General features: G+C 33.2%; 40 protein-coding genes and 1 pseudogene (1 of these 41 running past the window's edge). 30 read left to right on the top strand and 11 right to left on the bottom strand.

From position 1 onward, the window contains the following. Nucleotides 1-310 precede the first annotated feature (310 nt). The 6 genes from ACJJVN_RS01040 to ACJJVN_RS01015 all read left to right on the top strand — a co-directional run bounded on the left by ACJJVN_RS01040 (nt 311) and on the right by ACJJVN_RS01015 (nt 6,132). Nucleotides 311-937 carry a hypothetical protein gene (locus ACJJVN_RS01040; RefSeq protein WP_405376825.1) on the top strand — a complete coding sequence of 209 codons (627 nt, stop codon included), beginning with the start codon at nt 311-313 and terminating at the stop codon, nt 935-937. Nucleotides 938-1,177: 240 nt separating this feature from the next. Next, nucleotides 1,178-1,723, top strand: coding sequence for a hypothetical protein (locus ACJJVN_RS01035; protein WP_405376823.1), 546 nt, complete (start codon nt 1,178-1,180; stop codon nt 1,721-1,723). Nucleotide 1,724: 1 nt separating this feature from the next. Further along, on the top strand, nt 1,725-3,323 hold the full coding sequence (locus tag ACJJVN_RS01030) for a YecA family protein (protein WP_405376821.1): 1,599 nt from the start codon (nt 1,725-1,727) through the stop codon (nt 3,321-3,323). A 166-nt stretch (nt 3,324-3,489) separates the two neighbouring features. Beyond that, nucleotides 3,490-4,275: a hypothetical protein gene (locus ACJJVN_RS01025; protein ID WP_405376820.1), complete on the top strand. Its 786-nt coding sequence runs from the start codon at nt 3,490-3,492 to the stop codon at nt 4,273-4,275. A gap of 221 nt (nt 4,276-4,496) precedes the next feature. Beyond that, on the top strand, nt 4,497-5,267 hold the full coding sequence (locus tag ACJJVN_RS01020; RefSeq protein WP_405376818.1) for a hypothetical protein: 771 nt from the start codon (nt 4,497-4,499) through the stop codon (nt 5,265-5,267). A 22-nt stretch (nt 5,268-5,289) separates the two neighbouring features. Next, complete coding sequence (locus ACJJVN_RS01015; protein WP_405376816.1) at nt 5,290-6,132, top strand: hypothetical protein; 843 nt, start codon at nt 5,290-5,292, stop codon at nt 6,130-6,132. 47 nt (nt 6,133-6,179) lie between these two features. Here the strand turns inward: ACJJVN_RS01015 and ACJJVN_RS01010 are convergent. Then, a pseudogene (locus tag ACJJVN_RS01010) lies at nt 6,180-6,485 on the bottom strand (transposase); the annotation flags it as partial. Between the two features lie 116 nt (nt 6,486-6,601). Between ACJJVN_RS01010 and ACJJVN_RS01005 the strand changes: the two are divergent. From ACJJVN_RS01005 to ACJJVN_RS00945, 13 genes are all read left to right on the top strand, one after another. Beyond that, nucleotides 6,602-7,195 (top strand): hypothetical protein, encoded by a 594-nt coding sequence (locus ACJJVN_RS01005; RefSeq protein WP_405376814.1) that lies wholly within the window; start codon nt 6,602-6,604, stop codon nt 7,193-7,195. Nucleotides 7,196-7,398: 203 nt separating this feature from the next. Continuing rightward, nucleotides 7,399-8,142 (top strand): toll/interleukin-1 receptor domain-containing protein, encoded by a 744-nt coding sequence (locus tag ACJJVN_RS01000; protein ID WP_405376812.1) that lies wholly within the window; start codon nt 7,399-7,401, stop codon nt 8,140-8,142. 182 nt (nt 8,143-8,324) lie between these two features. Next, nucleotides 8,325-8,888: a TetR/AcrR family transcriptional regulator gene (locus tag ACJJVN_RS00995; protein WP_405376810.1), complete on the top strand. Its 564-nt coding sequence runs from the start codon at nt 8,325-8,327 to the stop codon at nt 8,886-8,888. 61 nt (nt 8,889-8,949) lie between these two features. Next, nucleotides 8,950-9,696 carry an SDR family NAD(P)-dependent oxidoreductase gene (locus ACJJVN_RS00990; protein ID WP_104515994.1) on the top strand — a complete coding sequence of 249 codons (747 nt, stop codon included), beginning with the start codon at nt 8,950-8,952 and terminating at the stop codon, nt 9,694-9,696. Between the two features lie 89 nt (nt 9,697-9,785). Continuing rightward, entirely contained in the window at nt 9,786-10,766 is a 981-nt protein-coding gene (locus ACJJVN_RS00985; RefSeq protein ID WP_405376808.1) for an alpha/beta fold hydrolase, read from the top strand. 9 nt (nt 10,767-10,775) lie between these two features. Next, a complete protein-coding gene (locus ACJJVN_RS00980; protein WP_405376806.1) occupies nt 10,776-11,744 on the top strand; it encodes an alpha/beta fold hydrolase in 969 nt (322 codons plus the stop codon). A gap of 148 nt (nt 11,745-11,892) precedes the next feature. Continuing rightward, nucleotides 11,893-12,312: a DNA-binding protein gene (locus ACJJVN_RS00975; RefSeq protein WP_405368322.1), complete on the top strand. Its 420-nt coding sequence runs from the start codon at nt 11,893-11,895 to the stop codon at nt 12,310-12,312. Nucleotides 12,313-12,645: 333 nt separating this feature from the next. Further along, on the top strand, nt 12,646-13,560 hold the full coding sequence (locus ACJJVN_RS00970) for a glutaminase (protein WP_405376804.1): 915 nt from the start codon (nt 12,646-12,648) through the stop codon (nt 13,558-13,560). Between the two features lie 268 nt (nt 13,561-13,828). Further along, on the top strand, nt 13,829-14,203 hold the full coding sequence (locus ACJJVN_RS00965) for a hypothetical protein (RefSeq protein ID WP_405376803.1): 375 nt from the start codon (nt 13,829-13,831) through the stop codon (nt 14,201-14,203). Nucleotides 14,204-14,292: 89 nt separating this feature from the next. Next, nucleotides 14,293-14,766 (top strand): hypothetical protein, encoded by a 474-nt coding sequence (locus ACJJVN_RS00960; protein ID WP_405368317.1) that lies wholly within the window; start codon nt 14,293-14,295, stop codon nt 14,764-14,766. Nucleotides 14,767-14,905: 139 nt separating this feature from the next. After that, nucleotides 14,906-16,369, top strand: coding sequence for an FAD-dependent oxidoreductase (locus tag ACJJVN_RS00955; protein WP_405376801.1), 1,464 nt, complete (start codon nt 14,906-14,908; stop codon nt 16,367-16,369). A 76-nt stretch (nt 16,370-16,445) separates the two neighbouring features. Then, nucleotides 16,446-17,099 carry a hypothetical protein gene (locus ACJJVN_RS00950; protein ID WP_405376799.1) on the top strand — a complete coding sequence of 218 codons (654 nt, stop codon included), beginning with the start codon at nt 16,446-16,448 and terminating at the stop codon, nt 17,097-17,099. Between the two features lie 225 nt (nt 17,100-17,324). Next, nucleotides 17,325-18,554 (top strand): hypothetical protein, encoded by a 1,230-nt coding sequence (locus ACJJVN_RS00945; RefSeq protein WP_405376797.1) that lies wholly within the window; start codon nt 17,325-17,327, stop codon nt 18,552-18,554. A gap of 48 nt (nt 18,555-18,602) precedes the next feature. Here the strand turns inward: ACJJVN_RS00945 and ACJJVN_RS00940 are convergent, their stop codons facing one another. From ACJJVN_RS00940 to ACJJVN_RS00925, 4 genes are read right to left on the bottom strand one after another with little or no spacing between them, the layout of a single operon-like run. After that, nucleotides 18,603-20,054: a polysaccharide biosynthesis C-terminal domain-containing protein gene (locus ACJJVN_RS00940; RefSeq protein ID WP_405376796.1), complete on the bottom strand. Its 1,452-nt coding sequence runs from the start codon at nt 20,052-20,054 to the stop codon at nt 18,603-18,605. After that, complete coding sequence (locus ACJJVN_RS00935; protein WP_405376794.1) at nt 20,045-21,340, bottom strand: glycosyl transferase family 1; 1,296 nt, start codon at nt 21,338-21,340, stop codon at nt 20,045-20,047. The genes ACJJVN_RS00940 and ACJJVN_RS00935 overlap by 10 nt, the downstream gene beginning before the upstream one ends. Before the next feature lie 4 nt (nt 21,341-21,344). Beyond that, entirely contained in the window at nt 21,345-23,813 is a 2,469-nt protein-coding gene (locus tag ACJJVN_RS00930; RefSeq protein ID WP_405376792.1) for a YfhO family protein, read from the bottom strand. Between the two features lie 29 nt (nt 23,814-23,842). After that, nucleotides 23,843-24,112, bottom strand: coding sequence for a DUF4834 family protein (locus tag ACJJVN_RS00925; RefSeq protein ID WP_170034614.1), 270 nt, complete (start codon nt 24,110-24,112; stop codon nt 23,843-23,845). An 83-nt stretch (nt 24,113-24,195) separates the two neighbouring features. Here ACJJVN_RS00925 and ACJJVN_RS00920 point away from each other — a divergent pair, with 83 nt between their 5' ends. The 5 genes from ACJJVN_RS00920 to ACJJVN_RS00900 all read left to right on the top strand — a co-directional run bounded on the left by ACJJVN_RS00920 (nt 24,196) and on the right by ACJJVN_RS00900 (nt 27,594). Next, nucleotides 24,196-25,176, top strand: a complete 981-nt coding sequence (locus ACJJVN_RS00920) for a transporter (RefSeq protein ID WP_170034612.1) — start codon at nt 24,196-24,198, stop codon at nt 25,174-25,176. Nucleotides 25,177-25,179: 3 nt separating this feature from the next. Continuing rightward, nucleotides 25,180-26,298, top strand: a complete 1,119-nt coding sequence (locus tag ACJJVN_RS00915) for a GNAT family N-acetyltransferase (protein ID WP_104515983.1) — start codon at nt 25,180-25,182, stop codon at nt 26,296-26,298. 119 nt (nt 26,299-26,417) lie between these two features. Continuing rightward, the gene (locus ACJJVN_RS00910; protein ID WP_405368304.1) at nt 26,418-26,801 is read left to right on the top strand and encodes an alkyl hydroperoxide reductase; all 384 of its coding nucleotides are present in this window, start codon (nt 26,418-26,420) and stop codon (nt 26,799-26,801) included. Further along, a complete protein-coding gene (locus ACJJVN_RS00905; RefSeq protein WP_405376790.1) occupies nt 26,786-27,166 on the top strand; it encodes a hypothetical protein in 381 nt (126 codons plus the stop codon). Before ACJJVN_RS00910 ends, ACJJVN_RS00905 begins: the two co-directional genes overlap by 16 nt. Then, entirely contained in the window at nt 27,163-27,594 is a 432-nt protein-coding gene (locus ACJJVN_RS00900; protein WP_405376789.1) for a hypothetical protein, read from the top strand. Before ACJJVN_RS00905 ends, ACJJVN_RS00900 begins: the two co-directional genes overlap by 4 nt. A gap of 75 nt (nt 27,595-27,669) precedes the next feature. On the opposite strand, the gene ACJJVN_RS00895 is transcribed toward ACJJVN_RS00900, so the two are convergent. The 4 genes from ACJJVN_RS00895 to ACJJVN_RS00880 all read right to left on the bottom strand — a co-directional run bounded on the left by ACJJVN_RS00895 (nt 27,670) and on the right by ACJJVN_RS00880 (nt 34,559). Then, the gene (locus ACJJVN_RS00895) at nt 27,670-28,593 is read right to left on the bottom strand and encodes a leucine-rich repeat domain-containing protein (protein ID WP_405376787.1); all 924 of its coding nucleotides are present in this window, start codon (nt 28,591-28,593) and stop codon (nt 27,670-27,672) included. A 75-nt stretch (nt 28,594-28,668) separates the two neighbouring features. Continuing rightward, on the bottom strand, nt 28,669-31,605 hold the full coding sequence (locus tag ACJJVN_RS00890) for an alkaline phosphatase PhoX (protein ID WP_405376785.1): 2,937 nt from the start codon (nt 31,603-31,605) through the stop codon (nt 28,669-28,671). 242 nt (nt 31,606-31,847) lie between these two features. Then, nucleotides 31,848-33,659, bottom strand: coding sequence for a cytochrome-c peroxidase (locus tag ACJJVN_RS00885; RefSeq protein WP_405376783.1), 1,812 nt, complete (start codon nt 33,657-33,659; stop codon nt 31,848-31,850). A 216-nt stretch (nt 33,660-33,875) separates the two neighbouring features. Beyond that, nucleotides 33,876-34,559, bottom strand: a complete 684-nt coding sequence (locus tag ACJJVN_RS00880; protein WP_405376782.1) for a DUF2490 domain-containing protein — start codon at nt 34,557-34,559, stop codon at nt 33,876-33,878. A 329-nt stretch (nt 34,560-34,888) separates the two neighbouring features. Between ACJJVN_RS00880 and ACJJVN_RS00875 the strand changes: the two genes are divergently transcribed. Continuing rightward, complete coding sequence (locus tag ACJJVN_RS00875) at nt 34,889-35,752, top strand: RNA polymerase sigma factor RpoD/SigA (RefSeq protein ID WP_101014111.1); 864 nt, start codon at nt 34,889-34,891, stop codon at nt 35,750-35,752. Between the two features lie 137 nt (nt 35,753-35,889). Then, nucleotides 35,890-36,105, top strand: coding sequence for a hypothetical protein (locus tag ACJJVN_RS00870; protein ID WP_405376780.1), 216 nt, complete (start codon nt 35,890-35,892; stop codon nt 36,103-36,105). A gap of 19 nt (nt 36,106-36,124) precedes the next feature. On the opposite strand, the gene ACJJVN_RS00865 is transcribed toward ACJJVN_RS00870, so the two are convergent. Both ACJJVN_RS00865 and ung read right to left on the bottom strand, forming a co-directional pair. After that, nucleotides 36,125-37,192 (bottom strand): methyltransferase, encoded by a 1,068-nt coding sequence (locus ACJJVN_RS00865; protein WP_405376778.1) that lies wholly within the window; start codon nt 37,190-37,192, stop codon nt 36,125-36,127. 199 nt (nt 37,193-37,391) lie between these two features. Beyond that, nucleotides 37,392-38,057: a uracil-DNA glycosylase gene (gene ung / locus ACJJVN_RS00860; RefSeq protein ID WP_405376776.1), complete on the bottom strand. Its 666-nt coding sequence runs from the start codon at nt 38,055-38,057 to the stop codon at nt 37,392-37,394. A 173-nt stretch (nt 38,058-38,230) separates the two neighbouring features. Here ung and udk point away from each other — a divergent pair, with 173 nt between their 5' ends. The 4 genes from udk to scpA form a co-directional block, all read left to right on the top strand. After that, complete coding sequence (udk, locus tag ACJJVN_RS00855) at nt 38,231-38,839, top strand: uridine kinase (protein ID WP_405376830.1); 609 nt, start codon at nt 38,231-38,233, stop codon at nt 38,837-38,839. Nucleotides 38,840-38,857: 18 nt separating this feature from the next. After that, nucleotides 38,858-39,193, top strand: coding sequence for a septum formation initiator family protein (locus tag ACJJVN_RS00850; protein ID WP_104515974.1), 336 nt, complete (start codon nt 38,858-38,860; stop codon nt 39,191-39,193). Continuing rightward, the gene (locus ACJJVN_RS00845) at nt 39,186-40,565 is read left to right on the top strand and encodes a methylmalonyl-CoA mutase subunit beta (protein WP_405376775.1); all 1,380 of its coding nucleotides are present in this window, start codon (nt 39,186-39,188) and stop codon (nt 40,563-40,565) included. The genes ACJJVN_RS00850 and ACJJVN_RS00845 overlap by 8 nt, the downstream gene beginning before the upstream one ends. 91 nt (nt 40,566-40,656) lie before the next feature. Then, a protein-coding gene (gene scpA, locus ACJJVN_RS00840; protein WP_405376773.1) for a methylmalonyl-CoA mutase crosses the window boundary here: on the top strand, nt 40,657-41,319 show its 5' portion. Its footprint extends 1,464 nt past the window's final position; only the first 663 of its 2,127 coding nucleotides appear in the window; it begins with the start codon at nt 40,657-40,659; its stop codon lies off the right edge, out of view.

Here is a 41,319-nt window from a genome sequence, read left to right as displayed (position 1 = left end):
TTTCAATGTTGACGAGATCTGTAGTCTCTACGTATATAATAACCTTATTCCTCTCTTTTGTTCTTTCTATTTATAAACCTTTAATTTAGTGATTTCAAACTTAAGACGTATATAGCTCATAGCTAATCAGTTGATTAACCTAAGTTAAGGCATATTTGGAAAGTCGCCAAATTTTTAAATTTGACGATTTCCAATAAAAAAGATAAATAGTAAAATTTAAAAATTTGGCTTGTGCTCAACCGAAAAATAATCGCTAATTTACACGCTACGAGCCATATACAAAACCGTTACCACCAATTAGACCACTCAAATGAAAATGAACTGCAAAAAATGCGGAAATGATATAAACGAACTCGATTTGACTGAAGAGCAAAAGTTCGAGATTTGGGGAATGGTTAAACAAGATTTGAAATTATTTGCAACTAAAAAAATAATTGATGATTTTGGATTAAATCATAAAGAGGCAAAAATTATTATCTCACATATAAATTCGGAATTCGGAAAATGTAATTGCTGTGAAAATGATGAATTAAACTCTGAAAATATAGAATGTCAAAAATGCGGAGCGTTTAATTATAATTTTACTGAACCAATTTTTAATAGCGAATTTTGTTCCAGCTTAGAATATAGTTTAGATTTTGATAATTTAGGAATTGATAATGTAGTTGGATATTGGTGTGATGGTGTTGATTGTTATCCTAATGATTTGAAAAGTTTATCTAAAGAAAATATAAAAAAACATAAGAAAGTAGTTACTCGCGCTTGGATTGGAAAAGGTGGACAAGGAATTTATGAAATGACAATAAAGTTCGGAAAACAGTCAATACAGAATTATTTAAGCGGATTGAATTTGATTGATTGTATTCCTGATGGAGAACCTGAAAAGTGGATTAAAATAGAACCAGAGAATAACAAAATACAAGTATCACTGAAATAATAACTGGTGGTAACAGTGTATAAAAAACATAGGGCATTTGTGGCTTAACCGAAAGTCTGTGCATATTAATGAAGTCCGCTAAATATAAAATTTGGCGTTTATAGTAGAAAAGATAAAAGCAAAATATTTATATTTAGCTAAGTTATAAATTGAAACGATAGTGCTTATTAACTGCCCTACGTTTCTTATACGTAGACGTTGCCACACATTTGAAAACATCCAGCTAAAGAATAATATTTTATGAATGAAATTGAATTGTTAAAGGAATTAATAGACAAAAAAAGAATAGCTCACGATTTACAATTAAGAATAGAAATTTGGACTATAGAAAATGACAGAATTCGTTTTGTACAAGAACTTGATAATGTAAGTGCAGAAATTGAAGTATTAGAAAACCAAATTGTTGAAATAGAAAACAAAGCCTATAGTCGTGAAGCAAGGTCTAGTATGATTGACCAATTTGAAAGATATATTACTGAAATCAATAGAGCAAACCCAGCTTTAAGCCTTTCTCGAAATCAAGGATTAATAGTTGAAAATGAATTGTTTTCTGGAATTGTGAGAGATATAAATTATTTGCTTGTCGATAGAGTTTTTGGAATTCACATTCCAGCATATTTACAATACACAAATGACCCAAATGATTCCGTTAGCATTCCGGAATTAACTCAATTTTTAAGAAATGAAATTAATATTTTGAGACAAATTGAAAATCCAAATTATCTAATTCTTTGGCAGTATAAGGATGAGTTCATCGAAAGAATTAGAGAACAATTTATTGAATAAAATGCGAGATGAAAAAGAAATTTTAGCTGAACTAAATCAATTTTCCTCTCATTCTGATTTTCTGACTGTTTTACTCTATTTGGTTGGAGAAAATCTAAACTGTTCAACTGACCAATTAGCAACTAGAAATTTTAGAGCTTTACTTAACGAAAATGAAATAACTTTCTTATTTGGGATTTGGTTAAAGAACAGACATAAAAAAATACCAAGTACAGAAAGTTTTAAGATAAAGGCAGAGAAAGTCCACAAACTAATGGACGAATATCATTTGACCTTTTTAAAGCATTTCCCAAAAATTGGAGAATTTGAAAATTTTCATTTAGAATTTAGAACAAATCCAGCCTCTGTAAGAGAAACTGTTTTTTATGCACCTTCGGGAGCTTATGATTATCAATTTGTTTCTTTTTTAGAAACAAAATATTCGAAAGATAAAGATTGGTTATTAACTAATAAAAATTTTAGTTTAGAAGATGCAAAAAACCTTTACATCAGTTTAAAGTCTATCCTAAATTTTAAATTAAACGTTAAAGATTTTGGAGATAACTACATCGAACTTTATAGTTTTAATTTCAACAATTATATTTTTAAAAAGAATCCAAATTTTATTAAAATTTTAGATTCTTTATCATTTGGAGAAAATGAGGTGCTGAATGAAAACTATAATAGTATTGGCGACTTAAATCAATTCAAAATTCGACCAGTAATTAAAACTGATAACAGTTATATCATTCCATTACCTTATACAGTTTCAGAAGCTATTTATGATAGCCCTTTCTATTGGATGATTGATGACAAAAAATATCGGAATAAAGCACAAAAAAATAGAGGAGACATAGCTGAACATATTGTAGCTAAATTACTTTCAAGAAAAATTGATTCAAAATTTATTCATTCAGAAGTCGAAGTGAAAGAAGTAAAAGCGACAACAGTAACTGATATTGATATTTGCATTGTAAAAGATAATAAAATGCTCATTTTTCAAGTCAAATCTAAAAGGTTGAGTCAATTATCTAAAAACGGAGATATTGCCACGTTCGAAAAAGACTTTAAACTTGCAGTTCAAGACGCACACGAACAAGCTATATTACCTTATGAATTAATTTTAAGCAATAAATGTTATTTTCAATATAAAGATAGTGGCGAAAAACTTGAACTTCCAGAAGTAAACGAAATTTATTCGGCTTGTGTAGTTCTTGATAGTTATCCTGCAATTACAGCTCATACTAGATTATTTTTTCACAAAGAAAAAGTTACGCCAATTACTATGAGTATTTTTGACCTAGAAATAATTATGGAATACTCGAAAGGTTTTGACACTCTTTTTGATTATTTCAAAAAACGAACTCAAAATTCAAAATACTTTATTGCTGATAGTGAACTTGGTTTTTTTGGTGGATATTTAAGAACCAACCTTCAAAAGAGACCAGATTCGGATATTGTTGCATTTGATGCAGATTTTGCTCAAAGATTTGATTTAGATTATTATAAGCCATTAATGGAAAAGTATGAAAGAAAATTTCCTGAAACCATTAAGAACATTGGCAGGAATGATTACTGCTTTTGTGGTAGTGGAATTAAATTAAAAAAATGTTGCGGATAAAAAAACGTGTGGCAACACCGTGTATAATTCATTGCTAGTTATAGCCTACTTACGAAAGTCCTCGCGGACTTTCTATCTGTGATTTATTTGCTAACTTTAGTGCTTAAAGACGCAACGAAATCATACACAAACACGTTGTTCGTCATATTAGGAAACCTCGAAACATATGGAGATTTTAAAATTAACAGTAACTTCTTGCATTCATTTAATAAGAAGTGATTTAAACGATTTGAAACCTGAATCCTTAGGCTCTGGAGTAATTGTTAAGTATAAAGAACGCTTTTTTATGTGTACCGTTTCACATTTTTCGGATTGTGAAGGGCAAAACGTAGGCATCGTAACTGGTAGAATAAAAGACAATCAAACAGAAATGTATTATTTGGGAGAATTCTCCTATTTAACCGAAATTGACTTTAAAGGAATTCCAGATGCTCAAAATTTGGAATATAATTTAGAAAATCCTGACAAAATCGGAACAAAATTAGATGTTGCGTTTAGAGAAATCCCACTTTTGGATAATATTTTACAACAAAAAAGGGTTTTTGAATTAAACCATTTGGGCACTATGACAGTTGAAGAAGGCGGAAAAACAATGCTTATTGTCGACGACGATTATCAAATTGAAAAAGATGAACATTGTAGCTTTTATGGAAGAATAAGACCAAGTATGGTTAATGGTATGTTAGATTTTCAAGAACAATTATATTGGGGTTTGACAATTAAAAACATTGGAGAACATTTTATCGAAATGGATTTAGGAGAACCAATCAAAGACCACAATAGATTTAGAGGTTGTAGTGGAGGACCAATAATTGATACAAGAGGAAGACTTATTGGACTAATAACACACGGTGGAGAAACAACCGAAAGTAGTATTTTTGGGTTTAGATTTGATAAAATAAAACAATGGATTGACTTAATGTATTTCCAAGAACCGTTATCATCAATGTGAAAAATATGACGCACAACCACGTATAAAAACAATAGGGCAATTGGTGCTTAAACCAATGTTTCAAGCACTTTTTCGAAGTCGCCAAATTTTTAAATTCGGCTTATTGACAGAGATATAATAATAAAAAAAAATAAAAATTCGGCTTGTGTTTAATCGAATAGTAGTCGCGTTTTTTCCGCCCTACTGTTCTTATACAATTCCGTTGTGTGTAATTTAAAAAAATGACCGAATCTGAATTAAAAGAGCTAAAAAACATTGAAGAATTTAATTCTATCGGTTATCAATATACAATTATGTATATGGCAAAGATTCATTCGCAAGCTGAGTTTTTGTTTGCAAAAGTACTAGCACTTCGCGGAAAGGTTTATTCCAATTATGAAGCATCGGAAATAATTGAGGCTTTTACTATAAAAACAATTTGTGATTGGGAATGGTATGCTGAGAAAATCATTATTGAGTGCTTAAAAGTTGACACTTCACAACTCTCTTTACAACTAGAACTAGACTTGCCAAAAACCATAAGTAATGATGAATGTATAGCTTACCTCAATGGTTTAGGCTATTTTGACTTAAAGAACGCAAGTAATTTAAAATCAATTGCTAAAAAGATTCTAACAGAAAAATTAAACCCATTTCTGAACATATCAACTGAAGCTAAAAATCATATTGACGATTTTTATTCATTTAGAAATTATGTGGCTCATAAAAGTAATAAATCAAAACGCACTTTGATTAAGACTTATTCAAAATACAATCAAAGTAAATTTATAGAGGTTGGAGATTTTTTACTTTCAAAAACGGATGAAACAAAAAATAACATAAGATTTCAAGACTTTGGTGGTTCTTTTTGGTTAGCATCATTTAATATAATGGAATTTGCGTATCCGAAAATGTACAAATGGATAGTCCAAGATGAAAAAACGTACAATGAAAAGTGTCATTTGCGATTTAGTTATTTAATGGAAATTAGTCCAAACAAACCAAAACAATAGAAAAATTATCTAGTAAACATTTATGAAAACACCATTATTAAAAAAATATATTGATACTCTCGCTTCATTGAATGACCAGTTATGTTTTTTTCAATTTAATCGCAACGAATTAATAAAACGTTTGAAACAATTTGGAGGCGAAGAAGGAGATTTATTTACGCCTGATTTATTTCAAGATAATATAATGGCACCTCGAATAAATGTGAAAATAAAAGATTTACCATCGTTTCAAGAATTAAATCAAAAATTCACTTTTGGCGCTTATATTTCCACTAGTTATGAAGTCACAAGCTACTATCTAAAGGATAGTCTTGATATTTTGAGGCTATTCAATCCTAGTAGTTTTGTTTCTACAAATGACAACCAACTTGAAGAAAAATATATACTAACATTAACATCCTCTGGTTGCTCTGTTCCTTCACGAGAAATAATTGACACTATAAAATATATTAGACTTAGGAGGAATCTATTCACTCATCTTTCTGAATCAATTTCACCACAATTAAATAGCTTAATTATAAGTCAAGGAGCTAATCTAAATTCATATTGGACAAGTGCTTTAACTGATTTAGATTTTCAAAATACAGATGTCCTAAATTTTGAAGAAGGTGAATCAATCGATTTAATAAAACTACTTCGTATAATAGTTGAAACTCTAGATTTGAACTTAGCACAAAACCTATCTGAAATTGGAATGATAACTTATTTAGCAAAAGAACAATTTGAGTTAAAACCTCAGAGAATTAATGCAGATATCGTTGAACAAAGGATTAGAAAAATTAAAAAAATAGGAAAAGCTGTTTTTGGAGTGAATTTAGTGGATAATGATATTGAACCAATAGTCAAAACAATCGGTAGACGATAAAAACTACACACAACAAAGAACTGTGGTAAAAAACAAGTGAATTTCACTTAATTTCTAACCAGTACACTTCTATATCCGTCATCATATATTAATCCTGATTTTGCTATGGCAAAAGCCTGTTTTAAGAGCTTATTACAGACAGTTATTAAAGCTAGTTTTTTACTCTTTCCTTTGGCAACTATTCGATCGTAAATTGCCTTGCATGCTTTGTTGTATTTACAAGCATTAAAACTGCACATAAACAGTAGGTTTCTTAACTTCTGGTTACCTATTTTACTTATTCGTGCTCTTCCATTTATGCTCGTTCCGCTTTGCCTTATTATAGGCGTTAATCCAGAATAACTGCATAGCTCATCACTTACATCATGCATAATTAATTACTGGCTTCTCGCCTACTTACTAAATTAGGTGCTTAAAACACGCAACAAACCATATACAAACACGTTACCTGCAAGCAAAAAAATAAAAATTGATAAAAGCATTTACATATAGAACTGAGTTAGGCGAAAAAGAATTTAGCCAAACTATTTATGCAAATTCTATAACTGACTCAATACAGATTTGGATTGACCACATAAATGACTTAAAAAATGAAGTTTACTCGTTTGACCAAAAATCAGTTGAATCAATAGAAACGCAATTCAAAAGCGGAAAAATTAAATTACAGAAAAATCCTAGTATTATCGTTTACAAACTAGATGACAAATATCAAATCACTTATATAAACGAAAACAAGAAACTTGAACCAGATTTTATTGCTGAACTTGAATTTATGACAACCGAAAATGGCGGTCGGAAAGGATATGCTTATTCTGGATATCGACCCATTTTTAAACTGATAGATAAAAAAGAAATGACTTCTGCAAATCTGATATTTAATGACAAGCAAAAAGTCTTTCCTGGAGACAACGTAATTGCGTTAATCAATATATTATGGACTGCGGAATTTGAAAATTTACTCTATCCTGAATTGGAATTTGAACTACTAGAACCGCCAAGAATAATAGCAAAAGGAAAAATAAGTGAAATAGTGAATAAAAAACTGAATAAAGCCAGCAGGTAACACTATATATAGCAAATTGGGCGATTAGTGTTTAATCGAAAGGTTGTTGCTTATTTGCAAAGTCACCAAATCTTTTGATTTGGTATTAAAAGGGAAAAATTAAAACAAAATAAAAAGATTTGGCTTGTGGCTAAACCGAAAGTAATCGCTTATTTTCTGCCCAACTTGCCATATATTTAACGTTGTACACAAGCAAAAAAAATATGAGCATACCAAAAGTATTTATTTCCTATTCACACGATTCATTAGAACATAAAAAATGGGTCAATGATTTAGGGACAAGATTAAGGAATAATGGAATTGATGCAATATTAGACCAATGGGAACTTCAACCTGGTGATGATTTACCTCATTTTATGGAAAACCATCTAGCAAGTGCTGACCGAATTATAATGATATGTACTGAAACATATGTCCAAAAAGCGAATAAAGGTCAAGGAGGTGTTGGATATGAAAAAATGATTATAACTTCTAACCTCTTGAAAAATATTGACACAAATAAAGTTATTCCAATAATTCGCCAAAATGGATCTAATGAAATACCTACATTTTTAGAGACTAAGCTTTATTTAAATTTTTCAAAGAATGCGGATTATGAATTTAATTTTGACGAGTTGATAAGGACAATTCATCAAAGTCCATTACTTAAAAAACCAGAAGTTGGGAATAACCCATTTGTTGGGAACAAACCAACTTTGAAGGAAGAAAAGGCTAATGATTCTATGTTAGAATTTATGCATTACATTGTGTCTAAATTTGAACAAACTACTGAACAATATGTTTTGTATAGTCATACTGTTCAACAAATGAATATTTCGAGAATATATCTTGACTTAATAATCGCTGAAGCTCAAGAGAAAGGTTTAATAAGGTTAGATAATGCAGGAGATATAATTCTAACAGAAAAAGGGAAAATGTATGCTATCCAAAATGATTTGACATCATAAGCCAGTGTACAACAAAGAACTGTGGTAAAAACAAGCGAATTTCACTTAATTCATTCAAATACAATACGGTACATATTATTAGTTTTCCCAAAAACAATACTTTTATAAAATCTATGATGTTAACTTTAATATAAAAACAGACAGACTAGTCTGTTTTTGTGAATTTAAAGTAAATTTGTATTATGAAACATGCCGAAGTAAAAAATAGAATTATAGAAACAGCTTCCTTTTTATTTTATAAAAATGGCTATAACTCTACTGGTATCAATCAAATAATTGCCGAAGCTGGAATTGCCAAGGCTACTTTATACAATCATTTTAAATCAAAAGAAGAAATTTGTCTGGCTTACCTTAAATTCAAAAACATTAACTTTTTGACAGATTTTCAAAGTTTTACTCAGTCTAGAAAGAAAGGCAAAGACCAAATACTCGCCATATTTGATTTTCTTAAATTATTCTATCAAGATAAAGACTTTAATGGCTGTTGGTGTATTAAAACAGTTTCAGAAATCCCTAAGGATAATGAAATTATAAGAAACGAGATACAATCTCAAAAAAATAGCTTTATTGACATCATTACTCAATTAGTAAAACACAATATAGAAGGTATTAATGGAGAACAAGTCAATTCATTATCTAGACAAATCTATTTACTCTATGAAAGTGCTGTGGGAGAAAGTCATCTACATCAACAAGACTGGCCTATCATAGAGTCAAAAAAATTGTGTGAAAAAATAATAGCTTAAAAAATTTTATAAACAAATAGACAGACCTGTCTGTCTTTAATTAACAATTAAAGTAAACAAAATGAAAGAATTTGCAAACAAAGTAGCCTTAGTAATAGGTGGAACAAGTGGAATCGGTAATGCAACAACAAATGCTTTATTAGAAGGTGGTGCTACAGTGCACGTAGTAGGAAGAAACACTAATAAAATAGCCGACGCTGATAATCTAATTAAACACACAGTTAACATATCTAATACTACCGAAGTAGCATCACTTATTGAAAGTATAGATGGTTTAGACAACTTAGATTATTTAGTAAATGCTTCAGGTATTTTTGGACCTAAACCATTTTTAGATCACACTATGGAAGATTATAACTCTTATTTAGACTTAAACAGAGGTTTCTTCTTTATTACACAAAGTGCAGCTAAAAAAATGAAAGCAACACAAGGAGGTTCCATCGTAAACGTAGGTTCTATGTGGGCAAAACAAGCTGTAAAAGCAACACCATCTACCGCATACTCTATGCAAAAAGCAGGACTACATTCCTTAACACAACATCTAGCTATGGAACTAGCAGATGATAACATACGTGTTAATGCTGTTTCTCCAGCTTTAGTAAACACACCTGTTTATCATAGCGTTTTTGGAAGTGAAGAAGCTGCAAAAGAAGCCTTAGTAGGTTTTAATGGTTTTCACCCTATAGGTCGTTTTGGAGAATCTAAAGATATAGCAAACAGTATAGTGTTTTTATTATCTGACAAAGCTGCTTGGGTAACAGGTGCTATTTGGGATACAGATGGTGGCGTTATGGCTGGTAGAAACTAAATAATGTGAATAAAAGTCATCACCGGTACAAGTATCGGTGATGACTTTTTACATACCTCCTTAATTATACGGAGACTTAAATCAAAATCATGAAAAATATTATTCTATCATTAAGTATTGTTTTATTACTTATCTCTTGTAAACAAGAAACACCATTAGTAACAGACACTGCAACTAGCGCTACATTATCTAGTACTCCACATCAAGAAACGAGCGTAGCATATAAAACACTAGAAGTTAACGGTATCAACATAGCTTATAGAGAAGCAGGTAATGTTAATAATCCTACCATCGTTTTATTGCATGGTTTTCCTGCCTCATCTTACCAGTACAGAAAAGTACTATCACAATTATCTGATGAGTATCATTTAATCGCTCCTGACTATCCTGGCTTTGGTAACAGTGATTTTCCAGAATCAGAAACATTTGATTACACATTTGACAATATCGCGACTGTCGTAGATTCCTTTTTAGAAAAAAAAGGTATTAATTCTTATGCCATCATGATTCAAGATTATGGTGCCCCTATAGGTTTTAGACTTGCAACAGCACATCCAGAAAGAATTACGGCTATCATAAATCAAAATGGAAATGCATACGAAGAAGGTCTAGGAGAAGCCTGGGCTGGAATAAGAGCTCTCTGGGAAAACAGAACCGAAGAAACCGAAGATGCCTTATTACCTGCATTTACTTTAGAAGGTTTAAAATGGCAATACACACATGGAGTTAGAGATGTAGAAACTGTAGATCCTGATAGTTATAATTTAGATTATTTAAGATTATCTAGACCTAATGCACATGCCGTTAACATAGATTTGTTTTATGATTATCAAAATAATATAAAACTATATCCACAGTGGCAACAGTATTTAAGAGATAATCAACCGCCGTTATTAATAGTTTGGGGTAAGAATGATGCCTTTTTCCCTGAAAGTGGTGCCCAAGCGTTTAAAAAAGACGTAAAAACAATAGATTATAATGTTTATGATACAGGTCATTTTGCACTTGAAGAAGATGGTAATGCGATAATTAAAAAAATAAGAGAATTCATGAAAAATCAAAATAAATAGCAATTTAAGATGAGAAAATTTGCACTAATCATAGTGGTGATCACAGCATTTTTTGGATGTCAGGACAGCACAAAAATCACCGAAAAAGAATTCTATTTACCACCAGCAACAACCTATAATTATGTAGAAGTGGATAGTGCAAAACTCTTTTATAGAGAGGCAGGAGATAAACATAATCCCACCATAGTATTATTACATGGTTACCCTTCTTCCTCACATTCTTATAGAAACTTAATTCCCATGCTAGCAACTAGGTATCATGTTATTGCACCAGATAATTTAGGATCTGGTTACAGTACACATTTTGACCCTAGCACTACTAACTATACGTTTGATTTACTGGCTTCTTACATGGAAAAACTGGTCGATAAACTAGATATAGAGAATTACGTTATGTATATGCAAGACTTTGGCGCACCTGTAGGTTATCGCATGATGATGAATAACCCTAAACGTGTGGATGCTTTAATCGTTCAAAACGCAAATGCATATCTAGAAGGACTTACTCCTCAACGACAAGACTTTTTTAGGACAGCACAAACAGATACATCGACAGCAAAGCATGATTTTTTATACAGCCTAACTAGTAAAGACGCTATCATAAATAAGCAGTATTTATTTGACCTAGACAGTACAAATAGGAATATTCAAAGTCCAGATGCTTGGACACACGATCTGGCCTTCTTAACGTCAAAGAAAGATAGAGAGATTCAGGTACAGTTATTTAAAGATTATAATACTAATTTGATAAGATATCCTACATGGCAAAAAATGCTACGAGAGCAACAACCTAAAACCTTAATAGCCTGGGGTAAAAAGGATTTAAAATTTAATGCAAATGGTGCCAGAGCTTATTTAAAAGATTTACCTAATGCAGAGTTGCATCTTCTAGATGCTGGTCATTTTGCGGCCGAAGAAAAAACAAGTGAAATTGCAACGCTTATTCTAAAGTTCTTAGCTAAAAATGAAATAGAATAGAACTTTAAAAACACCTATTCCACTACTCCGTTCTTGATTTAAGATGTGATTATATATATTAACTACTCAAATTTTAAATCTTTATATAAGAACTACCTTTGCATTTTTACAAATAAGAGAATAAAAGAGTATTTAAATTTATACAGTAATGGATTTACAGGTAGGTGATAAAGTAAAATTAATCATAGAGAGAGAAACACCTCTAGGTTATAATGTTTTAATTGAAGGCGAGATAGAAGGATTACTCTATAGAAGTGATGTTTTTTCTGAAATGGAAGAAGGCATGGAAGGTATAGGTTTTATTAAAAACATAAGAGAAGACGGTAAGATAGACGTATCTCTTAGACCTCAAGGCTATCTTAATGTTATAGATCATGACGCAAATATTGTTCTAGAAGCGCTGAGAGAAAGTCCAGATGGCTATTTACTAGTTACTGATAAAAGTGCGCCAGAGACTATACGTGCTCAATTTAACATGAGTAAAAAGTCTTATAAAAAAGCACTAGGTAACCTTTATAAAGAGAAATTGATCAACATTACCTCAGACAGAATAGAGTTAATCAACTAGTTCTATACAGTCTATTTTATGGATATAGAAAACGATTTGTTCTCTATTAATTCTAGAAAAGTACTTAAATATTTAAAAGCTTATGAATCAAGAGTGTTTTGATTTATGAGCTTTTTTGTTATCTCGCTTTCGCGAAAGCGGAACTAAAACCACACTTAATCAATTATAAATAGTAAGTTATATTACCTAAATAACGAGCTTAAAAAATCTACTATCTTACAGTGAGATAAATAGCAAGAATATAGAAAGGCATTTTTAAAAATAGTAATAAAGACTTAAAACGCGGTGCTCCCCTATTATCTTTGCTACAATAATGAAAATAAAGTCGAGTATATGGATAATAATGAGGTGATAGAAAAGGTCTTTGAGAAGGTATCTAAGATGGAAAACATAGGTAATCTAGCCTCTTATATACCAGAACTAGCCACCATAGATGCAGAAAAATTTGGTATTCATATCGCCACTAATTCTGGGGCATCCTACGGTAAAGGTGACTTTGATGAAAATTTTTCTATACAAAGTATAGCAAAGGTACTGTCCTTGTGTCTGGCCTATAAAATACTGGGAGAGCGTATATGGGAAAGAGTCGGTGTAGAACCATCTGGTACCGGTTTCAATTCTTTGATACAATTAGAAAACGATAATGGAATACCTAGAAATCCATTCATAAATGCAGGTGCTATAGTTGTTGCAGACATTTTAATAAGCCATCTAGACCATCCTAAAGAAGATCTACTAGCATTTATAAGGAGTATGTCTCCTAATAAAACGGTAGATTATTGTGCAAAAATATCATCTTCAGAAAAAACGATAGGTTACCGCAATATCGCTCTATGTAATTTTATAAAATCATTAGGTAATATTAAAAATGACCCTAATGAGGTGCTGGATTTTTACTTTGATATTTGTTCTCTAGAATTAAGTTGTAAAGATTTATCTAAGCTGTTTTTATTTTTATCCAATAAAGGAAAAACGGTACATGATCAACTAGAGATACTCACTAGAAGTCAGACTAAAAGAATTAATGCACTCTTGCTTACCTGCGGCTTTTATGATGAGTCAGGAGATTTTGCTTTTAAAGTAGGTTTACCTGGTAAAAGTGGTGTAGGTGGTGGGATTATTGCTATTTACCCTAATGAATATACCATAGCTGTGTGGAGTCCCAAATTAAATTTAAAAGGGAATTCTTATAGAGGTATGAAATTTCTAGAAGCATTTACCACATTATCTGAGGTTTCCATTTTTTAAATTTAGTAGGACGTGCGCTTACCTTAACATTAGAATTACCTTTATAAAATTATATGGAGATGGATATGGGTCTCGCTTACGCGAAAGCGGAATCTTAAAAATAAAACATCCCAGAACCAGCAATCTCATTCTCAAAAGAATTTGAAACATGGGAATAATTTAACTAAAATTCCATTTTCTATATCAGATTTTGTTATTCATTTGTTGTGCTGTTAGAAAACACCATTTTCTATAGATATAAATTTTATAATCAAGCATTTATTTTATTTTGAAAACGATTCAACATTTCATTAATTTCATAGTCCTATCGGTACTTTTTATAGTATCCGTTAGTGCTGGAAATGTAACGTTTTCTGATCATTTAATCGAGTATCCCATAGAGGACACCGCTACAGTGCAAGCTGCATCTAGTTACCATCACCATCTATTTATAGGAGCAAATGTGCCGTCTGTCGTGCATTTATCTGCTCCAGAAAGATCGCGATTAACTACAGATCATTATTATTTCCATACCACTGGATTACTTAATAGAAGTAGCTACCTTACTTTAAATCAAGGTAGTAAAACTATAAAGTACGATTACATATTTATTCATCATTCCTTTATTAAGGATATTATATTTCCCTTTCATTCTTTCTGGTAATTAATTAGTGATTTACTTATTTAATTAAAATGCGCATGGTTTTTAAAAAATCATGTCAACTTACTATACACATTATCAAAAAAAATATCATGGATACAGGAATGATTATGGTTATCGCTATATTATTAATCGTTTGTATTACACCATTTGTAATCATAAGCAGCACAACCAAAAAAAGAGAAAAACACCTTAAAGAAACCTTGCAACAACACATTGCAAAAAATCGTGCAACCCTAGTAGATTATGCTGTTCACAACGACTTTGCTCTGGGACTAGATAGCCTCAATAAAATATATTGCTATCATAAAACAAAGGACAAAGAGTTATTTCAACAAATAGATCTTAACGACATAAAATCTTGTGAGGTAAAAAAGAATACTAATCGTATTAAAAACGACAGCTCTAGTTATGAGGTAGTGCAACGTGTCGCGCTAGTTTTTACACCTAGACAAGGTTCTAAAATAGAAGAGTTTGAGTTATATAATGAAGATATAAGTTCTCAATTAAATGGAGAAATTGCTCTAGCTACTACCTGGAAAAAAAAGGTAAGTAACTTGTTATAACAACTTTGACTTTATAAAATAAGTTAAATAAAAGAGTGGTATGAACTCTTTTACAACTTACAGTTGATCTAGCTGGTAGAATCTAACCCTTGATTCTATCAGCTTTTTTATCTTTACACCTCATTTATGATCATTAGAATTGAAAAACGAGCAACATAATAGCACTGTATGGACCAGCTGTCCAGACTGTTTAGGTCGTGGAAAAAAAAGCAGAAGATTGCGCAAAAAAATGCGTTTAAGTTATCTAAGAGCCGTAGAACAATTTGAAAAATCAAATAATACTGGCCCTGCACCTGAGAGACCTAAAGCACACCAATACACCTGTTTAAGTTGTGAAGGAAAAGGACTCCTTCCCGCAGACTCATTTCCTGTTGCCGCTGTAGATAACTATCCACATGTCGCGATTATAGGTGGTGGTATAGGTGGTACAGCACTTGCTGTAGCCTGCTTGCATCGCGGTATTCCTTTTACTCTGTATGAACGTGATGCTAGTTTTAATGAACGTTCACAAGGTTATGGGCTTACTTTACAACAAGCTAGTAAAGCTATAGAAGGCTTAGGTATTACTCGTTTAAAAGAAGGAATTACGTCTACTAAACATACAGTACATATACCAGATGGCACTGTTATAGGAGAATGGGGAATCAGAAAATGGCTAGATAGTAAAGAAAACACCTATTCAAAACGGACTAACGTACATATCGCGCGACAGTCTTTACGTCAAGAATTACTCGATCAATTGGGCGGTGATGATAAGGTCACCTGGGGACACCAATTAATAGGTTTTAAAAGAAATAAAAATGATGCTATAGATCTTAACTTTCTAGTAAATGGAGAAGAGATAATAAAAACTGCCGACTTAGTCGTGGGAGCAGACGGTATACGTAGTACCACGCGCAAACTGTTAATAGGTGACGCTCCTACTCCATTGCGTTATCTAGATTGTATTGTTATTTTAGGTATCTGCCCACTAAGTAGTCTTAATGGTTTAGAACATGATTTGTTAGATAATGCTACTGTATTTCAAACAGCAAATGGAAAAGAACGCATATATATGATGCCATTCTCATCTGACACGATCATGTGGCAACTTAGTTTCCCAATGTCAGAAAATAATGCTAAAAAACTAAGTAAATTAGGTCCTGCAGCTCTTAAAAAGGAAGCTATATTGAGAACACAATGGCACTCACCTATCCCAGAAATAATGAATGCTACACAAGAATCACAAATTTCTGGTTATCCTGTCTATGATAGATCTTTACTCGATCCAGAAGAATTAAAAAATAATCACGACACGACACTTATAGGTGATGCAGCGCACCCTATGAGCCCTTTTAAGGGTCAGGGAGCAAACCAGGCGTTACTAGATGCATTATCACTAGCACGTGCCATATCTATAGGCTGCCGTCCACAATCTAACTGGAAAGAAACAGGATTAAGAGATGCTGTTCTTAATGATTTTGAAAAGGCTATGTTAGAACGCACAGCTAGCAAAGTAAAAGATTCTGCTCAGGCAGCTCAATTCTTACACTCTGATGTAGTTTTACACAAAGGAGATGAACCTAGAGGACGTATTCTTAAAAGAAAAGAAACGGAAGAATAGAACTAGCTATTTCTTTCTTAAAGTGTAGGTTATAACCGTGGAGTAATTGTAGATTTGACTTAACTAATACTCAAATATGAAAAAGTTAATCGTTTTAATAGCCGTTATTTTTGCAATTTCTAGTTGTAAAGAAGATACAAAAGCACCTACTACTACCAGTGATTCTTCTCATATGATACCATCTACTACAACACGTAATGTAAAAACTAGTGTAAAATCAAGTGGTAACGTAACCGTGGTGGATAAAACTAAATCTACTCCAGCAATAGCACAAGATTTAATTGCTTTTAACGGCCTAGAAGCTTTGAAATACATAGAGCTAGAAGGTTTAAAACCAGAAATGAACCTAGAAGAATTACAAAATGTAAATATTAAAGCAAATCAGAATATGGAACCGACTATTAAAGTATCTGGAGATGGGCAAATTCCTATTTACCAGATTACTAAAAGTGGTTTTCCTATGGTAGACATTTATTATACTGCTGACCAGGTTACCGACATTGCGCTAACTCATAAAAATGCTACACCACCTAAAATGATAGGAATAGGTAATACTTATGCAGAATTATTAAGCGTTTATCCCAATGCAAAAGCTATGGGTAGCGAGGTAGAATCTAGAGTTACAGTAACTGTAGATAATGTAGTTTTTACGCTAAATGTAAATCATGGAATTAACGAAGTATATGATGCTCCATTAACATCTAAAATAAAATACCTGAGCTTTAAATAATTTATTTTAAAGCAATAAATTATACATATTATTTTAATGTAAACTAACTTATACAACACCTGCTTTATAAAGCAGGTGTTTTTTATTGCACTGAATTTAAAGTATTTATATCTAAAACCCTACTTATTACATAGGTGGTAAAACGAGGTGTTTATACTTTTGGCACGCTGGTTGATTAGTATATAACATCGGTAGACATAATTACTGATATTAATACTATAAATTATGAAAAAGCTATTTACCCTAACACTTGTTTTTATCCTAGGATTAGGATTCTCAAGTGCCGAAAATTCAGAGGACGACACACGCTACCGTAATTACAGTAAGAACTTTATTTTTAATCAAGATGGAATCGAGTTTGCTGTTTTTCCAGACGGTCAGTTTGATTTCAATTATTTGCAAGATAGAAGTGGTGTCAATGTATTTGTGAATACAGGAAACGTTCAAGTTTCTTTTAATTCAGGATATGATTATGACCGTTATGTACAGTACGATTCTTATGGAGCTGTAATTCAAATAGAAGAAATCCCTATTTACTATGATTCTTATGGTCGCGTAAATCAAATAGGTACTGTAGATATTTACTATAACAATGGATTTATTAATCGTCTAGGTGATTTAAGAGTTTATTATAGTAGCCCAGGAGTAATTAATTACTACGACGGTTACATCAACTCTTATAATAGACGTTATGTGTATCAACCATGGCACAATTATTACCGTGTACCGGTGGTAAACAGATGTGTGATTTATAACACACCTTATAGAGCATCTTATTTCCCTATTCGTTATGCATGGTCATATCATGTAAATTACTGGAACACGCCTACCTATTATAATGGTCGTTATGGAAGAGCAAACGCACGTAGAAGTTTCTACAGACCTAATGATAGAGTGACTTATAGAAGTTTTGAAAGAGGACGTCGCAATTCTCGTGGTAGAGCTGTAGCTGTAAACAATAGAGTAAATAGAAATAGACAGTCTATCTCTACAGGTAGAAGTCAGGTAACTAGAACCACTCGTGGTAGAAATGTTGCTACTTCTACTAGAGTTGCTACACGTCGCAATACCACAAGCAACAGTAGATCTAATAGAGCAACGACTAGAACTTCTAGACCTGCAAACACTAGAGCTATTTCTAACAGAAGTACGACTAGATCTACCACTGCTACTCCTAGAAGTAATAGAACTACTCGCAGCACAACAGCAACGACTAGTAATAGAAGCCGTACCGTTAGAGCGACTGCTCCTGCACGAACTAGTAGAGCAACTACCACTCGATCTACACCTAGTAGAAATACAGTAAGTACACGTTCTACTCGCAGTACAAATAGTAGAGCTACTTCACGAGGTACTTCTTCTAGAAACACACAAGCTAGAAGTACGAGACCTACCAGCTCTTCTAATAAAAAAACTAGTCGCAGTACAAGTTCTAGAAGCGCCCGTAGAGGATAAAATAAACTTATATAAACACAAAAATCCGATCATAATGATCGGATTTTTTTATGGTATGTATTTTTCTATAATACGATTGATTTCTGTAGAAAGATGTAGTTTATAAGTAGTTATCAAATATGTGATCCCAATTATTATAGATTTAACCGCAATATTTATATACGGATTCCATGGAAAATCCCAGAAATAAAACAACCCAATAATTATTGTAATCATGAGTAAAGAACTCCACGTTTTTGCGGTCCATGGATGCATGTCTAATTTGTAGTAAACGTAGTACGCTTTCGCGAAAGCGTAACACAAATAAGCCACACAAGTAGCAATAGCAGCACCTATTAAACCAAATTCTGGAATAAGAATCCAATTCAGTCCTATCGCCACAAAGGTTAACACCAGTCCCATCCAAAGCGTCACTTTATACAAGTCACTGTTATAAAGAATCGCATTATTACTACCTAAAACATTTTCAGAAAACTTAGTTATCGCAATTAAAAAAACAACTGGAATGGCAACACGTGTTTCTGGCTGCATTAACTCATAAAACTCATTAAGATTACAAGTAATAATCACTAATAGAAATCCTGCTATAATGGTCAGGTTAAGTGAACTTCTTTTATAAAGAGTTTGCACCTGATTCATTTCATTTCTATTAAAATGTCCTGCCGTTAATGGATGTGTAATTTGCGCCATACCACGAGCTGGGACAGCTATTACCGTAGCAATAAAAACGGCTATGCCGTAAAACCCTATTTTATCAATAGCAACATATTGATTCAGCATAAATTTATCTAGATCTATTAAAGCCGTAGATATAGAACCTGCGATAATCATATAAATACAGTAATTTAAAACTTGAACTCTATTGACTATTTTACTAAATCTAAAATGAGGCATATAGGTTTTAAGCGCAATGATCTTCATTAACAACGCTCGCAACGCATATATAACAACAAGACTATAAATAAACTGATGCTGATTAATAACATCTGTAGCGAGTAATAAGAGTGTTACCGTTGCCGCAGCACGATAGAATACTTCTTTGAGAAAATTACCTGCTACAGTCTTCATATGTACTTTTACCCAAGCATAGAAGATCTCAAAATAAGCTTGAAAAATAGACACTAACGGTATGCACCACAAGTATTTACCGGTAATGATATTTTTATCAGAAATAAATGTTGCAATAGGTTCCTGCGCTATATAAATAAGAACTAAAACAGGTACAATGATAAATAATGGCCACAACAGCATTTGCGTTAAAAAGGCATCGCGCTCCTGCTTTGTAGAATAGCTAGAATAATATTTTACAATGGTATTATGAATACCAAAAGACATCAATGGAAAATATAAAAATGCCGAGGATAACACATAATTCCACAATCCATAATAATCGTCAGAGAGATATACCTGTGCTAGAATTAAAACATTCAAAGCACCTAACACGAAGCCTAAGCCTGTTATAACGAGATTCCATCCTGACTGTTTAATGACTATTCCCATACGTAGTCTATGGTTTTAGCAAGGATTTTAGTTAAATAAGATCTTTTATATCGATCTATTAAATCGTTAGAGTTTCCATCATTAGTTCCCTTTTTATAGAGATCATATAGATGGATAATGTGTTTCTTAAGAGCCGTTTTTTGCTGGTAATTAAAGAATTCCCCAGAATGTGTATCTGTTATTAACAGCTCTATATCTGCCTCTTTAGGTCCTATTGCAATGATAGGTCTGCGACTCGCAAAATATTCAAATATCTTACCTGGTAAAATCGCTTTAGTCTCTTCAGAGTTTATTTCTATAAGCAACAAGGCTTGAGCTTTAAACATAAGCGCAACAGACTCTTCATGAGACACATAACCTTTATTATCTACATAAGTATCTAATTTAAAATAAGTAAGGCTCTCTAGAATTTCTTCACTTATATTACCAGCCAATTGTAATTGAAAATCTGCAGCAAAATCGGTTGATTCTTTACATAATTCCTGTAATGATTCCCATAATAATTGCGGATTGCGATCTGATAATAAAGTACCTATGTGAGATAGTACAAATTTACCTTCTGGCTGTCGCATCTGTGTATTAGGTAATATATCAAATCCGTTTGTAATCAATTGAATAGGTCGCGAGGTTTTAGTTTTAAATTCTTTGCCAGTATGAGGGCTGGTTACTATTAATAAATCTGCAGTGTTTAACACCTCTTTTTCTAAATCTACATGACGTTTTTGTGCACGTTTACCTAGTTTAAGGTCTTTATGATAACCTATAGTGGTCCATGGATCACGGAAGTCTGCCAGCCATTTTACGGAAGGCACAAGAGACTTTAATTCTAAACCTATTAAATGTACAGAATGCGGCGGTCCTGTAGTAATAACAGTAGCTGTAGGATTATTTGTTAAATAAGGCTCTATATCTTTTAGAACACGGTGCTTCCATCCTACTCGTGCATCTGGAACAAATAAATTACCACGCATCCACACCATAGCACGTTCTAAAATGCCAGCGTCTTTCTTTAAAATACCGCGTTGTAGGTTTTTAGTACGCTTTCGCGAAAGCTTACCTGCCATCCTACTCGGTTCTTTGATTTTAACTTTTATGAGATGAATAGATTTTGGAACTTCTTCCATAAGAGAAGTGTCCAAGACAGGATAATCTGGATTTTCAGGAACAACAACGGTTACGTCATACCCATTTTCAGGTAGGTATTTTGCAAACTTTAACCATCGTTGCACACCTGGTCCACCTGCTGGAGGCCAGTAATAACTTATAATCAATACAGGCTTTTTCAACAACTTAATTTTTCTTTTTTAAGGCGATAAATAATCCACCTAAGATAACGAGTAATAATAGAATATTACTGATCAACATAATGGTAGATCCTGTTTTAACTACACTAGGTACAAACTTGAAAACTATCTCATGTTGTCCTGCAGGAACTGACAGTCCTCTCAATGCATAGTTAACACGTGCAATAGGTGCTTCTTTTCCATCTATAGTCGCTATCCAGCCATGAGGGTAATACATCTCTGAAAACACAGCAAGACCAGCCTGAGTGTTCGTACTAGTGTAAGTAAGCTCTTCAGTTTTATAATTTTTTAATTCTATAGATGCTGTAGAATCTTTACTTATAGTTTTAAGTCCTATTAGTTCTTTTTGATCTGCAGTAATTATTGCAAGAGAATCTGCATTTAATTCTTTAATAGATAAGATCTCTTGATTTTGATCTTTTACGACTTTAACATCTGTAACAAACCATGCATTACCAGATAAAATAGGATTTTGTTGAGCTACGGTACCATTTGCGTTTTGGCCTAGAATATACTTTGTATTAAACATACCCAGGATTTCTAGTTGCTCGCGAGTAATTCCTTCCTGACCGGCAAAATAAAAATTCATCAGATCTTGAAATCTGCGAGGTTTTGCTCCATGATATCCACCCATTGCATTGTGAAAGTAAGCTGCCCTACCACTATTAACAGGATCTGCTAACTGGTCGTAAACTCTAAAATGTGATTTATCCTTAAGGACTAAATCGTCTGCCTCTGTCTTTAAGAAAGGTAAAGCATACTCTCTAGCAGACACATAATCTTCATCATTTACATATTGTGTATCAAAACTGATCAGGTCAAATAATATAACCACACCACAAATTACTAATACAACGGTTTCTTTTATTTTATCAGACAGTAATAAATATAAAGCACCACAAATAATACCTACATAAAGTAATGCTTTTAAAGCATCGCTTTGGATCATAGCAAAACGGTCTGCTTTTAAAGCGTCTACATATCGAGCTCCTAATTGTGGGAAATCTAGTAAATACTCGTCATAAGGTCCTGTAAGGTTAAATAAGAAAGAACCTAACAAAGCGATAACAACTAATACACCTGCAAAGCCACCTCCTGCATAAAGTAAAGCTTTGCGTTTTTTATCAATAGCAGTCTTCTCATTAAAGAATTGCCACAACCCTATAGCTGCTAGAATAGGTACGCACATTTCTATAATTACTTGAATAGATGTAACGGCTCTAAATTTATTGTAAAATGGAACGTAATCGATAAAAAACTCTGTAAGCCAACTTAAATTCTTACCATAAGAAAGTAGTAAGGTTAGAACAATAGCGGTAAGTGTCCACCATTTTAATCTTCCTTTTATTAAAAATAAAGAAAGTAAAGCAAGAAAAACAACGCTAACACCTAGATAGGCAGGAGCTTCTACAATTGCCTGGTCACCCCAGTACTTGCGCTGACTTAAAGATACCAACTGATTTAAGTATCCCATTTCTTCTTCATTTAATGAAGACGGATCTATTTTTAATAACTGTTGACGGCTATTGCTATCTTCTTCATAAGCATCTCCACTACCACCACCTGCAAAACGAGGCAGAATAAGGTTAAAACTTTCTGACAGTCCATAACTGTAATCAGTGATATAATCATAGTCCAGACCTTCTTTAACTTCCACGTTTTCGCCTTGAGCGTTAACCGTAATATTTGAAGCTCCACGAGTACTTTCTTTTGAATATTCACTTGTAGCAAGTAAATTACCAGCATTTGTTCCAAGTGCAAGAACTACAGCTGCGGTCATGATACCTATGGATTTAAAGTAATGAGGCACTACTTTTTTATTAATTGCATCTATAAAATATGCGATACCTAGAATTATTACGGCTAGTAATAAATAATAAGTCATTTGTGGATGGTTCGCCTGTAATTCTAGAGCCATAGCCAGTGCGGTAACTATGAAACCTAATAGGTAACGTTTTTGAAAAACTAAAATAATTCCACTTAGCACTAGCGGGAAATAGGCTATTGCATGTGCTTTTGCATTATGTCCTACACCGAGAATAATGATGAGGTATGTGGAAAAACCAAAGGCAAGCGCTCCCAGTAATCCTATTTTCCAATCTACACGCATAACTAGCATAAGCACATAAAAGGATGCAAAGTATAAAAATAGATAATCTGCTGGGCGAGGTAGGAATCTTATCGTTCTATCTAGACTATCGATAAAATCATAATCATAACGCGCACCTAACTGATAAGTAGGCATCCCGCCAAAAATAGCATCTGTCCAATAAAGCTCTTCACCAGTCTCTGCTCGATGATCGATAAGCTGCCTAGCGTTACCTTTATACTGAACTATGTCATTTTGATACACTTTTTTACCACTTAAAACAGGATGGAAATATGCAAGTGCAGCAATAATAAACACCACAAATACAGCTAGATGTGGCAATAATTTCTTAAAATCAAACTTCATGAAGACGTTAAATAAATGAATTAGGAAAATTAATCAATTTCCTCAAAGTCGATGTACTCACCTACCTTTTTCTTTTCATTTGATTTTAACGGTGTTGATTTTTGAGTAGAAGTTGATTGTTGCGTCTGAAAAGGATTCTGTCCCGTATTGAACCCAGTACGTTTTTCAAAACTCTTTTGAACGCGCTGCATCGCTTTCATTCCTAGCCATTTAAGCACCGTTTTCCCAAATGCTTTCCATAATAACCTTATGGCAACTAGAACTATTAATATGATTAATACTGTCTGTAAAAATTCCAAATGATAATCTTTTATGTAAAAATAATATGTCTAATCCATGATACTCTATAAGAAATATTAAATTTGATCTAGAATAATGATATATGAATCACACATTTAAAAGTATTGGTCTACTCATATTGCTTTTTGTTACAACTCAATTTGCAAATGCTCAATATACAGAAACAATAAACACAAATAGTCCTGGAAGATCGCAGGGAGCATTTGCCGTAGGTAAAGGTGTTGCACAAGTTGAAGGCTCTTTATATTATAGAACAGAAGAACATGATTTACAGCGTTATGACCGAGATCATATAGGAGCAAATTTTCAATTGCGCTATGGGGCTTTTCTTGAACGTCTTGAGTTTTCTTACATAGGTAATTATGCGACAGTAGATCAAACAGATTTTAATGGTTCTGTATCTTCAGAAACCTCATTTTCTAATTTTTCTAGAAGTACGTTAGGTGCTAAATACCTTGTTTTTGATCCGCTTAAATTCTTTGGTGAAAAAAAAGTGAATTTATTAAGCTGGAAAGCAAACAATAGACTGAACTGGAAAGACCTTATTCCTGCTGTATCTATTTATGCAGGAGCAAATTTAAATTTTGGTAGTACTACTAACCCATTAGTCCCGCCTAATGATCCTACTGTATCACCTAGAATAGAATTAATAACTCAAAATAACTGGGGTCGTTGGGTATTTGTAACTAATATAGTAGCAGATAGAATAAGTACCGACTTCCCTTCTTATCAGTTGTTCTTAACCATGACGCACAGTGTAAATAATAAATGGGCGATCTTTGCAGAGTATCAAGGGATCAAGTCTGACTTTTATAGTGATGATCTTGCGCGTGGTGGTGTTGCTTATTTAGTAAACAAAGACTGGCAAATAGATGCTAGTGGTACGTTAAACTTTAAGGATACACCTAGTGTCTTTCAAGTAAATGTAGGAATGTCTTACCGACTTGATTTTCACAAGGACTCTCCTATCAAGCAGACTTCAAATGGTCAAGGTAGCGGTAAGAAAAATAAAAAAGGTAAAAAGAAGAATAAGCTCAATCTTGAAGAAGAAGGCGGAATATAAATTATGATTGAAGTACGTAAAATTGAGTCTAAGAAAGACATAAAAAAGTTTGTCCAATTTCCACTGGACCTTTATAAGGACAATGCCTATTTTGTCCCACCTATTATAAAAGACGAAATTGATATTTTTGATCGTGATAAAAATCAGGTTTTCAAAAATGCAGAGTGCTGGATGTTTCTAGCTTATAAAGACCATAAAATCGTAGGTCGCGTTGCAGCATTAATTAATCATATAGAAATTAATGAACAGAAAAAATCTAAAATGCGTTTTGGATGGCTGGACATGATAGACGACATAGAAGTTACTAGAGCGCTTCTTAATAAAGTAGACGAGTTAGGTAGAGAACAAAAATTAGAATTTACAGAAGGTCCTGTAGGCTTTTCTAATATGGATAAGGCTGGAATGCTTATCAAAGGTTTTGATGAGGTAAGTACAATGATTACCTGGTACAACCACTCTTACTACATGGAGCATCTAGAACAATTAGGTTATGAAAAAGCTGCCGAATGGGTGGAATTTAAATTTAAACCACCCAACCCTATTCCCGATAAGATCAACCGCTTTGCAGATATTATCGCGCGTAAATATGATCTTAAATCTTTACGTTTTAAAACAACTAAAGAGATTTTACCCTATGTAGACGCGATGTTTGATTTACTTAATAAAACATACAGTAACCTCGTAACATTTGTACCTATACAACAGTATCAAATAGAGCTCTATAAAGATAAATACTTACCCTTTATAAATCCTGATTTCATAGAATTAGTAACAGATCAGGATGATAAGCTAGTAGGATTTGCCATAACGATGCCTTCTTTTTCTAAGGCACTTCAAAAAGCAAATGGAAAATTATTCCCATTTGGTTTTTTACATTTATTAAAAGCTAAAAAGAAAAATACAGAGGCGGCATTCTATCTAATAGGTATCGATCCAGAATATCAAGGTAAAGGAGTTACAGCCATGATGTTTAGAAACATCACTCAGAACTTCATGAATTATGGTATTTCAAAATGTGAGACTAATCCAGAGTTAGAAGATAACATGGCGGTCCAAGCATCTTGGAAAAACTATAATCCTATTCTTCATAAAAGAAGAAGAACCTATCGTAAAAATTTGTAAAACCTACTTTTAATCATCCATTTATTTATAGGTAAGTTTCTTTAAATAATCTATCTCTAATAGATAGAAAATGTTTGTAATGATATCCTATCACTGCAGACTTACCACATAAAGAACAAATGAAACTTACCTTAAAACTTGCTGCCGTTTATAATCTTATTTGGGGAGCTTGGGTTGTATTATTCCCAAATCATTTCTTTGAAATAGTAGGTATGGAACCGCTTAATCATCCTATGGTGTGGCAAGGCATGGGAATGGTAATAGGTGTTTATGGACTAGGTTACTGGTGGGCTAGTTATAACCCTATGAAACACTGGCCTATAGTAGCTGTAGGATTCTTAGGTAAAATATTTGGCCCGTTAGGGTTTATATTTAATTATGCGCAAGACATTGTACCATTTGAGTTTATTTACACCTTAATAACTAACGATTTTATATGGTGGATACCATTCTTCTTAATACTTAAAAAAGTTCATACCGATTATAAATGGCAACTCAAATAATACATAAACTATCACTGTTTACATTTATAGCTGTTTATCTAATTGCAGGAATCATGCATTTTATAAAGCCAGATATATACCTAGAGGTCATTCCTGACTGGCTAGGTAATAAATCGCTTATTAACTACATAGCAGGTAGTGCAGAATTAATAGTGGCTTCCATGGCGGTGTTTTCTAAAACTAGAAAAATGGCAGGTTATTTAACTATCGCTATGCTACTAGCCTTCATTATTTCACACGTTTACTTTTTACTTAATGGCAGTTGTGCTGGAGATTTATGCATACCTTCATGGATAGGCTGGTCTAGATTACTAGTTATTCACCCTATTCTAATTTATTGGGCCTATAAAATTACTAAAATATGAATGCTATAATTCTCACTAAATTACTGATAGATTTTGGTCTAATCGTACTTATCTGGATGGTACAGATCATTATTTACCCTAGTTTTTTACACTACACAAGCGAGAAACTATCTGTATGGCATCCTTTATATACTCGTAAAATCACTTCTATTGTTGCTCCTTTAATGGTTGCCCAACTAGGCTTATCTGTTTATATAATGGTCACTCAACAGACTTATTCCCTCTTTGAGATCATAGATTTATTGTTAATAGCCACCAACTGGCTGTTAACTATGCTGGTATTTATTTCTCTTCATGAAAAAATAGATCTCGATAGTACAGATCGTGATATCCAGACTAAACTTGTTAAATACAACTGGGTGCGTGTAATTCTATTCTGCTCTATATTTATATTCAACGTCATACATATATGTAAGTATTTGAACTAGTTAGAATACTTAATTTAAGCACTGGAATGTTGTTAATTCCACTTTCGCGAAAGCGGAACAAAAACCATGATCATATTAATCTACTGTATCCATATATATCTTACAATCTGGTAATGCTTGGGTTATTCTCTCTAACTCTGAAGTACTAACCGGATTTTTTGTTATAATAAGTGTTCTTAGATGTTTAAGACCTGATAGATCTTTGGGGAAACTTGATAAATGATTATTAGATACAATTAAGGTTTCTAGTTTGTATAACTTTGAAATATTATCTGGTAGACTTTTAAGTAAATTATTCTCTAAATTAAGCTGCTTTAAAGAAGTTAACAACTCGATAGATTCTGGAAGGTTGATAAGTTTATTATTATCTAGTTTTAAAATTTCTAATGATGGTAAATTAAAGTAAGAAGGCTCTACATCATGAAATTGATTATGACTTAAATCTAGTACTTGAAGGTTTCTAAGATTATATATAGACCGCGGCAGGTAACTTAAATGATTATGCTGTAATTCTAAAACCTTTAAAGAAGTACAACTGGTTATTTCATTAGGTAAATAAGAAAGCTCATTGCTAGAAAGGTACAATCTATTTAAACTTTTAAGTTTATGAATAGCAGGATCAATCTGATTAATAGAATTCCCTGCTAGGTCTAGACTTTTTAACTGATCAAGTGAAGCTATATTATGTGGTATATATTTAAGTTTATTATTTTTTAAATTAAGTACCTCTAAATGTTTTAATTGAAACAGCCTATTATCCCAATATTCAAAATTATTCTTCATTCCATTTAAGAAAACTACGTTATTTAGTTTTTCAATAGAATCAGGTAGCTTGAAAAGGAATTGATCTCTCAGGTTTAAATGAACTTTTTCTTTTTGTTCTTGTAAAGCGTCTTGAACAGTATAATAGATGTGTTCCTTATTAGGATTAATATTTTGTGCCTTTAAAAAAGGTATAAATCCTAATGTTAAGAATGCAATTAATAATAGTGATTTCATAATGTGTAATTTGAAAGAAAAAGGACTGATCATAATAGACCAGTCCTTTTAAATAATTATATAAAATACTTGCAATTAATTTCTAACCACTTTATAGCTTCCAGAAAGGTCTCCTACATTAACCTTTACAATAAACAGCTGATTTACAGTTGTAACAGATGTAAGATCTAAGCTTAAGTGTTGAATTAAGCTATTATTTTCAAAATCACTAAAATGTGCTATTTTTCTACCTTGTAGATCATAAACTTCTACGTTTAGCTTTTCTCCTTCATGTCCTGTGATATCAATGTTTAACTGACCTTTATTAGGATTAGGGTACAATTGTATCGCTCCTAGTAAAGCATCGTCTATACTTGCTGTTCCTACATTTGCATAATCTGCTTTCAATTCTTGATCGCTACTTCCTGCTACATTTGAGGTTGTCAAACTCACGTCATAAATTCCTGGAGTAGGATAAGTAACAACTGGTGATTGATCTGTAGAGGTTGCTGGCTGTCCTCCTTCAAAAACCCAGTTCCAAGAATCTGGTGTGTTAGTACTCAAATCTGTATAAGTAATCACACCATTTGTTCCTACCATGGTTGTGTCAGATGTGAAGTCTGCAACGGGAGATTGTAGGCCTAAATTCTCTGATACGGCAAATACGATGGTAGAAGACTTATCAAAGACTACATTATTAAAAGTAGCATCTATTTGTGGAGAGTTACTACCACTAGGGTGCTGTACTGAAAAGAAACCGTATTTAAAATCTGGTGTAAATGTTAAGCCTGTCGGTTCTGAGCCTACTGGCATAGAAGCAAATAATTCAACTTGTGGGTTTGCTTGTGTATGTCCAGGACGTACTACCCATATGTAATTATTACCTCCATCTTGTAATACCCAAAGATTTCCTTTATCGTCAAAAGTTAGATTATCGTTTCCACTACCCCAACTTTCTGTAAATACACCATTTGCCGTAGTAATATCATAAGATCTACCACCTACATATGTTTCAAAACCGCTTACAGTAGTCCCATTATCAGTAAATTTATAAGTACGCCCTTTACCTTTAGAAGTAAAAAATATTTCTCCTGTTACTGGGTTAATCTCACAATCTTCTACACCATTAAAGTTAGTAGCTCCTAATGCGGCGGCTGCATTTCTTATATCATTTCTTTCTGCTGGTGTGGTATTAGGTACTTGAACCCAACTAGCTGTAGTAGATGTAGGGTCATTTCCTACTAACGGTGCATCTAGTACTAGAGCATATACCGAACCTGAAGATAGATCTCCTGGTGTATTTGCAACAAATTTATATACCGCATCTGTCCCACCATCTTCTCCATAGTATGCAGTTACCATATCATTAGATACAACCACATTTTCATGTTTCATTCTTCCCAATGCCCATAGTTTTTCTTGACCATTTCCATAATCTTTAACCATGCGTGTAACAGGATCTATTTCTACTAACCATCCTACATCTTGATACCCATCTGCATTTACATCTCCACTATTAGTAGATTCTTCGGCAGTAATAATGGTTCCCCATGGTGTAGTCCCACCAGAACAGTTTCTTGTAGTAGTAACTAATGCATTGTTATATAAGTCAACTCTAGATGTTGCGTTTTTTACCCAAAGATTACTTGCAGCATCAAATGTTACATCTACTATAGAAACCCCACCAGGTGTTGTTTCATGATTTACAGATACAAAACCATTTGTACTACTTCCTGCAGTTGCTGGTACATAACCAGTAAAATCATTATTACCAGGCACTGTTCCTGACCCATCTGTGTACTGCTCACCTTGTTTAAAAAGCATTTGAAAACGGTGTGCGGTAGGATAAATCATATTTGAAGTCTGTCCTGTAGGTACTATAGAAGTAAAACAGCCTATATCACCAGGTTGACAATTATAAGGAGTAACTGTAACTGAATCGTTTTCTATAAACATATCAAATGAAAGGTCAGAGCTTTGCCCGTCACGGTTATGTAATTCTACAGCTATAGTGTTGATACCGTTTTGAAAAAATGATTTAGGCACACGGTGAATGTAATAAACTCCTTCATCTCCTCCACTTACAATAGTAGAAGAGTGCGTTAGGTAATCTATAACACCAGCTGGCATGTTATCTCTTATAACTTCTTGTCCATTCACATAAACAATAGCTCCATCATCTCTTAGAAGTCCAAAAACTACATCATCTGTAATAGTATTTACGTCTACATCTAACTCTTTAATAAAGTAAGATGTGATAAATTTATTATTTGCATCAGGTCCAAAGGATAAATTAGTTACCACTGGATTATTGTAACCTAATGGTGCCGCACCGTTAGACCATGAAGAAAAATCAAAACCAGCCTGATTCCACGATGTATTAGTTTGATCTGAACCATTATCTAAATAAGACCAAGTACTGCCTTGAGTTAGTGGGAAAATTGCAGGTGTTACAACAGTACTAGCATCTTCTAAGGTTAAATCAAAACCCATATCAGAACTACTACCACTAGTTTGATGTACCTCTACAGCAATAACATTAATACCGTCTACTAGTAGCCCAGATACTAAAATGTTATCGTAATCATTTTCATCACTACCTGCCACGGTACCTGTAGCAAAGTCGCTGTAAGTAGCATTAGTTGCAAGATTTGCTCTATATACTTCTGTGCCGTTAAGATAAACGGCTACACCGTCATCAAATAGTATATTAAAAATTAAGTCACCTACTTGACTTGCATCAGTTACATTTAAGGCTTTTCTGAAATAATAAGTAGGATATTTATTTGAAGAATCTGTACCATAACTAAGTGTAGTAGCAGCATTACCATCTCCATATCCCAATTTTGAAGCACCAGTAGCCCATGCGGTATCATCGTATGTGGTAGAAGTCCAAGCAGTACCTAAATCTGTACCACTGTCGTTATATGACCACGTATCTCCTGTAGAGATAGGCAAATTTTGTGCCTTAATTGTATTTGTTGCGGTAAGGAATAAACCGATAACAAACAGTAAGTGTAATTTATTTTTCATTATTAGAGAGTTTTAGTTCAGACAAAACTATCTGAACTAAAACCTAAACAGATTTCATAATTATTAACCATTCATTACTACTATGTAATGCATTTATGCTTCCGCTTTAAATTAACCTTACACATGTAAAACTAAAGTTACTATGCTTAGCATAATATTCTGAAAACTAAATAATTGAACAGCTAAAAAAATATATAAAATAAACTAGAAAGTAAGATTTATCCTAATAAAACTAAAAAAGGTTAGTATTCGGTAAGTGAATTTAAAAACGCTATTAAAGCTTCTATTTCTATATCATTAAGATCTAGAGAAGAATCACTTAACGTTTGATTAGGTACCTTCAGTCCCATACCTGCACCACCACCACGATTATAAAAGTCGATAACTTGTTCTAAGTTTTCATATGTCCCGTTATGAAAGTAAGGAGTACTTAATGCTATATTTCTTGTTGTGGTGGTCTTAAAAGATCTTTGATAAATCCATGCATCTTCTCTGTAGTTGCCGTTTTCTATTCTTCCCATATCCGTATCTAAAATAGGAACATCATGATTAGCAGACTTTAAAACACCTAATATCTCACTTTCACTTTCATTAAATAGTGGTGGTACTAATCCAGAAAAAGTAGGTGTAAAATGACATGTAGCACAATTTGCTTTACCGGTAAATAGATTAAAGCCTAATTTTTCGATGTCACTGTAATCTGTTGTTTCACCTCTTACATAGGCATCAAATCTACTGTTATGTGATTGCAGTGATAATACATAGGACGCAAGAGCACTGGCCAGGTTTTCTCTCTTAAATGGTTCTTTACCAAAAATAGATTCAAACCTAGAGATGTACTTATCATTCTTTTTAAGTCTTTCTAAAATTTCAGTATAAGCGGTATTAAATTCGGCTTCGTTAAAAATAACGTGTTCTACTTGTTGTTCTAAGGTATAGGCTCTTAAATCATAAAAATAACGGTCTGCATATACAGCGTTTAAAAGTGTAGGTGAGTTTCTTTGTACTCGTTTACCATCTATATAGCTCAATGATTTAGTCTCACCATCAGTAAAAGCTTTTTCAGATAAATGACAACTAGCACAATTTATGGTACCACTAGAACTTAGATCTTTTTCATTAAAAAGATCTTTCCCTAATTCTCTTAACTCTTCACTATCCTGTGATGCTGTAAGTTCAGTAAAAAAATATGGATCCATAAAATCTGCTGCAAAAATGGAAGTACTATTAGGATTCCACGGCGAATTATACAACTTGAGATTCCAACCATACTTCTCACCTATTAATGCAGTCTCCTTATATAAAGGTTCTATATAATTTGTAAGAAAACTAAGTCTATCAAATGAGTTGAAGTCATTCTGATTTGATAAAAACTTAATGGATTCTATAAGTCGCGCGTCTATATCTTGAAAATCATGATGTTTAATCCCTGCCTCTTTTAAATTATTATGTATAGCATCTAGAGACTCTCTTGCTTCTCTTATACCATTTAAACTACCAGGAGTATCAAATCCTGTAACTCCCAAAGTGAATATGCGTATCAGATCTAATCGTGCAGCATTCCAATAATCTGTTATACTGAAGTTAACAGTATGTAAATCTTTATATATAATGGAATAACTCGCATTCAATTTAGTGGCCAGACTAGATATTTCAGTACGTTTATCAAATGCCTCATTAGAAAAAGAAAGCTCGTCTAATACCTGCAACCCTTCTGGAGGGACTATGTTTGCCCTTGTGCCAGATTTATCTACTTGTAATAAAGGTGCTCCATTAAAATGTGATTTTGCATAACCTGGAAATTTATAAGCTACTATAAATTCTATACGTTTATAAGCTAGCCTAGTAGAAGTGACTGCATGTTTTAAACTATCTTTATTTACTTGCTGCAATTGGTATGCACGAGCCACCTTTTGCAATTTTTGAGTTGCGACTTTAAATTTCTCTAAATCTTGTTTTAGCTCTTTTCTAGGTATGGAATAATTATTATCTGTATCACAAGAAACAGTATTTAAAACCAATAGAAATAAGAAGAGAAAAGTAAAAAAACGCATGGACTAGTATTTGAAGTCCAAACCTACGACCACACCATCATGAGTATGTTAAGGTAGTATTATATCTATTTTATGTTAATGAACTTCATTTTAATGACAATTATTACTCGACATTTCATTCGTTATGGAATGATATGAAATTAAATATTACAAGCACTAGGATGTTGTTAATTCCGCTTTCGCGAAAGCGGAACACCTATTCATAAAAATAATATATTACAAACTATGAAATACGGTAAGAACTACCTGTCCCTTACTTATTCCTGGCGTTACTTCTCGCATATAACCTGCTTGAAATTTAAGAGCTGAGTTTAATTTATAACCCAAACCAGCAAATGCCCAGTTTCTATCAAAATATTCTACAGTTCCAGTACCGGTATCTGTCTGTCCATTAATGAAAATCTCATTCCATAAGGCAACGTAAAAGGTGTTGTCAACTATGGTTTTATTATTAAGTGGAACATTAAGAAATAAAGTATAACGCAATCTTGATCTAAAATCTTGATTTTCAATAAAACGTTCTTCTATTCTCAAGCGATGTTTAAGTTCAAAACGGTTACTTACCTTACTAGAAAACCAAAGATCTTGATGTAATCTATGCTCTGTCGTAGAAGTATCGCTTATGCCAAATGGCTGTCCTGTAAAATAACCATAACCAGCTTGAAAATCTATCGCCGTGTTTTCAGGCTGATAAGAAATTGCTGCTCGAGCGATAAACTGCTGGAAATCGTTACCTACTTCATAAGTGCGGTATTGAAAATCACCAGCTATAGCCCACTTTTCATTAAATGCTTTTTTATAAATGTACTGCGACCATAAACCGGTTTCACTAACTCCTATCTGTGACTGACAGTAAAAACATGACAAAATAAAAAATAGAATGACGTATGATAATTTCATAAAAGTTTTTTGAGCTAGGACAAAATATAATTTTACTTATTAAATCACGACTATTTTAACAAATAGTATACTTTATTTTTTAAACAACTTATCTCCACACCTCCTTATTACACTAGTAGTAAGATCAATCAACACAACATTTTATTACTAGCTAGCTATAAATAGTGTAACAAAAATGTACTTGTGACGACTAATAAAATGTAGCACAAGTCACAGTATTACTAGCCTGATAAGGTGTCATAAAAAGCGCTTTTGGTATGATTTTTGCTATACTATTAACATCTGACAAAAGCTGTCAGGTCATTAACTTTTTAATCTTTATTATCTAAATGAGACAACTCAAAATCACCAAACAGGTTACAAACCGTGAATCAAAATCGCTTGACAAGTACCTACAAGATATCTCTAAAATTGATCTAATCACTGCAGAGGAAGAAGTAGAACTAGCACAGCGCATTAAGAAAGGTGATCAGAGAGCTCTTGAGAAGTTGACCACTGCAAATTTACGTTTTGTGGTTTCTGTTGCAAAACAGTATCAAAATCAAGGGCTTAAGCTTCCAGATCTTATTAATGAAGGTAATGCCGGACTCGTAAAGGCTGCAAAAAGATTTGATGAGACTCGTGGTTTTAAATTCATCTCCTACGCGGTATGGTGGATTAGACAGTCCATCTTACAAGCACTAGCAGAGCAGTCACGTATCGTGCGTCTTCCATTAAATAAGATTGGATCCATTAACAAGATTAATAAGGCTTTTTCTCATCTTGAGCAATTGCATGAGCGTCCTCCATCTCCAGAAGAACTTGCAAAAGAACTGGACATGACGGTAAGTGATGTGAAACAATCTCTTAAGAATGCAGGTCGTCACGTATCGATGGATGCGCCTCTTAAAGAAGGTGAAACTTCTAACCTTTACGACGTTGTACGTAGTGGTGAGTCGCCTAACCCTGATAGAGAATTAATGCATGAATCTCTTACTCTAGAGATTACTCGTGCGTTAGAAACTCTTTCTCAAAAAGAAGCAGACGTGATTTCTCTTTACTTCGGTATCGGTAATCAACAACCTATGAGTCTGGAAGAAATCGGTGAAACTTTTGATTTAACTCGTGAGCGCGTGCGCCAGATTAAAGAAAAAGGTATCAAAAGATTACGTCAGAATTCAAGAAGTAAGATCCTTAAATCATATTTAGGATAGTCCTCTATCTTAGAATAAGTATCAAAAGCACCACTTTACAGTGGTGCTTTTTTTATGAAATTATTTTACATTAGAATTTTAATAGTTATTTATAATAAATACAATTTTATATTTAATGATAATTACAAACTAACACTATGATATTACTAACTACCCTACATGAAGCTATTTCAACTAACTATTCTACAGGAATATCTACAGGTACAGCCATTTTCTCTTCTATGGCAGTTGTTTGTTCTTGGACCAGAAATAGAAGCCTACTATGGGCATTTATAGCAGGCGTTTTTAGTATGTTTTATGTAATCTATTGGTATTTTACTCGCACTGAAGATGAACAACGCAAGATTAAATAGCCTTTTAAAATTTGAGAATTTATTTAAGCTTCAACTCCCAAAGCTCTACTTCTTCTAAATCTCTCCAGTGTGGATTACGTTTTGTTTTTTCTGACGCAGAGTTAACTCTCTTTTTAAAAGTTCTCTCTAGTTCAAATCTATCATTATTTGCTATTTCATTCTCTATAGGATGCTCGGTTGTAACATTAGTAATTTGAGCCAGGTTAGAAAATATAATAACCAATTTACCATCAGGTAATAGACGTTCCTTTGCAGCCTCAAAAAACGCTGGAAACATTTCTTCAGGATAATAAATAGCTTCATCTATACCATCGACATCTTTATCTGCCGGTAACCACGGCGGATTAAAAACAATAAGTTCTACAGGTTTATCAAATTTACCAAAAAGCGGTGCGTAGTCTAATTCTATCTTACGTGATAGTTTAGTCTCTCCCATAAACTCCGTAAGACCTACTATAGCGTTAGGATTAACATCTGTACCATATACTTTTTGAAAACCGTGCTTTACCATTTGTAGTGATAAAACTCCAGAGCCTACTCCTACATCCATAGCAGCTTTTTTAGGACCTTCATAACGTTTTAAGTAATTATCAAAAACTTCTAGATGCTCAAATCTTGTTGGAAAATAAACACCATAAAAAGGATGTATTTTGTTGCGCAATACAGGTATAGAAATTCCTTTTTTATACCACTGCCATGAACTGTTAAGTCCTTGAACTTGTGGTAAAGTAAGATGAAAATTTTGAATCTCAGGGTACAGTTTTTCTAACCAACCTATGGATGGCGCCTTTGCAACTTCTAACTTATTATCTACTATTTCTAATAAAATAAGGTTAGATAATTTGCGATAGGTATCGCGATATACTTGCTGTTCTTGGTATGTTTTATTAGGTAACTTCTTTTTAAGATGCGTATGCAATTCCTTAAGTAAATGTAAACCGTTACTATAAAATGACCTTATTAAAACTACTTTGCCTTCTTCTAAGTTGTTCATGGTAGTAACTAGATTAGAATCTGCATTATAAAATGCAGGTCTTTCTGTTACATCTATAGCTTCTGGCTTGTTTAATTGAATATCTTTAATCATTATATAGTTTTGATTTTTAAAGTTTTACACCATTTAAAAAACAAAGAAACTCATATTAAAAGAGTAAAAAATTACTTTGTTATTCAGTCGTATGTATGAGGATAAAAGTAGTCTATTAAAAACTTGTATAGTGGTTTCTCCTAGCTGTAGGACAAGATCTTTATAAAAGTCTATTTACTATTAATTAGGGCACAAGATTTTACCATATAATTGGTTCCATTCCTTTTTCTTTTAAATATTCATTAGTCTTTGAAAAGTGTCTATTCCCAAACCAGTACCCACGGTTTGCACTTAACGGTGATGGATGACCGCTTTCTAGTATAAGATGCGCATTCTTATCTATGAGTTTTGCTTTTCCTTTAGCAAATCCACCCCATAATAGAAACACGACATCTTTACTTTCTTGAGATATTTTTTTTATAATAGCATCTGTAAATTTTTCCCAACCCTTTTTTTGGTGGCTTCCAGCCTTACCTTCTTCTACAGTAAGCACTGCATTTAAAAGCAACACACCTTGATCTGCCCAGTGTTCTAGATTACCAGAATCTGGATATGGCTTATCTAAATCTGTTGCTATTTCCTTAAAAATATTGATCAAACTAGGTGGGTGTTTTACCCCATCAGAAACTGAAAAGCAAAAACCATTACCTTGCCCTGCACCATGATATGGGTCTTGACCTATGATAACCACTTTTATCTTATCAAACGGAGTACGATTAAGAGCGGCAAAAATTTTGTCCTCTGGTGGGTAGCAAGTATATCGCTTATAAGCCTCACTAACAAAGCTTTTCAATTCCTCATAATAAGGTTGACTTAAATCCTCTCGCAATACCTCTTTCCATGTGGACTCCATTTGCATTTTCATGAATTCTTTTTTTTTTGTAAAGTTAGAAATACCTAATATAAATTATACCTGTGCTATTCAATTACTTTCCATTTAGTATAGATCATAAAGAAGAAACTAAAACAACAGCTGCACAAATCAAAAGCTAGAAACTCAAACCTAAATCCGTACTTTTGCAAAAACAAAAATATCTCATGCTTATATTAGGAATTGCCGGTGGAACAGGTAGCGGTAAAACTACAGTGGTAGAACAAATGATACATGAATACCCTGATCACGAAGTAACCGTAATATCTCAAGATTCTTATTATAAAGATACTAGCGATCTTACATATGAAGAACGCACACAAATCAACTTTGATCATCCAGAAAGCATAGACTTTGATCTTTTAGAAAAACACCTGCTAGAATTAAAAAAAGGTAATACTATAGACCAACCGGTTTATAGCTTTGTGGAGCACAATCGTACTGGTGAGACCATAAAAACAGCACCTAGTAAAGTAGTTATCGTAGAAGGTATTCTTATACTTACCATGCCGCGCATACGCAAGTTATTTGATATAAAAGTATACATAGACTGTGATAGCGATGAGCGATTGATTAGAAGATTAAAACGTGATATTGCAGACCGTGGTCGTGATCTTAATGAAGTCTTAGAACGTTACCAAACTACGTTAAAACCTATGCACCAACAGTTTATAGAAATCACTAAAGCCTATGCAGACGTGATTATACCTACAAATAGATTTAATACCGTAGGTGTTAAAATCTTGCGTACTATTATCGATCAAAAGCTAGGATAATTTCTTAAATTTCCACTTATGGGATTAAAAAAATTAAAAGCTAATCCGTGGTGGAGGTTTTTTAGTAATAAATACACACTCATCACCATCTTCTTTGCCATCTGGATATGTTTTCTAGATGCAAATGCATGGATGACATCTCATAGAGAGATAGACAAGCAACTTGCCGAAAAACAAGAAAATGCCGATTTCTATAGGAAAGGTATTGCTCGTGATAAGGCAAAAATAGCTTCACTACAAGATAGCTTGGGGCTAGAAAAATATGCTAGAGAACGTTATTTAATGAAGCGCGAAAATGAAGAAGTATTCATCATTCAACACGCAGATTCTGTAAAAACTGAAGAAAATGAGTAAAGAACTTTTTAAAGATTTTGATGCTGTTTCTGAAGCTCAGTGGAAACAGAAAATCCAGATGGACCTTAAAGGTGCAGACTATAATGAAACTCTTATTACCGCTACCAGAGAAGGTATTCATATAAAGCCTTTTTATCATAGCGAGAGTGCGCCAGATATTAATATCACTAATCGTTCTACACAGACTAATGACTGGTATATATCTCAAAAAGTATATGCTGGTAATGCTGCAGCTGCAAATAAAAAAGCTCTAGATATATTAAACCGTGGTGGTGAAGGAATTATATTTATCATTCCTAATCCTAGCATAGATCCTGCCCTATTGTTTAAAGATCTACCTAAAGTAGGTGTACAGATTCACACTCAATTTTTTGACCTGGATTATATAAAATCCATTCATCAAATTGCACCGCATGCTTATGTTCACATAGATATCATTCATCAACTGGCGAGTGATGGAAACTGGTTTAAGAACAAGAATCATGACTATAAAAACTTAGATTCATTTCTCGATAAGTTTGATGGCTATTTCTCAAATATCACTATTAACACATCTACCTATCAACAGGCTGGTGCTACCATTACTCAAGAACTAGCTTATTTTACAGCTCATCTTAACGAGTATTTAAATCATTTAAATGAAGGTGGTACGCTATCCGTTTTCGCGAAAGCGGGAAAAAGAATCAACATAGACACGGTTATAGGTAGCAATTACTTTTTTGAGATCGCAAAATATCGGGCCTATCGCATTTTAACCAAAACTTTGGGAGATGTTTACGCAATTGATTTAGGTTGTTATATTACGGCAACTCCTAGCCTGCGTAATAAATCCTTAATGGATTATAATGTGAACATGCTGCGCACAACTACCGAGTGTATGAGCGCAATTTTAGGTGGTGCAGACACTTTATGCAACATTCCATATGATACATTTTTTAACAAAGAAAATGAATTTGGAGATCGCATAGCGCGCAATCAGTTAAGAATTCTAAAAGACGAGGCTTATCTCAATGAAATAGGCAACGCAGCTGACGGTTCTTACTACATTGATACCATTACCAAGCAACTGGTAGAAAAAGCACTTGACATTTTTAAAGATATCGAGAACGCAGGTGGTTTTACACAGTCCCTTTTTGATGGCACTATACAGCGTAAGATCAAGGAAAGTGCACAACAAGAGCAAGAAGATTTCAACACAGGAAAGCGTGTTCTTATAGGAGCAAATAAGCATCCTAATGCGGCATTACCTTTACAAAAAGAGTACGAAATATTACCTTTTAGAAAGATAGAACCTCGCAAGACTTTAATACAGCCCATTATTACCAAGCGTATTACTGAAGAACTGGAGAAGGCTGAAATAGCAAAATTGTGATCTATAAAATCACAGAAACTCGTTGTCTAGAGAATAGATGTAATTCTACATTTTAGAAACAATAGGATCTACTTTCAATAAAAATAGCTTCATGAAAAGAAAAGATATATCTAACATAAAACCCAATTACGATTTTCATACTAAGCGATCAGAAACCGCTGTTTATGAAACATCTGAAGGGATTTCTATAAAAAAAGAATACACAAAAGAAGATGTTGAAAATCTGGAACATCTCGATTTTGTAGCTGGTATAGCACCCAACTTGCGTGGACCTTATTCTACTATGTATGTTCGTAGACCTTGGACAGTAAGACAGTATGCTGGTTTTTCTAGTGCGACAGAATCTAATGCTTTTTATAAACGTAATCTCGCTGCTGGACAGAAAGGGCTTTCTGTAGCCTTTGACCTAGCAACGCATAGAGGTTATGACAGTGACCACGATCGTGTAGTAGGTGATGTAGGAAAAGCTGGTGTTGCTATAGATAGCGTTGAGGATATGAAAATCCTTTTTGACTCTATTCCGTTAGATAAGATGTCTGTTTCTATGACCATGAACGGTGCCGTTTTACCTATAATGGCATTTTACATCGTCGCAGCAATGGAACAAGGTGTGGATCAAAAACTGTTGAGTGGTACAATACAAAATGATATTCTTAAAGAATTCATGGTACGTAACACATATATCTATCCGCCTACGCCTAGTATGCAAATTATCTCAGATATTTTTGAGTACACAAGTAAGCACATGCCTAAG

It is taken from the genome of Nonlabens sp. Asnod3-A02 (assembly GCF_045063755.1).
In the GTDB taxonomy this organism is placed as follows: domain Bacteria; phylum Bacteroidota; class Bacteroidia; order Flavobacteriales; family Flavobacteriaceae; genus Nonlabens; species Nonlabens xylanidelens.
The sequence above is the reverse complement of the archived record's forward strand: the minus strand, read 5'-3'. Positions and strand labels throughout refer to the sequence as shown.

What these genes read in the sequence shown, in the direction of transcription:
- ACJJVN_RS01040 (WP_405376825.1), top strand. Translation starts at nt 311, where the DNA reads ATGAAAATGAACTGCAAAAAATGCGGAAATGATATAAACGAACTCGAT.
- ACJJVN_RS01035 (WP_405376823.1), top strand. Translation starts at nt 1,178, where the DNA reads ATGAATGAAATTGAATTGTTAAAGGAATTAATAGACAAAAAAAGAATA.
- ACJJVN_RS01030 (WP_405376821.1), top strand. Translation starts at nt 1,725, where the DNA reads ATGCGAGATGAAAAAGAAATTTTAGCTGAACTAAATCAATTTTCCTCT.
- ACJJVN_RS01025 (WP_405376820.1), top strand. Translation starts at nt 3,490, where the DNA reads ATGGAGATTTTAAAATTAACAGTAACTTCTTGCATTCATTTAATAAGA.
- ACJJVN_RS01020 (WP_405376818.1), top strand. Translation starts at nt 4,497, where the DNA reads ATGACCGAATCTGAATTAAAAGAGCTAAAAAACATTGAAGAATTTAAT.
- ACJJVN_RS01015 (WP_405376816.1), top strand. Translation starts at nt 5,290, where the DNA reads ATGAAAACACCATTATTAAAAAAATATATTGATACTCTCGCTTCATTG.
- ACJJVN_RS01000 (WP_405376812.1), top strand. Translation starts at nt 7,399, where the DNA reads ATGAGCATACCAAAAGTATTTATTTCCTATTCACACGATTCATTAGAA.
- ACJJVN_RS00995 (WP_405376810.1), top strand. Translation starts at nt 8,325, where the DNA reads ATGAAACATGCCGAAGTAAAAAATAGAATTATAGAAACAGCTTCCTTT.
- ACJJVN_RS00990 (WP_104515994.1), top strand. Translation starts at nt 8,950, where the DNA reads ATGAAAGAATTTGCAAACAAAGTAGCCTTAGTAATAGGTGGAACAAGT.
- ACJJVN_RS00985 (WP_405376808.1), top strand. Translation starts at nt 9,786, where the DNA reads ATGAAAAATATTATTCTATCATTAAGTATTGTTTTATTACTTATCTCT.
- ACJJVN_RS00980 (WP_405376806.1), top strand. Translation starts at nt 10,776, where the DNA reads ATGAGAAAATTTGCACTAATCATAGTGGTGATCACAGCATTTTTTGGA.
- ACJJVN_RS00975 (WP_405368322.1), top strand. Translation starts at nt 11,893, where the DNA reads ATGGATTTACAGGTAGGTGATAAAGTAAAATTAATCATAGAGAGAGAA.
- ACJJVN_RS00970 (WP_405376804.1), top strand. Translation starts at nt 12,646, where the DNA reads ATGGATAATAATGAGGTGATAGAAAAGGTCTTTGAGAAGGTATCTAAG.
- ACJJVN_RS00960 (WP_405368317.1), top strand. Translation starts at nt 14,293, where the DNA reads ATGGATACAGGAATGATTATGGTTATCGCTATATTATTAATCGTTTGT.
- ACJJVN_RS00950 (WP_405376799.1), top strand. Translation starts at nt 16,446, where the DNA reads ATGAAAAAGTTAATCGTTTTAATAGCCGTTATTTTTGCAATTTCTAGT.
- ACJJVN_RS00945 (WP_405376797.1), top strand. Translation starts at nt 17,325, where the DNA reads ATGAAAAAGCTATTTACCCTAACACTTGTTTTTATCCTAGGATTAGGA.
- ACJJVN_RS00940 (WP_405376796.1), bottom strand. Translation starts at nt 20,054, where the DNA reads ATGGGAATAGTCATTAAACAGTCAGGATGGAATCTCGTTATAACAGGC.
- ACJJVN_RS00930 (WP_405376792.1), bottom strand. Translation starts at nt 23,813, where the DNA reads ATGAAGTTTGATTTTAAGAAATTATTGCCACATCTAGCTGTATTTGTG.
- ACJJVN_RS00920 (WP_170034612.1), top strand. Translation starts at nt 24,196, where the DNA reads ATGAATCACACATTTAAAAGTATTGGTCTACTCATATTGCTTTTTGTT.
- ACJJVN_RS00915 (WP_104515983.1), top strand. Translation starts at nt 25,180, where the DNA reads ATGATTGAAGTACGTAAAATTGAGTCTAAGAAAGACATAAAAAAGTTT.
- ACJJVN_RS00910 (WP_405368304.1), top strand. Translation starts at nt 26,418, where the DNA reads ATGAAACTTACCTTAAAACTTGCTGCCGTTTATAATCTTATTTGGGGA.
- ACJJVN_RS00905 (WP_405376790.1), top strand. Translation starts at nt 26,786, where the DNA reads ATGGCAACTCAAATAATACATAAACTATCACTGTTTACATTTATAGCT.
- ACJJVN_RS00900 (WP_405376789.1), top strand. Translation starts at nt 27,163, where the DNA reads ATGAATGCTATAATTCTCACTAAATTACTGATAGATTTTGGTCTAATC.
- ACJJVN_RS00895 (WP_405376787.1), bottom strand. Translation starts at nt 28,593, where the DNA reads ATGAAATCACTATTATTAATTGCATTCTTAACATTAGGATTTATACCT.
- ACJJVN_RS00890 (WP_405376785.1), bottom strand. Translation starts at nt 31,605, where the DNA reads ATGAAAAATAAATTACACTTACTGTTTGTTATCGGTTTATTCCTTACC.
- ACJJVN_RS00885 (WP_405376783.1), bottom strand. Translation starts at nt 33,659, where the DNA reads ATGCGTTTTTTTACTTTTCTCTTCTTATTTCTATTGGTTTTAAATACT.
- ACJJVN_RS00880 (WP_405376782.1), bottom strand. Translation starts at nt 34,559, where the DNA reads ATGAAATTATCATACGTCATTCTATTTTTTATTTTGTCATGTTTTTAC.
- ACJJVN_RS00875 (WP_101014111.1), top strand. Translation starts at nt 34,889, where the DNA reads ATGAGACAACTCAAAATCACCAAACAGGTTACAAACCGTGAATCAAAA.
- ACJJVN_RS00870 (WP_405376780.1), top strand. Translation starts at nt 35,890, where the DNA reads ATGATATTACTAACTACCCTACATGAAGCTATTTCAACTAACTATTCT.
- ACJJVN_RS00865 (WP_405376778.1), bottom strand. Translation starts at nt 37,192, where the DNA reads ATGATTAAAGATATTCAATTAAACAAGCCAGAAGCTATAGATGTAACA.
- ung (WP_405376776.1), bottom strand. Translation starts at nt 38,057, where the DNA reads ATGAAAATGCAAATGGAGTCCACATGGAAAGAGGTATTGCGAGAGGAT.
- udk (WP_405376830.1), top strand. Translation starts at nt 38,231, where the DNA reads ATGCTTATATTAGGAATTGCCGGTGGAACAGGTAGCGGTAAAACTACA.
- ACJJVN_RS00850 (WP_104515974.1), top strand. Translation starts at nt 38,858, where the DNA reads ATGGGATTAAAAAAATTAAAAGCTAATCCGTGGTGGAGGTTTTTTAGT.
- ACJJVN_RS00845 (WP_405376775.1), top strand. Translation starts at nt 39,186, where the DNA reads ATGAGTAAAGAACTTTTTAAAGATTTTGATGCTGTTTCTGAAGCTCAG.